This is a genomic window from Ectopseudomonas composti, from assembly GCF_900115475.1.
Classification (GTDB): domain Bacteria; phylum Pseudomonadota; class Gammaproteobacteria; order Pseudomonadales; family Pseudomonadaceae; genus Aquipseudomonas; species Aquipseudomonas composti.
Window position 1 is genome coordinate 1 of the sequence record NZ_FOWP01000007.1, and the last position, 56,689, is coordinate 56,689.

Sequence of the window (56,689 nt, forward strand, 5' to 3'; positions counted from 1 at the left end):
CCGCCCATAGAACGCTATCGGCCCAGCCCACGTAGCTACCCGGAACAACTGCCAACAATCGAGTACGAGCCGGGAGACCACGTGGTGAAGGTACGTCGGACCGGGCAGGTGTATTTCAAAGGGCTCAACGTCTTCGTCAGCGGAGGTTTATACGGGGAAAGGGTCGCCATCCGCCCCACCGCCGAAGATGACGTCTACGATGTGGTTTTCATCCGCAAAACGCTGCGTCAGATAGACCTGAGGCAACGGGCAACATGATCATCAACCTGTTACCCATGTCCCCCGACAGGTGTTTACCATGTCCCCCGGCTGAACACCATGCACACCACCGGCAATCCGCATGAACAGGCAGTGCGCATGGCGCACCCTACGGGGCTGGCGGCCCTACTCCACAGGCACAAAAAAGCCGCACCTGGGTGCGGCTTTTTCTTCTGCGGCGAATCAGGCGGCGATGCAGCCCTTGAGCTTGTTCATCGCGTTCTTCTCGAGCTGACGAATACGCTCGGCAGACACGTTGTACTTGGCGGCCAGATCGTGCAGCGTCGCCTTCTCCTCGGCCAACCAGCGCTGGTGGAGGATATCGCGACTGCGCTCGTCCAGGCTTTCCAGCGCTTCGTGCAGGTTGCTGCTGGAACTGTCGCTCCAGTCGGCATCCTCGAGCTGACGAGCCGGGTCGTAACGATGGTCTTCCAGGTAATGCGCAGGCGACTGGAAGGCGCTGTCGTCGTCGGCATCGGCTGCCGGGTCGAAGGCCATGTCCTGGCCAGTCAAGCGACTTTCCATCTCGCGCACTTCGTGCGGTTCGACGCCCAGGCTGGCAGCCACGGCGGTCACTTCGTCGTTGTTCAGCCAGGCCAGACGCTTCTTCTGGCTGCGCAGGTTGAAGAACAGTTTGCGCTGCGCCTTGGTGGTGGCCACTTTGACGATGCGCCAGTTCTTCAGGATGAACTCGTGGATTTCCGCACGAATCCAGTGCACGGCGAAGGACACCAGACGCACACCCATTTCCGGGTTGAAGCGCTTGACTGCCTTCATCAGGCCAACGTTGCCTTCTTGGATCAGGTCGGCCTGGGCCAGACCATAGCCGGAGTAGCTACGGGCGATATGCACCACGAAACGCAGGTGAGCCAGCACCATCTGGCGGGCGGCCTCGAGGTCCTGCTGGTAGTAGAGATTTTCGGCCAGTTCACGCTCCTGCTCGGGAGTCAGCAGCGGGATGCTGTTGACCGCATGCACGTATGCTTCCAGGTTGGCGCCTGGAACCAGAGCATGAACAGGTTGCAAGGAAGTGGACATTCGAATCCTCCGATTCACAAAACTCGTGCAGTGTAGCACTGCGCTATCTGATGCAGAGCCTGTGGATAAGTTCCTGCCCAGATAGTCAATATCAACCAAAACAATAATGCGTCAGCTGGCGTTCAGCCTCGCTGACCAACGCCTCAGCGGGGCGCCAGTTCATTGAGATGACGCGCCACCGCCAGCCAGGCGCCAATATAGCCCAACAGCACGGCGCCGAGCAGCAGCGAAAAACCGTCGGAAGAAGGTACGCCACCTAACGCGAAATCGCTACCGTAAAGGCCGGCCAAACGTACTACAGCATCGTTCAGCCAATCCAGTCCGAAGGCCAGCAGCAGCCAGGCGAAAATGCCCGCACCGAAGCCGTACAACGCGCCCATATAAAGGAAGGGACGACGCACGTAGCCATCGGTTCCGCCCACCAGCTTGATCACCTCGATCTCGGCGCGACGGTTCTCGATGTGCAGGCGGATGGTGTTGCCGATCACCAGCAGCAGCGCCAGGATCAGCAACAGGCTGAGGCCGAAGACGAAGCGGTCACCCAGCTTGAGGATCGCGGTCAGACGCTCGACCCAGACCAGATCGAGCTGTGCCTGCTCCACCTTGGGCAGCTCCGCCAGACGCTGACGCAGGGCTTCAAGCTTGACCTTGTCGACTTCCTTGGGCGTCACCAGGACCACGCCCGGCAGCGGGTTTTCCGGCAATTCCTTCAGCGCCTGGCCGAGGCCGGACAGCTGCTGGAACTCTTCCAGCGCCTGCTCGCGGCTGATCCACTCGGCGTCAGCTACGTCATCCATCGCCGCGATCTGCTCGCGCAGCGCCTGGCCGTCACGCTCGCCGGCGGACATGTCGAGGAACAGGGAAATCTGCGCCGCACGCTGCCAGGAGCCACCGAGCTTCTCGACGTTGTCCAGCAGCAGCGACAGGCCCATGGGCAGGCTTAGCGCCACGGCCATCACCAAGCAGGTGAAGAAGCTGCCGACGGGCTGCCGCGCCAGACGGCGCAGGCTGTCGACCAAACTGGCGCGATGGCTTTCCAGCCAGGCGTTGAGCAGGGTACGAAAATCCGGCTCGTCCGCAGGGCCGTCGACCACTTTGTTGCGCGGCGCCGCGCCAACCCGTTCGGCCGGTTGCGGCGTGGGCATCTTCGATGCGCTCATCAGGCAGCCTCCCCATCACCGATCAGGCGGCCACGTTGCAGAGTGAGCATGCGCTGGCGCATGCGCGCGATCAGCGCCAGATCGTGGCTGGCGATCAGCACCGTGGTGCCCAACTGGTTGATGTCTTCGAACACGCCCATGATCTCGGCAGCCAGGCGCGGATCGAGGTTACCGGTGGGCTCGTCCGCCAGCAGCAGGGCCGGCCGGTGGACGATGGCGCGGGCGATGCCGACGCGCTGTTGCTGGCCGGTGGACAGGTCGCCAGGCGACTGCGCCGCCTTGTCGCTGAGGCTGACCCGCTCCAGTGCGGCGCCAACCCGTTTGGCGATCTCCGGCTTGGACAGGCCAAGGATCTGCAGCGGCAGCGCGACGTTGTCGAATACTGTGCGGTCGAACAGCAGTTGGTGATTCTGGAACACCACGCCGATCTGCCGGCGCAGGAAAGGAATCTGCGCATTGGTGATGGTCGACAGGTCCTGCCCGGCCAGCAGCAACTTGCCGCTGGTGGGCCGCTCCATCGCCAGCAGCAGGCGCAGCAGCGTGCTCTTGCCGGCACCGGAGTGACCGGTGACGAAGAGGAATTCGCCGGGGCGAACGCGGAAACTCAGCTCGTGCAGCCCGACATGGCCATTGGGGTAACGCTTGGCGACCTGCTCGAATCGGATCATGCCCGCTCGCGCTCCTCGAAGAGTGCCTGAACGAAAGCCTGCGCCTCGAACGGCCGCAGGTCATCGATTCCTTCACCCACGCCGATATAGCGAATCGGCAGGCCGAACTGCTTGGCCAGGGCGAAGATGACGCCGCCCTTGGCGGTGCCGTCGAGTTTGGTCAGCGCCAAACCGGTGAGGTTCACCGTCTGATCGAATTGCTTAGCCTGGCTGATCGCGTTCTGGCCAGTGCCAGCGTCGAGCACCAGCAGCACTTCGTGCGGCGCGGTATCGTCCAGCTTGCCGATCACCCGACGGACCTTTTTCAGCTCTTCCATCAGGTTGTCTTTGGTGTGCAGGCGCCCGGCGGTGTCAGCGATCAGCACGTCGATGCCGCGTGACTTGGCGGCCTGCACCGCATCGAAGATCACCGAGGCCGAATCGGCGCCGGTGTGCTGGGCGATCACTGCGATGTTGTTGCGCTCGCCCCAGACCTGCAGCTGCTCAACGGCAGCGGCGCGGAAGGTGTCACCCGCGGCGAGCATGACCTTCTTGCCTTCGAGCTGCAGCTTCTTGGCCAGCTTGCCGATGGTGGTGGTCTTGCCCACGCCGTTCACGCCCACGACGAGAATCACGTAAGGCTGCTTGGCGGCATCGATGACCAACGGCTGCTCGACCGGCTTGAGCAGGGTGACCAGCTCTTCCTGCAGCGCCTTGTACAGCGCACCGCTGTCGGCCAGCTCCTTGCGCGCCACGCGCTTGGTCAGGTTGCCGATGATCGCGGTGGTCGCCTCGACGCCGACGTCGGCGGTCAGCAGGCGGGTTTCCAGATCGTCGAGCAGGTCGTCGTCGATAGCCTTCTTGCCGAGGAACAGGCTGGCCATGCCCTCGCCCAGGCTGGCGCTGGTCTTGGACAGCCCCTGCTTGAGGCGGGCGAAGAAACCGGGCCGCTCCTGGGTGGCAGGCACGTCGACCGGAGCCGGCTGCGTCACCAGCGGCGCGGGCGCAACCTCGGCGCTGGGTTCAGGTACTACAACCGGCGGTTCGGCGGCAACCGGGCTGGCCACCAGCGGCGCTTCGACGACAGGCTCAGGCTGGACCGGCTGCACGGGAGCCGCCACGTCAGGCCCGACGGTCGATACGCTCGCCGGAGCCTGCTCGGACACAGGCGGCTCGGCAGGTACCTGAGCGGCCTCAGGCTGCTCGACAGGCGCAGGCAGAGCCGGCTCGGCAGCCGTCTCTGCGGGCTTCTTGCGCCACCAGTTGAACAGGGATTTCTTTTCTTCGGTCACAGGCGGGGTCTGCGCGCCAGCCTCGGCCGGCGACTTCTTGTCGTCATTGGAACCAAACATGGGTCGCTTGCATCTCAAGGGAGCGTTCGCTTATGGGCTGCAAAGCCTTGCCGCGCCGCCCCGGAAAAGGATGGGGTATCCTAGCACCTCTTCGCCCGCCGGCGGTACGACCGCCCAGGCTATCCGACAGGTCAGACTTTCGATGAATGCCATTGCCCGCCGCTCCCTCGGCCTGCTGTTCGGCGCACTCTGCGTGCCACTTGCGGCCTTCGCTTCTCCCGCTCAACCCACCCACGAATTCAAACTGGACAACGGCCTCAAGGTCATCGTCCGCGAGGATCACCGTGCCCCCGTGGTGGTGTCCCAGCTCTGGTACAAGGTCGGCTCCAGTTACGAGACGCCCGGTTCCACCGGTCTGTCCCACGCACTGGAACACATGATGTTCAAGGGCAGCCGAAAATTCGGCCCCGGCGAAGCCTCACGCATCCTGCGTGAGCTGGGCGCCGAGGAAAATGCCTTCACCAGCGACGACTACACCGCCTACTACCAGGTACTGGCCAGTGACCGCCTGGGCGTCGCCCTGGAGCTGGAAGCCGACCGCCTCGCCAGTCTGACGCTGCCGGCCGACGAGTTCAGCAAGGAAATCGAGGTAATCAAGGAAGAGCGCCGTCTGCGCACCGACGACCGTCCGTCCTCGCTGGCCTATGAACGCTTCAAGGCCATGGCCTACCCGGCCAGCGGCTACAACATTCCCACCATCGGCTGGATGGCCGACCTTGAGCGCATGCACATCGATGAACTGCGCGCCTGGTACAAGAAGTGGTACGCGCCGAATAACGCCACCCTGGTGGTGGTCGGCGACGTGACCGTGGACGAGGTCAAGACCCAGGTACAACGCTACTTCGGCGACATCCCGAGCCGCGAGGTGCCGACCGCCAAGCTGCCGCTGGAGCTGGCCGCACCGGGCGAGCGGCGCATCACGCTGCACCTCAAGACCCAGTTGCCGAGCCTGATCATGGGCTTCAACGTGCCGGGCCTGGCCACCGCCGAAACACCGCGCCAGGTCTACGCCCTGCGTCTGGCCGCGGCCCTGCTCGACGGCGGCTACAGCGCACGCCTGTCCACCCGCCTGGAGCGTGGCGAAGAGCTCGTTTCCGGCGCCAGCGCCTGGTACAACGCCTTCAGCCGCGGCGACAGCCTGTTCATTCTCTCGGCCACGCCCAACGTGCAGAAGGGCAAGACCCTGGAGCAGGCCGAGGCCGGCCTCTGGCGCGAGCTGGAGGAACTGAAGAAGGCTCCGCCGTCTGCTGCCGAACTGGCACGCGTACGCGCCCAGGTCATCGCCGGCCTGGTATTCGAACGCGACTCGATCACCAGCCAGGCCACCAGCATCGGCCAACTGGAAACCGTCGGCCTGTCCTGGAAACTGACCGATCAGGAACTGAACGAACTGCAAGCCGTGACCCCAGCCGACATCCAGCAAGCTGCTCGCACCTTCTTCGTTCGCGACCGACTGAGCGTCGCCCACGTACTGCCCGAAGAGTCCCGTCATGAGGAGTCCCGCCATGAAGACTGAGCACCGCCGCCTGGGCCTGCTCGGCCTGGTCCTGTCCAGCGCACTGCTGCTGGGCGCCTGCGCCAACCTCACTGACAAGGCCCCGACGGGCGATGCCGCCAAGCTGCGGTCACTGGCTGCGCTCGACGGCAAGGCACCGACCCGCCGTACCCTGGAGATCCAGACTTGGAACACCGCGCAAGGCGCCAAGGTGCTGTTCGTCGAAGCCCACGAGCTGCCGATGTTCGACCTGCGCCTGACCTTCGCCGCCGGCAGCAGCCAGGACGACGGCGTGCCGGGCCTGGCCACCCTGACCAACGCCATGCTCAACGAGGGCGTGCCGGGCAAGGACGTTGGCGCCATCGCCGCCGGCTTCGAGGGCCTCGGCGCCGAATTCGGCAACGGTGCCTACCGCGACATGGCCGTGGCCAGCCTGCGCAGCCTCAGCGCCCAGGAGCAGCGCGAGCCAGCACTGGCGCTGTTCGCCGAGGTGCTGGGCAAGCCCACCTTCCCCGCCGACTCGCTGGCGCGGATCAAGAACCAACTGCTCGCCGGCTTCGAATTCCAGAAGCAGAACCCGGGCAAGCTGGCCAGCCTGGAGCTGTTCGAGCGCCTGTACGGCCAGCACCCCTACGCCCACCCGAGTGACGGCAGCGTGCAGTCGATCCCGGCCATCAGCCGCCAACAGCTGCAGGCTTTCCATGCGCGCGCTTACAGCGCCGGCAACGCGGTGATCGCTCTGGTGGGTGACCTGTCGCGCGCCGAGGCCGAGGCCATCGCCAACCGCGTTTCCGCCGCTCTACCGAAAGGCCCGGCACTGGCGAAGATCGCCCAGCCGCAAACGCCGAAACCCGGTGCCAGCCATATCGAATACCCGTCCAACCAGACCCACCTGATGCTCGCCCAGCTCGGCATCGACCGCAACGACCCGGACTATGCCGCGCTGTACCTGGGCAACCAGATCTTCGGTGGTGGCGGTTTCGGCACGCGCCTGATGAGCGAAGTGCGTGAGAAGCGTGGCCTGACCTACGGTGTTTACTCCGGTTTCAGCGCCATGCAGGCCCGCGGCCCGTTCATGATCAACCTGCAGACCCGCGCCGAGCTAAGCGAAGGCACCCTGGCACTGGTCAAACAGCTGCTGGCTGACTACCTGCGCGATGGCCCGACCCAGCAGGAGCTGGACAACGCCAAACGCGAGCTGGCCGGTAGTTTCCCGCTGTCGACCGCGAGCAATGCCGATATCGTCGGCCAGTTGGCATCGATGGGCTTCTATGACCTGCCGCTGAGCTACCTGGACGACTTCATGCGTGATGTGCAGAACCTCACCACCGAACAGGTGAAAGCAGCAATGGCCAAGCACCTCGCCCCCGAGGCGCTGGTGGTGGTCACCGCCGGTCCGACGGTGGCGCAGAAGGAACTGCCACCGCCCACCGACCGCCCGGCCGAGCTGCCCAGCACGGTGCCACATTGATGCGCGGTCGCACCCCACAGAAAGACGCCGCAGGCAAAGCCCACGGCGGCCAGGGCCAACTGCGCATCATCGGCGGGCAGTGGCGCTCGCGACGCTTCGCCTTCCCTGACGGACCGGGCCTGCGCCCAACCCCGGACCGGGTACGCGAGACGCTGTTCAACTGGCTGGCGCCCTATGTCGAGGGCGCCCACGTACTCGACCCCTTCGCCGGCAGCGGCGCACTGCTGCTCGAAGCGCTGTCGCGCGGCGCTGCCAGCGGCCTGGCCTGTGACCTCAACCCGGCGTCGGTAAGCGCGCTGCGCGATCACCTGGCGACCCTGCAATGCAACGAGGGCGAGATTCAGCTCGGCGATGCTCTGCAACTGCTGGCCCGCCCGGCACCGCGGCGCTTCGATATCGCTCTGCTCGACCCGCCCTTCCACAAGGACCTGCTGCAGAACGCCTGCAACCTGCTGGAAACGCAGGGCTGGCTGAGCGACGACGCCTGGGTCTATACCGAAAGCGAAACCGCGCCCTCGACCCTAGGCCTGCCCGGCAACTGGCGCCTACATCGCGAGAAGCACACCGGCCAGGTGCACTACGCGCTGTGGCAGCGTGGATGAAGGACTTCATCTACGCCCACCTGCCCTACCTGCTGCTGATCGTATTGGCGCTGCCGGTGCTGCTCAGCCAGCAGGAAATTGCACTCAACCTGCAACGCGCGATACCGCACAATCCCAATGTCGGTATCGTCATCGGGCTCACCAATCAGCGTATTGTCGCCCTGCTGGTATTGGCCTGGTGCGCTTGGCGCATACTGCGCAAGCGTCGACGCTGAAGCGCGTGGCCTGGCACCGCCTGCGACCAATCCAGGCCACTTAACTCACCGACCAGAATACCCATGACCACGCCCTTCAAACCCGCCTGGTGGCTCCCCGGCCCGCATCTGCAGACGTTGTGGAATCCTTTCTGCCGCAAACCGCCGCAGCTTGAACGACAGCGCGAGCGACTGTGGTTGGAAGATGGTGATTTTCTCGATCTCGACTGGTATGGCCCGCACGATGCCCATGCACCGCTGGTGTTGGTGCTGCATGGCCTGACAGGTAGTTCCAGCTCACTCTACGTGCTCGGTCTGCAGCAGAAACTGGCCGCACGTGGCTGGGCCAGCGCAGCGCTGAACTGGCGCGGCTGCTCGGGCGAACCCAATCTGCTGCCGCGCGGCTATCACTCCGGCGCCAGCGAGGATCTGGCATCGGCTGTCGCCCACCTGCGCACACAAAGGCCGATGGCACCGCTGTACGCCGTCGGCTATTCGCTGGGCGGCAACGTGCTGCTCAAGTACCTGGGCGAAAGCGGCGAGCAGAGCCAGCTGCAGGCAGCGGTGGCGGTGTCGGTGCCGTTCCGTCTGGATCAGTGTGCCGACCGCATCGGCCTGGGTTTCTCGCGGGTGTATCAGGCGCATTTCATGCGCGAGATGGTCGCCTACGTGAGCAACAAGCAGCGCCTGTTCACCGAACAGGGCCAGAGCGAGCGCCTGTCGGTGCTGGAGCGTTTGGGCCCGCTGGACGGCATGCGCACCTTCTGGGACTTCGACGGCCGGATCACCGCGCCGCTGCACGGCTTCGCCGATGCCCACGACAATTACCGCCGGGCGTCCAGCCGTTTCTACCTGGGTGAAGTCCGCACACGCACGCTGATCATCCAGGCCGAGGACGATCCTTTCATCTTCCGCCATAGCCTGCCCGAAGCCAGCGAGCTGGCGCCGGGTACCGAGTTCGAACTGCACGCCAAGGGCGGCCATGTCGGTTTTGTCGAGGGCAGCCTGCGTCGCCCGATGTATTACCTGGAGCGGCGTATTCCGCAGTGGCTGACGAGCCTCGGATAATCGCGGCTGAAGCCGCTCCTACGCGGGCCACAAGAAGCGTAGCCCGGATGAAATCCGGGGCAATGCCAGATCAATCACCCCAACACCTGCTCCAGCGGCACATGCAGCCGGCCATACAGCGCCTCGACCGCCTCGCGCGCGGCAGGCGCCAGATAACCTCCCTCCAGCGCCAACACCTGATAGATACCGCGACGCAGCATGTCCTGGCTGAGGTTGTCCGGGTTGGCCCCGGTGGTGCAGAGAAAGCGCACCCAGGAGGTCATGATGATCCAGCTGTTGAGCGTCAACGCCTCGATCTGCGCCGGGTTCATCAGCAAGATGCCGGCTTCGACGAATCCCTGGTAGATCGACTGAGCGCCCACCAGGCAGCGCCGGGCGAAGGCACGGTAGCGCTCGGCCAGGTCGGTGTCGGAATCCAGCAGGTGCTCCAGGTCGCGATGCAGGAAGCGGTAATGCCACATCGCTGCCAGCAGTGCCTCCAGGTAGAAGGTCTTGTCCTCCACCGTTAGCGCGCGACCTTCAGGCAGGCGCAGGAAGCTGTCGACCTGCACTTCGTACTGGGCGAACAGCTCGGCGATGATCACCTGCTTGTTACGGAAGTGGTAATACAGATTGCCCGGCGACATGCCCAGGTGCGCGGCGATGTGATTGGTGGTGACGTTGCGCTCGCCCTGGCTGTTGAACAGGGCCAGGCTCTCGGCAACGATGCGGTCGCGGGTCTTGGGTGGCGCCATGACGCAGCTCGATCTCGACTTCAAAAGTGGCAAAGGTACAGGCGAAACAGCCGAAGTGTTACCCCCAGATGCACCGCGCAGGCCCTGCCAGGCCTTTGGTTAGGGTGCAGCGAGGACGGCGACGCGGCATCCTATTTGACACATTAGAGTAATTGCTCTAAAAATCCAGCACAGTCATTCCCATGCAGCCCGCTGGAACGTCGAGGAGAAACCCAATGGTCGCCGACATCGCCTACCTGCAGCACAGCCAACAGCAAATCAACCAGCTGGATGGCACCTTCGCCCTGCAGCGTGCGGCCTTTGCCGCCAACCCGATGCCGTCGGCCGAACAACGCATCCAGTGGCTGAAATCCCTGAGCGAGCTGCTGGCCCAGCAGCAGGACGCACTGGTGGCGGCGATCTGCGAAGACTTCAGCAACCGCTCGGCCGACGAAACCCTGCTCGCCGAGCTGATGCCCAGCCTGCATGGCATCCACTACGCAACCAAACGCATCAAGAAATGGATGAAACCGTCGCGGCGTAGCGTCGGCATGCAGTTCATGCCCGCTTCGGCCAAGGTCATCTATCAACCGCTGGGCGTGGTCGGCATCATCGTGCCGTGGAACTACCCACTGTTTCTCGCCATCGGCCCGCTGACCGGCGCACTGGCCGCCGGCAACCGGGTGATGATCAAGATGAGCGAGTCCACCCCGGCGACCTCGCAACTGGTCAAGGACCTGCTGGCGCGCATCTTTCCCGAGGATCTGGTCAGCGTCGCCCTGGGCGAGGCGGAAGTCGGCATGGCCTTCTCCAAGCTGCCGTTCGACCACCTGCTGTTCACCGGCGCCACCAGCATCGGCAAGCATGTGATGCGCGCCGCCGCCGAGAACCTGACCCCGGTGACCCTGGAGCTGGGCGGCAAGTCACCGGCCATCGTTTCCGCCGATGTGCCACTGGCGGACGCTGCCGAGCGCATCGCCTTCGGCAAGACCCTTAACGCCGGGCAGACCTGCGTGGCGCCGGACTACGTGCTGGTGCCGCGTGATCGTATCGACGGTTTCGTCAGCGCCTACCGCGAGGTGGTGCAGCGCTTCTACCCAGCGCTCAAGGACAACCCGGACTACACCGCGATCATCAACGAGCGCCAACTGGCACGCCTCAACGGCTACCTGCAGGACGCCGAGGCCAAGGGCGCGCGCATCGTCGCGCTCTACCCCGAGGCGCAGGGCCGACGCCTGCCACAGAGCCTGATACTGGACGTCAACGACGACATGAAGTTGATGCAGGACGAGATCTTCGGCCCTCTGCTGCCGGTGGTGCCTTACGACCGTATCGAAGATGCCTTCGCCTACGTCAACGCGCGGCCACGCCCGCTGGCGCTGTACTACTTCGGCTACGACAAGCGCGAGCAGCAGCGTGTGCTGCATGAAACCCACTCCGGCGGCGTGTGCCTGAACGACACCCTGCTGCACGTGGCCCAGGACGACATGCCGTTCGGCGGCGTCGGCCCCTCCGGCATGGGCCATTACCACGGCCATGAAGGCTTCCTGACCTTCAGCAAGGCCAAGGGCGTGTTCATCAAGCAGCGCTTCAACGCCGCGCGGCTGATCTATCCGCCGTATGGCAAGTCGATCCAGAAGCTGGTCTACAAGTTGTTCGTACGCTGATCAACGCGGGCAGCGCCCGCCCGCATACGCCTGGTGATAACAACAATGAACGACACCACTCTCCACGCGCCGCAACTGTCGCGGCGCAGCCTGCTCAAGGTCGGCCTGATGGGCACGGCGCTGCTCGGCACCGCCGGGCTGACCGCAACGCTTAGCGGCTGCTCGGCCAGCACGCCGGCCAATGGTTACCTGATTCTGCGCAGCAGCGACCTGCCGTTTCTGCGCGCACTGATCCCGGTGATGCTCGAAGGCGCCGTCAGCGCCGAGCAGATGCCACAGGCCATCAACGGCACCCTCAAGAGTCTCGACACCAGCCTGGCGCACCTGTCGCCGGAAATGCTCAAGCTCACCGTGCAGCTGTTCGATGTGCTGGCCCTGCCCATCACCCGTGGCCCGCTGACCGGGGTCTGGGGCAGTTGGGACAAGGCCAGCGGCGATGACGTGCGGCAGTTCCTCAAGCGCTGGCAGAACAGCAGCCTGAGCTTGCTGCGCATGGGCCACGCATCGCTGCTGCAGCTGGTGATGATGGCCTGGTACAGCCGCCAGGAAGCCTGGGCGCATTGCGGCTATCCGGGGCCGCCCACCGTCTGAAGACCTGTCGCGGGTCCCGTAGGGTGCGCCGTGCGCACCACAAAGCGGGGTTGAGCCTCGGTGCGCGCGGCGCACCCTACTCGCTTCAGCCAAACACCACGCAAGCAAAATCGCCAGCGTCGCTCACAACGACAAGAGAGCCTGAAATGCCTGTACCCGATCTATTCAAGCAAGGCCTGGCCAAGGGCTGGAAGACATACGACGGCTCACGCCTGGAAAACGACCTGACCCTGGAAGCCGACGTCGCCATCGTTGGCAGCGGTGCCGGCGGTGGCACCACAGCGGAAATCCTTAGCGCGGCGGGTTACAAGGTACTGCTGATCGAGGAAGGCCCACTGAAGACCAGCGATGACTTCAAGATGCAGGAGGCCGAGGCCTACCCCAACCTCTATCAGGAAGGCATCGGCCGCATGAGCAAGGATGGCGCCATCACCATCTTGCAGGGCCGTGCCGTGGGCGGCACCACGCTGATCAACTGGACCAGCAGCTTCCGTACGCCGCCACAAACTCTGGCGCACTGGGCCAAGACCCATGGCGTACAGGGCCACGACGTGGCGTCCATGGCGCCCTGGTTCGAGAAGATGGAGCAACGTCTGGGCGTCGCCCCTTGGGTGGTGCCGCCAAATGCCAACAACGAGGTGATCCGCACCGGCTGCGACAAGCTCGGCTATCACTGGGCGGTGATTCCACGCAACGTGCGCGGCTGCTGGAACCTCGGCTACTGCGGCATGGGCTGCCCGACCAACGCCAAGCAATCGATGCTGGTGACTACCATCCCTGCGACTCTGAATGCTGGCGGCGAGCTGCTCTACCTGGCCCGCGCCGACAAGCTGGTGATCGAGGGAGACCAAGTCGTCGGCATCGATTGCCTGGGCATGGACGAGCGCTGCGTAGCGCCCAACGGCAAGCGCATCCGGGTCAAGGCACGGCATTACGTGCTGGCCGGCGGCGGCATCAACACGCCCGGCATCCTGCTGCGCTCAGAGGTGCCCGACCCGCACAAGCGCGTCGGCCGGCGCACCTACCTGCACCTGGTGAACTTCTCCGCGGCGCAGTTCGAGCAGGTGATCAACCCCTTCTACGGTGCGCCGCAGTCGCTCTACTCCGATCACTTCCAATGGGACGACGGCACCACCGGGCGGCTCTCCTACAAACTGGAAGTGCCGCCGCTGCAACCGGCGCTGACCGCCACCCTGCTCGGCGAGTTCGGTCGCGAGAATGCCCTGCGCATGGAGCAGTTGCCGCACACCAACGTCATGCTCGCCCTGCTGCGCGATGGTTTCCATCCGGACAGCGCCGAAGGCCGTGTGGAACTGCGCGGCGATGGCAGCCCGGTGCTCGACTACCAGATGACCGGCTACACCTGGGACGGCGTGCGCCGCGCCTTCCTGACCATGGCCGAAATCCAGTTCGCGGCCGGGGCCAAGGCGGTGTTGCCGACCCATGCCGATGCCCGCTTCGTCAGTACCTGGCGCGAAGCCAAGGAAATGATCGAGAACCTCGACCTGGCCCTGTACCGCACTCGCCTGGGCAGCGCTCATGTGATGGGTGGCTGCGCCATGGGCGAAGACCCACAGCAGGCGGTGGTCGACAGCCTGGGCCGGTATCATCAGCTCGGCAACCTGTCGATTCACGATGGTTCGCTGTTCCCCACCAGCATCGGCGCCAACCCGCAGCTGTCGATCTACGGGCTGACCTCGAAACTCGCCACCTTGCTGGCCGAACGCCTGAGGGCCTGAGATGAGCAGGCTGATCGGCTTTCTGTTGCTGGTGGCAGGCGTCATCCACCTGCTGCCAATGGTCGGCGTGCTTGGCGGTGAACGCCTCAATGCGCTGTATGGCCTGGCCCTGGACGAACCCAACCTGCAGATCCTGATGCGCCACCGCGCGGTGCTGTTTGGCCTGCTGGGCACCCTGCTGGTGGCCGCAGCGTTCGTCCCCACGCTACGCAGCGCAGCCCTGATCGGCGGGCTGATCAGCGTCATTGCCTTTCTCCTGCTGGCATGGAGCGCGCCCGTCTACAACGAGGCTTTGCGCCGCGTGGTCAGCGCCGACTGGATCGCCCTCGCCTGCCTGGTGCCCGCACTGCTGCTGCACCTGCGCAGCAACTGAGTTTTCGTCGCGCTTGGCCGCAAGGGAAACGCTGCGCTACCATCCGCGACTCTTGCCGCCTCGAACAGGACGAAGCGATGAATCGAGTGTTGTACCCGGGTACCTTCGACCCCATCACCAAAGGCCATGGCGATCTGGTCGAACGCGCCTCGCGGCTGTTCGATCACGTCATCATCGCCGTCGCCGCCAGCCCCAAGAAGAACCCGCTGTTCCCGCTGGAACAACGCGTCGAGCTGGCCCGCGAGGTGACCAAGCATCTGCCCAACGTCGAAGTGGTGGGTTTCTCCTCGCTGCTCGCGCACTTCGTCAAGGAACAGAACGCCAACGTGTTCCTGCGCGGCCTGCGTGCGGTATCGGACTTCGAGTATGAATTCCAGCTGGCCAACATGAACCGTCAGCTGGCGCCGGACGTCGAGAGCCTGTTCCTCACCCCGTCGGAGAAGTATTCCTTCATTTCCTCGACGCTGGTGCGCGAGATCGCGGCCCTGGGTGGCGACATCACCAAGTTCGTGCACCCAGCCGTCGCTGATGCGCTGAACGAGCGCTTCCGCAAGCGCTGAAAGCCGGCCGTTCACGGCCGGCTGATGACCCTCTCCCATTCATGGGAGAGGGTGCCCGCAGGGCGGGAGAGGGTAAAAGCGGCGCCACGATTCCCTACCCTCGTCCATAAACGAGAGCGCCTGACTGGCCGGGCTAATGGCACAAGACGCACCAATCCGGCACAATTCGCAGCATCGTTGTCCGTAGAGTGTCGAAGCCAGCGCCTCGACAGGAGTTGCCCCATGTCCCTGATCATCACCGACGATTGCATCAACTGCGACGTCTGCGAACCCGAGTGCCCCAACGGCGCCATTTCCCAGGGTGAGGAGATCTACGTGATCGACCCCAACCTGTGCACCGAATGCGTCGGCCACTACGATGAGCCGCAATGCCAGCAGGTGTGTCCGGTGGACTGCATCCCGCTCGACGAGAACAATGTCGAGAGCAAGGATGAACTGATGGACAAATACCGCATCATCACCGGCAAGGCCTGATCCCCCGGGAGGCCGCTTGCCTCCCATTTCATCCGCGCCCGTTCTGCCCTTCGTCTGAGCAAGGCTGTTAAGCTTCAAGCCTCCTTCAGCCGCCCCTCGGTAGATCGCATGTTGCGCAAACTCCTGCTATCGACCCTGCTGCTCAGCGCCAGCCTGCTGGCCCAGGCCGCCCCGCAGCAGCCCGCCATTGCCACCGCTCACCCTGCCGCCAGCGCTGCAGCGCAGCAGATGCTCGATGCCGGCGGCAATGCCTTCGATGCTGCCATCGCCGCCAGCGCCGCCCTGGCAGTGGTCGAGCCCTATGGTTCGGGCCTGGGTGGTGGTGGTTTCTTCCTGCTACGCAGCGCAGGCGACACGCCGGGCTACGACTTCCTCGATGCCCGTGAACGCGCCCCGCTGGAGGCTAAGCCGAATCTCTATGTGCGCGATGGCCAGGTACAGCGCGAGCTATCGCTCAATGGCGCACTGGCCGCAGCTATTCCGGGGCTGCCGGCTGCGCTGGTCGAACTGACCGAACACCACGGCCGCCTGCCACTGAAGACCAGTCTGGCACCGGCAATCCGCCTGGCCAATGAAGGCTTCGCAGTCGATCGCATCTACCGTGAACGCGCGACCTGGCGCCTGGCAGCGCTGCGTGACGATGCCGAGAGCGCCAAGCTGTTCCTCGACCAGGGTGAAATCCCCGCCGAAGGCCATCTGCTGCGCCAACCCGATCTCGCCGCCACCCTGCAGGCGCTGGCCGAGCATGGTCGCGAGGGCTTCTACAGCGGCGCGATGGCCGAGCGCCTGGTCACGGGAGTGCGCCACGCCGGTGGTATCTGGACGCTGGACGATCTGCGTGAATACCGCATCGCCCGACGCGAACCGCTGCGCTTCGCCCTCGAAGACGGCCGCGAACTGATCAGCGCGCCGCCACCCTCGGCCGGTGGCGTGGCACTGGCGCAGAGCCTGGCCATGCTCGAACAGCTGCCATGGCGCGATGCCGAACCGGTACAACGCGTGCACTATGTGGTCGAGGCGCTGCGCCGCGCTTACCGAGATCGCGGCCTGCTGGGCGACCCGGACTTCATCAAGAACCCCATGGAGCAACTGCTCTCACCAGGGCATATCGCGGTACTCGCCGGCAGCATCGAGCCTGAGCAGGCCACGCCCAGCTCCAGCCTGCCACCTGCCGGCACCTGGCATGAAGGCGATCACACCACTCACTTCGCCGTACTCGATGCCGAGGGCAATGCGGTCGCTGCCACGCTGTCGATCAACCTGCCGTTCGGCGCCGCATTCACCGTGCCTGGTACCGGCGTACTGCTCAATGACGAGATGGACGACTTCGCCGCCGACGTGCAGGGCGCCAATGCCTATGGCCTGGCCGGCAGCCAGGCCAACGTGATCGCCGGCGGCAAACGTCCGCTGTCCTCCATGAGCCCGAGCTTCATCGAAAGCAGCGACGAATTCGCCGCCTTCGGCACCCCTGGCGGCAGCCGCATTCCGAGCATGGTGCTGCTGTCAATGCTCGAGTACCTGGACGACAAGCCCATCGAGCGCTGGCCGGCAGTGGCGCGCTACCACCACCAGTTCCTGCCCGACGTGATCGAGCATGAACCGGACACCTTCAGCGATGAACAGATCGCCGAGCTGCAGCAACGCGGCTATGAACTCAAGCGCCTGGATCGGCAGTACGGCAACCAGCAGGTGCTGTTCTGGGACAAGGTCAGCGGTGAGGTGAAGGCGGCGAGCGATCCGCGCGGGCTCGGCAGCACAGTCCCAGAAACAAAGAGCGAAAGCGCGGAATGATCGAATCAGGAGAACCTGATCAGGCTCTCCTGTTCGTCACCGAACTTGCGCAGTTCACGGAACAAGGCCTGCTCGCTGCCCAGCATCAGCACGTTGCGCAGGCTCTGGAAGATGCGGCTGACATAACCCAGGTCATTCATCAGTGAGCTGGTCTGCAGGCCATCGAGATGGCCGTAACGCACCTCGGCGAACAGCCGTTGGCGGAACTGCGCATCGAAGCTCGCCGCCTGCTCGTCGAGCCAGCGCAGGCGCGATTGCCACATCTCGTCCGGCATGTCAGAGCGCGCCAACTCGCGGACCTCATGCAAGGTGGCGAGCAGATGACGGCGTAGTTCCACATAAGCCTCACGCACCGCCGACGGTGGCGCATCGAGGTAATGGCCGAGGTTCTTCTGCAGGTGCTTGGCATCCTTGACCGCATCCACCAGTTGCAGCGCCGCCAACTGGCAGCTGATCCAGAACTGCTGATGCGCTTCGTCCATGGGCAGCTCCATACGCCCCATGAAACTCAGCAGGTCGCCATACACGCCCTTGATGTGAAACTGATACAGGTGCTCGGCATCGAAGCCGCCTTGAGCAGGTTTGGCCTGTAGCAGCTGCTCGTCCACCCGAGCGCGTGCCAACTGATCCACCGGCAGATAGAGCGCATGGCAGATCACCTCCAGGCTCAAGCGGCCCAGGTGTCCCAGCTCCTGCACCACCGCGCCGGACGCCGCATCGACCGAATCCAGGGCACGCTCGTTCAGATAACGGGCACGGGTACGCTCGGGCTCGGCCACCCGCTCGGACGCCAGCTCGGTAATCAATACCTGCGGCTCGACTCGCTCCGGCAGCCAACGAATCAGGTACTGCGCCAGGCGCCCCTGCAGCGGCCAGAACAGCGCCACACCCATGGCATTGAACAGGGTGTGGAACATCGCCAGCTGAATCAGGCTGTTCTCGCCAAGGCCCAACGGCTCGGCCAAGACATGCACCAGCCAGGTCAGCGGACCGAGCAGACAGAACGCGATAACACCGGTGGTGATGTTGAACAGCACATGTGCCAGCGCCAGACGCTGGCCGTTACGGTTACCGCCGAGCGAGCCGACGAAAGCGGTGGTCACGCTGCTGCCGATATTCGAGCCAATGGCGATGGCCAGGCTTTGCCCCAGCTCCAGCTGACCACTGGCCAATGCCGCCAAGGTCAGCATCAGCGTGGCGTGGCTCGATTGCAGCACCACGGTAATAGCCATGCCGATGGCGGTGAACAGCAGCGCCCCGCGCAGTCCGCCTTCCTGCAGGCCGGTCATGTCCAGACCATCGCCGAAACTGGCGAAGCCTTCCTTGATCTGGTCGATGCCGAGAAAGATGAAAGCGATACCCAGCACGATGCGCCCGGCCGCCTTGCTCCTGGGCCCGAAGAAGCCGGCCAGCACGCCGAACACCAGCAGCGGCAGGGCCAGTGGACTGAGGCTGAGATTCTGCCCGGCCAGCGCCAGCAACCAGATGCCACTGGTGGCGCCCAGGTTGGCACCAAACAGAATGGCGATGCCGCCGGCCAACTGGATCAACCCGGTGCTGATGAAGGCGATGGTCAGCAGCGACACCAGGGTGCTGGACTGCAGCAACAAGGTGCCGCCGACGCCGAACAACAGGCTCTTGAAGGGCGTGGACGTGCTGCGCCCGAGTATCTGCTCCAGCTTGCTGCCCGCCAGCTGACGCAGACCCTCTTCCAGGCACTGCATGCCGAACAGGAAGATCGCCAGGCCGGCGCACAGTTGCAGCCAGCCCTGGCTGAACCAGAACGAGGCGATCAGCCCCGACACCACCAGCAACAACATCACCCAGCGCAGGTACTTCATCACCACCGTTTCTTCCTTTTCTCGGCGTTCAAACGCAAACGGCCTCTCGCCTCCGCGAGGAGACGAGAGGCCGCATCAAGCGGTGTAGCGGATCAGTCGCGCTTGTAGCCGCTGCTGGTGCAGCCCAGGCAACGGACGAAGGCTTCTTTACCCGGCTCGACGACCAGAGACTGAGCAGCTTCACCGACGTTGCCACCCAATGCAGTGAACGGCAGGCTGACGATGAAGGCTGCAGCACCGATGGCAGTGGCGCCGATCAACAGCGGGCGAGCGATGACCAAATCACCGATCATTGCATAGCCCTTGGGCGCCTCGACGGTATAGAGCGGATCGCCGCTGGCGTTCTGCTGAACCACTTCCGCCTGCGCCGATAGCGCCAGCAGGCCAGAGGTCAGCGCCAGGACAGCAGCGGAAGTGCGGAACGCTTTCATGGATCGATCCTTCAAATTATTCGGGAAAGTGCCAGTAACTATAACAGCGCATTGATAATTGTCAGCGTGACGGACGTCAATCGCCGTGAAAGGCATATTCCGGCTTTTTCGGTACATAAGGACGGAAGAACGCCAGCATCGCGGCCAGATCGGCCTTCTCGTCCCCCGTTGGCTGAAAGGTCGGGCCGATCACCACACGCCGGTTCTGGTAGTCCAGCGCCCCCAGTACGATGGGCACGCCCGCGCCAAGGGCGATATGGTAGAAGCCCATCTTCCAGCGCTCGACCTTCTTGCGCGTGCCCTCGGGCGAGAGCACCAGAATGAATTCATCATGCTCGCGAAAGGCCTGTATGGCCTGTTCGACGGTATTGAGCTGGCGGTCACGGCGAATCGCGATGCCGCCCCAGGCGCGCATCAGGCCACCGAAGGGCCAGCGGAAGATGCTGTGCTTGCCGAACCAACGGGCATTCAGGCGCAGCACGAACTTCAGTGCGATGAAGATCACGAAATCCCAGTTGGAGGTGTGGTGAGCGCCGATGGCGACAAACTTGTCGAGCTTCGGCAACTGCCCCTCGATACGCCAGCCCATGAGCTTCAGCACGCTACGCCCCAGCCATTCGGCGGCCGGATTGCGCGGTAAATAGTTACCGGACATCTAACACCTTCGGTTTTTCTTGTTTTTATGCCGTAGAGCCGGTGAAACCCACCATTGCGTCCCGGCGGGTTGTACCCGCCCTACGGGTCGTCCGTCAGCAGCCTTTCAACGCTGGCACTTGGTACAGTACACACTCGCGCGCTGACCCAGTTTGAACTCGCGCAGGGTGCTGCCACAGACCTTGCAGAATTCGCCGCCGCGCCCGTAGGCGAACAGTTCCTGCTGGAAGTAACCAGGCTGGCCGTCACCACCGACGAAATCGCGCAGCGTGGTACCGCCACGCTCGATGGCATGGGCGAGGATGCGTTTGATCTCTTCGGCCAGGCGCAGGTAACGCGTCCGCGAGATGGCGCCAGCCTCGCGGCGCGGATCGATGCCGGCGGCGAACAGTGCTTCGGTGGCGTAGATATTGCCGACGCCGACGACCACGGCGTTATCCATGATGAAGGGTTTCACCGCCATGCTGCGCCCGCGCGACAGCTGGAACAGCCGCTCACCGTCGAACAGCCCGCCCAGTGGCTCCGGCCCGAGCTTGCTGAGCAGTACGTGAGTCAGCGGGTCTTCACTCCACAGCAGCGCGCCGAAACGCCGAGGGTCGGTGTAACGCAAGGCGAGCCCCGACTCCAGCTCGATATCCACATGCTCGTGCTTGGCCGCTGGGAGACCACATTCAACCAGGCGTAGGCTGCCGGACATGCCCAGGTGACTGATCAGACTGCCGACTTCAGCCTTGATCAGCAGGTACTTGGCGCGCCGCTCGACGCACTCGATACGCTGACCGGACAGACGCACGTCCAGATCCTCGGGAATCGGCCAACGCAGACGGCGCTCACGCACGATCACACGACTGACACGCTGACCTTCAAGATAGGGGGCGATACCGCGGCGGGTAGTTTCGACTTCGGGCAATTCAGGCATGGCAATACGGCAGGATAACGACGGTGCGCCACCTTAGCAGGAGCGGCCCGCAAAGCGGTAGAGCGCGGCGCAAGCGAACGCAGGGTCAGAGCACGGCCAGGTCGCGGATGCTCTCACGCAGGTTTTCGAAGTCGTACCCCGAAAGCCCCACATATTCCAGGATCGGCTGCGAAATGTACTGCCACTCCATGTCGACGGCCTGCCCACCCAGCACACGGTGGGTCTCGCAGATATGCTCGGCCATCTTCAGGATGCCCAGCAGCGTCTTGAGCTGCGCATCGCGCCCGGAGTCGTCGCTGAAGATCGACAGCGCATTATGGTGGTTGGCGATGACCTCGCAGAGGTGCTCTGGCAGACGCCAGGAACGCGCGGTGAAATACCCCACCACCGCGTGATTGGTGGTCAACAGGCGGTTCTCGGTATCGACCACGCGGCGCTCGTCGCTGGCACTGGCGTAGGCCTCCTCCAGCACCTGCATGTAGCTGGGGAAGCGCTTGATCATCAGCGGGATGCCACAGTCGTGGAACAAGCCCAGGCTGTAGGCTTCGTCAGGCGAGTGATAACCAAGGCGCTTGGCCAGCGTCAGGCAGGTCATCGCCACATCCTGAGCACTGTCCCAGAAACGGTTGAGTACCAGGATGGCCTCGTCGGTCAGCTCACCTTTGATCGACTGCGCGTTGATCAGGTTGATCACCGTATTGCAGCCCAGCAGGTTGACCGCCTGCTGGATCGACGCGATGCGATTGGCCAGGCCGAAATGCGGAGAATTGACGATTTTCAGCAGCGAGCCGGACAGCCCTGGGTCTTGGCTGATCAGCTTGGCGATGCTGCGCAAATCGGGGCTGGGCATGACCTGCTCCATCTGCAGGTCGACCATGATCTGCGGTTGCGGCGGTACGCTGATCCCCTGCAGGACTTGTTGGATCTGTTCGGCGGTGAGTTCGTAGGTCATGGGAAGGGAATCATGCAGGATGAGAAGTAGGACACAGTCTAGCCAAAGCGCAGACCTGCTTGCAGCCGACTTTTGTAAACGCCGGCCCTTCGCGCAAACCGCTATAATCCCGCTCTTTTCCCCGCGGAGCCCGAACTCATGTCTTCCCTGCCCAGTCTGCGCCTGAAAGCCAACGCCGACCGACGCCTGCGCGCCGGCCATCTGTGGGTGTACAGCAACGAGATCGATGTCGCCGCCACCCCGCTGCATGGCTTGAAAGCGGGTGACCAGGCCGTCCTCGAAGCGGCTGGCGGCAAGCCACTGGGCATCGTCGCCATGAGTCCGAACAACCTGATCTGCGCCCGCCTGCTGTCGCGCGACGTCAAGCATGTGCTGGACAAGTCACTGCTGGTGCACCGCCTCAACGTCGCCCTGAGCCTGCGCGAGCGCCTGTTCGACAAACCCTGCTACCGCCTGGTGTATGGCGACTCCGATCTGCTGCCGGGACTGGTGGTCGACCGTTTCTTCGACATTCTGGTGGTCCAGCTGGCTTCCGCCACCATGGAGGCGCACAAGGATGACGTGCTGGCTGCCCTGATCCAGGTGTGCAAGCCCAGCGGCATTCTGTTCAAGAACGACTCCGCCGCTCGTGATGCCGAAGGCCTCGAACGCTATGTCGACACCGCCTTCGGCGTGGTGCCGGAGTGGGTAGCGCTGGAAGAGAACGGCGTGAAATTCGAAGCACCGGTGATCGAAGGGCAGAAGACCGGCTGGTTCTACGATCACCGCATGAACCGTGCGCGCCTGGCACCCTATGTCAAAGGCAAGCGCGTGCTCGACCTGTTCAGCTACATCGGTGGCTGGGGCGTACAGGCCGCGGCCTTCGGCGCCAGCGAAGTATTCTGCGTGGACGCCTCTGCCTTCGCTCTCGATGGCGTGGAGCGCAATGCCACGCTCAACGGTTTCGCCGAGAAGGTCACCTGCGTGGAAGGCGACGTGTTCGCTGCTCTGCGCGAGCTTAAATCCGCCGAAGAACGCTTCGACGTGGTGATCGCCGATCCACCCGCCTTCATCAAGCGCAAGAAGGACATCAAGAACGGCGAGGCGGCCTACCGGCGCCTAAACGAAACCGCCATGCGCCTGCTGAACAAGGACGGCATCCTGGTCAGCGCCAGCTGCTCCATGCACCTGGAAGAGGACAACCTGCAGAACATCCTGCTGACCAGCGCCCGTCACCTGGACCGCAACATCCAACTGCTCGAACGCGGCGCCCAGGGCCCGGATCACCCGGTACATCCGGCGATCAACGAGACCCGCTACATCAAGAGCCTGACCGTGCGCCTGCTGCCCAACAACTAAGACCAGACTCTTGTAGGGTGCGCCGTGCGCACCGGGGGGCGATCACTCGCCGCGACATCGAGGATGCCCCCGGTAATCGGTGCACACGGCGCCCCCCACAAAGTGCACGCGCCGAAACAGGGATGTTCTCCAGACCGCGCACCTGCCGAGTGCGTTTCGGCAGGTGCCCCTTTCCCTTCCCGCTGTTACCTCCTCCCACACCCGCCTCGCATCTCGCCCAGCATGGGCTAGGCTTCAACCTGCATAGCAGAGCGCTATCAGCCAGCCACTCGTCATGTGGCTTGCTTATTGCTTTTAGCTATCGACATAACGATCGCCTCCCACGAAGGGGGTGAATCGACTCAGAAGTTGGAGCCTTGGCCACGAGCTGACTCCACATTGCGGATAGCGGGGAGGACTATGACTGCGCAGGCTGGGAACGAGGCGTTCCTGCGATTCACCAACGTCAAGAAGACCTACGATCACAAGACCCTGGTGGTCAAGGACTTCAACCTCAACGTGGCCAAGGGCGAGTTCATCACCCTGCTCGGCCCCTCCGGTTCCGGCAAGACCACCTGCCTGATGATGCTCGCCGGTTTCGAGGACGTGACCAGCGGCGAGATACTGATCAACGGCCGCAACGTCACCAGCATCGCCCCCTACGCACGCAACATCGGCATGGTCTTCCAGCAGTACGCGCTGTTCCCGCACATGACCATCCGCGAGAACCTGGCCTACCCGCTGAAGATTCGCAAACTGCCCAAGGACGAGATTCGCGCCAAGGTCGAGGACTACCTCGCCCTGGTCGAACTGCAGGCCTTCGGCGGGCGCTACCCGGGCCAGCTGTCCGGCGGTCAGCGCCAGCGCGTGGCGCTGGCCCGCGCGCTGATCTTCGCCCCGGATATCGTGCTGATGGACGAACCCCTCGGTGCGCTGGACAAGAAACTGCGCGAGCAGATGCAGTTCGAGATCAAGCGCCTGCACGAGCAGCTCGGCTTCACCGTGATCTACGTGACCCATGATCAGACCGAAGCGCTGACCATGAGCGACCGCATCGCCGTGTTCAATAACGGCGTGGTGCAGCAATGCGCCGCGCCACACGTGCTCTACGAGCGACCAGCCAACCTGTTCGTCGCCGACTTCATCGGCGAGAGCAACAAGCTCGAAGGGGTGATCGAGGCGGTCGACGCAGACCGCGTGCACGTCCGCCTCGACGATGGCGGCTTGGTCAGCACGCTGAAGGCCAACTGCACCGAGGTCGGCCAGGCCACCACGGTGTCGGTGCGCCCAGAGAAGCTCAACTTCACCACTCGCCTCGGCGACAGCGGCAATCAGGTCAAGGCCCGTTTCGTCACCCGCCACTACGTCGGCGAATACATCCGCTACCACTTCGAGACCGCCAGCGGCAGTGAGCTGGTGGTGAAGAATCTGAACGACAGTTCAGCCCCGCAACTCAGCGCTCAGGAAGAGATCGCCCTCACCTGGCTGCCGGAAGACAGCCAGGCTCTGGACCGATCGGAAGTGCCGACGACGCTCTGACCACCACAACTAGTAGAAGCAAATGGAGCACAGCAATGGCTAGATCACTGACTACCAGCGTTTCCACCTTCGCCCTGGTGACGGCATTGGGACTCACAGCGGGCAACGCCACGGCCCAGGACAGCCTCACCGTGGTGTCCTGGGGCGGTTCCTACGGCGCCGCACAGAAGAAACACGTCATCGATCCCTATCAGAAAGACAGCGGGGTCAAGGTCCTGTTCGAGGATTACTCGGGCGGCGTCGCCGAGATCAAGGCCCAGGTCGAGTCGGGCAACATCCAGTGGGATGTGGTCGACTTCGAAGTGATCGACCTCGAGCGCGCCTGCTCCGAAGGCCTGCTGGAAACCCTCGACCACAGCGTATTGCCAGCCGGCATCGACGGCACCCCAGCGGCCGAAGACTTCATCCCCGAAGCCCTGGCCAGCGAGTGCGCCGTGGGCAACATCGTCTGGTCCGTGGTGTTCGCCTTCAACGACAACACCATCGGCGGCACCAAGGCCACCAGCATCGGTGACTTCTTCGACACCGCCAAGATTCCGGGCAAGCGCGCCATGCGCAAGCGTCCGCAGGTGAACATGGAGTGGGCGCTGATGGCCGACGGCGTGGCGCCCGAAGAAGTATACGAAGTGCTGGCGACCCCGGAAGGTCAGCAACGCGCCTTCGACAAGCTGGACAGCATCAAGAAGGACATCGTCTGGTTCGACTCCTGGTCGCAGGCGCCGCAACTGCTCAACGACGGCGGCGCGGTGCTGGTGCAATCGGCCAACGGCCGCTTCTACGACGCCATCGTGCAGGAGAAGAAACCCTTCGAAATCGTCTGGGACGGTCACGTCTACGACCTCGACGCCTGGGCCATCGTCAAAGGTTCGAAGAAGAAAGATCTGGCCATGGAGTTCATCAAGTACGCCACCGGCTCCAAGCCGCTGGCCGGCATGCCGGACGTGGCCTACGGCCCGACCCGCAAGTCGTCCATGCCGCTGGCTGACCAGAACGCAACCCCGCACCTACCGACCGCTCACCTGGACAAAGGCATCCAGGCCGGCTCCGAGTTCTGGGCCGACTACGGCGAGTCGCTGGGCGAGAAGTTCAACGAGTGGCTGTTGAAGTAAAGGCCATCAGCTCCCCTCTCCCACTTGTGGGAGAGGGGTTGAGGGAGAGGGTATCGGCCTTACCAGATTCCCTTGATTGCGCTCTGCGGGTTACGCCGCGCCCAGCAATCGCATCACCTATCTGGCCAGGCGTCATGCGCGGCTAACCCGCCCTACACAGGATCGGAGAAACAGTTTGTCATCCCTGACCGCCAGCGAAGCAGGCCAAGCTGCCAGCGCCCGACGCAAGAAGCGCCTGACGGCCTTCCTGTTCGTGGTGCCGCTACTGCTGTTCATCCTCGTCACCTTCGTCGCGCCGATCGGCAGCATGCTGTGGCGCAGCGTGTATCACCCGACGGTGGCCGAGCTGATTCCCCTGACCCTGGCCGAACTCGAACGCTGGGACGATCACAAGCAACTGCCGGACGAAAAGACCCTGCAGGTATTCGCTCAAGAGCTGCATGGGCTCAACGAGCAACGCCTGTCCGGCAAGCTGTCCGAGGAGTTCAACCGCGCTTATACCGGCATGTCCAGCGTGGTCAAATCCACCGCCCGCCGTGTTGGCCGGCTGGATGCGCAAGAGCTGCAGAGCCAAGGCATAAAGACCCTGCTCGACGCCCACCGTAACTGGAGCAAACCCGAGCTGTGGTACGCCATCGAGCGCGCCGGCAAGGTCTACACCTACGACTACTACCTGACCGCCCTGGACCTGGAGCTGCACCCCGACGAGGGCATCCAGGTGCGCCAGGACACGCAGATCTACCTGCAGCTGTATACCAAGACCCTGAACATGGCGCTGGTCATCACCCTGCTCTGCGCCCTGCTCGGCTATCCGCTGGCCTACTACCTCGCCGGCCTGCCGTCGAACCGCGCCAACCTGCTGCTGGTACTGGTACTGCTGCCGTTCTGGACTTCCCTGCTGGTGCGTACCACCTCCTGGATCGCATTGCTGCAGACCAATGGTGTGATCAACTCCTTCCTCATGGGCATCGGCCTGATCAGCCAACCTTTCGAGATGCTCTACACCTCGTTCGCCACCGTGGTGGCGATGACCCACATCCTGCTGCCATTCATGATCCTGCCGCTGTACAGCGTGATGCGCGGCATCGACCCCAGCTACATGCGCGCCGCTCTCAGCCTCGGCGACAAACCGATCCCGGCCTTCGCCCGCATCTACTTCCCGATGACCCTGCCCGGCCTCAGCGCCGGCGCCTTGCTGGTGTTCATCATTTCGGTGGGCTACTACATCACCCCGGCGCTGGTCGGCGGCACCGATGGGCAGATGATCAGCAACATCATCGCCTTCCACATGCAGCGCTCGAACAACTGGGAGCTGGCCGCCGCGCTCGGCTCGCTGCTGCTCGGGCTGATCCTGTTGCTGTACTGGGTGTACGACCGTTTCGTCGGCGCCAGCAATATCAAGTTGGGATGAGACGGCTATGAAAATCCCCGCCTACTACGGTTTCTGGCACCACCTCGGCCACTGGCTGCTCAAGGCCAGCTCCTGGCTGGTGCTACTGTTCCTGATTTTGCCGATCCTGGTGATCGTGCCGCTGTCGTTCAATGCCGAGCCGTTCTTCAGCTTTACCGAAGGCATGCTGAAGCTGGACCCCGAGGCTTATTCACTGCGCTGGTACCGGGAGATTCTCAACGATCCGAAGTGGATACTGGCGATCAAGAACAGTTTCTTCATCGGCATTCTCTCCACCATCCTGGCCACGATCCTGGGCACCTGCGCCGCGGTGGGCCTGGCCCGCGACGAGATGCCGTTTCGCCGCTTCATCACCGCCCTGCTGCTGTCGCCGATGATCGTGCCGCTGATCATCACCGCCGCCGGCATGTTCTTCTTCTACTCCAACCTGGGCCTGGCCGGTGGCTATCTCGGGGTGATCCTGGCGCACGCCGCGCTGGGCACGCCGTTCGTCATCATCACCGTCACCGCGACGCTGACTGGCTTCGACTACAGCCTGGCACGCGCCGCGCTGAACCTCGGTGCCACGCCGATTCGCGTGTTCTTCGACGTGATCATGCCGCTGATTCGCCCCGGCGTGATTTCCGGCGCGCTGTTCGCCTTCATCACCTCGTTCGATGAAGTGGTGGTCATCCTGTTCATGGCCGGGCCACAGCAGCGCACCATTCCACGGCAGATGTTCTCGGGCCTGCGCGAGCAGATCAACCCGAGCATCCTGGCCATCGCCACGCTGCTGATTCTGGTGTCCATCGCCCTGCTGGTGACCATCGAACTGTTGCGCCGCCGCGCCGAACGGATGCGCGGGATCGAGATAGTGCATTGAGGATCGCGAACCAAGCACAGGAGTTCCAGGAAAAAGCCTGACGCATACCCATTGGCGACACAGGATCGTCGACCACGCCAATATTCCAGCGTCAGGCTGATTTCTTGCTGTCCTCACGAGCTACACGGGCGATATGCTAGGTCATCAGACAAGCAGAGCCTTTACCATGATCACTCCTTCTCACGAAGGCATCAGCCATCTGGTGGCCGATGCACTTGCCCCCCCTTCCCCCCACCACAGACCGGTCGCCACTCTATTTGCGAAGACGGATAAACACAGGTGCAGATAAAACGCTGAGCTGCCACCGACTGTCTCTGAGCGGTACCGGCCTCTCCTCTAAGTGACTGGAAACAGGGGAATGCACATCTCAACTCACCCGCCCCAGGCGAGTGAAGTCCTCACCTTCCGTTACTTCTTCTTTCGATATTGGGCGTCCTTCCTTACCTGTGGCCTATTCGCTGGCCAGAAGAATTCCCAACCCGTGCCAGCCCAGCGGTGGATTGCCCGCCCCGCGCCAAGAAGAGATAGAGCCAAGGTGAATAGAACAACGACGCTCTCGCGCTACGACCTCCTTCCTCGCCAACAACAAACCCCTGATAACGAAGCTCTCTGTCCCAGCTGCCAATCGCAACAGACCAAGCTCTGCGCCATCGCCCGCAGCCAGGAACGCAAACGCATCGCACGCGAACTGCACGACGAGCTAGGCCAGCAATTGACCGCACTGCAACAAGGCTTGGGCGTGCTGCGCATCCACCTGGGCCAGGATCGCTCCGACCTGCTGGGCCATATCGAACGCCTGAGCAACATTTCCCACAGTGCCATCGAAGTCATCCGTGAAATCAGCAACAGCGCGCCCATCAAGAAACTGCAGCACAACCTGAGCAGCACCCTCGAAGGTCTGATCGATGAATTCCGCCTGCTTTCCGAGGTCGACTGTCGCTGCAACCTGCCCAAGCAGAACTTCGACCTGGAACCGGGGCGCGCGGCCCACCTCTATCGCATCGTCCAGGAGTCGCTGACCAACATCCTGCGCCACGCCAATGCCAGCAGGGCCGAAGTGAACCTGGAACGGCGCGAGAATGACTACGTACTGGAGATATTCGATGACGGGCAGGGCTTCATCCTCAGCGACATCCTGCCCGACTCCACCGGACTGTCCGGCATGCGCGAGCGCGGCAAGCAATTGGGTGGCCCCGTGATCATCTTCAGCCACCCAGGCCAGGGCACCATCGTCCAGGCAATATTCCCAGTGAAAATCAATCGATGAAGGAAAGCCTATGATCAATCTGATGATCGTCGACGATCACACGATCATGCGAGAAGGCCTGAAACGCCTATTCGAACTGGACAAGGACATCCACATAGCCGACGAGGCGGCCAACGGCCCGCAGGCACTGGAGCGCCTGAGAGCGAAACATGTCGATCTCCTCCTGCTGGATATCAGCATGCCCGGTCTCAGTGGTGAGGCGCTGATATCACGCGTCGTCCATCAGCATCCGCAACTGCCCATTCTGGTTCTCAGCATGCACAACGACCCCCATGTCGCCATGCGCGTGCTGCGCGCGGGGGCCACCGGCTACATGACCAAAACCCAATCACCCGAGACCCTGATCGCCGCCGTGAAGAAGGTCAGCACCGGCGCGCGCTACATCGATCCGGAATTGCTCGAACAGATCGCCCTCAACAGCCTCAAGCAGAACCCTGTGTCCGGCCTCGACAGTCTGACCAACCGGGAGTTCCAGATCATGCGACTACTGGCAGATGGCCTCAGCGTGAATCAGATCGCTGAACAGCTGATGATCAGCAACAAGACCGTCAGCACGCATAAGATAAATCTGATGGAGAAGATGGGCTTTTCCAGTAACGCCGACCTGATCAAGTTCGCCAGCAGACTCAGTACATCCGAGTCATGCTGAGGATTTCCCTAGCTCGAATCGGGAGAAATCCACGCGCAAATCCAGCGCATTCCGATGCCCCCACCCAAGTGCCTAATGCATCCTCCAGAAGTCGATGGAACGATGACAGGCACCCTGCAGGAAATTCCCCCTTCTAGCCTGGCAACTGTTCCGCGATCACCTGACCCCAGCAGTCGCGGAGCCAAGAAGTGCGCGAGCAGAACCTCCCCCTGGTCATCCCATCGCTAACGCTGCTGGCCGGCTCCTTAGCCGTCGTTCTGGTAGGCATTGGCTGGCTGAATACCCTTGCCGCGCTGATCGGTCTGCTGCTGGTTGGCAGCGCGCTGCTGCTCCAGCAGAAGCGGCTCAAGCCATCACCGCCGTCCGTCGAAGTCCAGAACTCTGGCGAACAGCCTCTACCACGAGACGTGGAAGAGCTCTGCGAACAGACACTGCCGCTCTGGTCGCAACAGATTCACTCCGCCCGCAACCACACCGAAGAAGCCATCAGCGCATTGAGCGAGCGCTTCGCCAACCTTTCCGTGCGTATTCAGCAGAGTCTGGGCAACGGCCCCGAGCGCGAGGCCGGCAACCGCCTGGTCGCGCTGCTGTCCACCAGCCAGCACGAGCTGGACATGATCATCATGGCATTGCGCGAAGCACTGGCCAGCAAGGAGTCCCTGCTCAAGGAAGTGACGGAACTATCGAACTTCACCGATCAGCTGCAGGACATGGCGCAGGACGTCGCCGATATCGCCAAGCAGACCAATCTGCTGGCGCTCAACGCCGCTATCGAGGCCGCCCGTGCAGGCGAAAGCGGTCGAGGCTTCGCCGTGGTCGCCGACGAGGTGCGCAAGCTGTCCACCATGTCCGGCAGCACCGGCCAGCGCATCGGCGAGACCGTGACCATCGTCAACAGCGCCATCCACAAGACCCTGGATATCTCCCGCGAATACGCCAAGACCGACGCCATTACCCTGAACAACGCCAGCGACGTCATCAAGGGCGTGATTACCCGCTTCCACCACAGCGCCAGCGGCATCGTCAGCCACAACGAAGCGATGCGCAGCCAGAGCGAAATCGTCGCCCAGGACATCGCCGAAGTGCTGGTAGCGCTGCAGTTCCAGGACCGCATCAGCCAGATGCTCGGGCATGTGAGCGGCGACATCGACAAGTTGTTCGACCACATCCACACCAGCAATGAACAACGCCGCCTCGGCCATGAGCCGGCACCTCTGGACGTAGCTCGCTGGCTGCATGAACTGGCCCAGACCTACACCATGCCCGAGCAGCATGACATCCACCGGGGTGCAGCACCCGGTAAGCGCAACGATTCCGAAATCACTTTCTTCTGAGGTTCCCCATGGGCAAGACCGTACTCATCGTCGACGATTCCGCCTCCATCCGGCAGGTCGTCAGCATCACGCTCAAAGGCGCTGGCTACGACGTGATCGAAGGCTGCGACGGCAGGGACGCGCTGGGTAAGCTGGACGGGCGCAAGGTGCACCTGATCATCAGCGACGTGAACATGCCCAACATGGACGGCATCACCTTCGTCAAAAACGTCAAGCAACTGCCCGCCTACAAGTTCACTCCGGTGATCATGCTCACCACCGAAGCCGGCGAAGCGAAGAAGGAAGAAGGTCGCGCAGCCGGTGCCAAGGCCTGGGTGGTCAAGCCTTTCCAGCCAGCGCAGATGCTCACTGCCGTTTCCAAGCTGATCCTGCCTTGAGGCCAACGCCATGACAGAAGCGTCGGGCGAGAACCTGTATCGCATCCTCCCGTTGGAAGGCGGGCTGACCATCTACAGCGTCAGCGAACACATGGGATTGCTGCTGCGTGCCCTGGCGCCTGGCGCAGAGGTCGAACTGGATCTCTCGGCCCTCGACGAACTCGACTGTGCAGGTCTCCAACTGCTGGTGCTGACCAAGCAGGAAGCCAACCGCCAGGGCTGCCAGCTACGCCTTAGCCACCACAGCCCGGCAGTCATCGAGGCGTTCGAACTCAGCGGGCTCGCCTCCTTCTTCGGCGACCCCATTCTGATCAAACCCAGCGACGAGTGACGCAGTATGGATATGGACGAAATACTCAAGATCTTCATCGCTGAAAGCCGAGAACTGCTCGAACTGATGGAAGAAGCACTGCTCCTGCTGGAGAGTGCACCCGAAGACGCCGACACCATCAATGCGATCTTTCGTGCCGCCCACACGATCAAGGGCTCTGCCGGACTGTTCGGTCTCGATCTCATCGTCGACTTCACCCATATCGCCGAAAGCGTCCTCGACCGCATCCGCAACGGTGAACTGCACTTCGATGAAACCCTTACCGCGCTGTTCCTGCAGGTTGGTGATCACCTCGGCAAACTCATCACCCACTTAGACGAAGGCCATGATCTCGAACAACTGGACGCCGAGAGCCTGGAGCAGAACACTCTGCTCGGGGAGCGCCTGAGCGCCTACATGGCGCCCCCCCAAAATCCCGGCGGACTGCCTACCCATCATGAGCGTATCGAGCGCAGCACCCAGGACGGTCTCAGCGCCGACCACTGGCACCTGTCGCTGCGCTTCGGCCCCGATACCCTGCGCAATGGCATGGATCCGCTGTCCTTGCTGCGCTACCTCAATACCTTTGGCCGCATCGTCAATATCGTTCCGTTGCTCGACCGTGTGCCGCCAGCGGCTGAGATGGATCCCGAAACCTGCTACCTCAGCTTCGAGGTCGCCTTCGCCAGTGACGCCGATAAAGCCACCATCGAAGGCGCCTTCGAGTTCGTCCGTGAAGACAGCCTGATCCGCATCCTGCCTCCGCACAGCAAGTCCAACGAATACCTCGAGCTGATTCGTGCCCTTCCCGAAGAAGATATGCGCCTGGGCGAAATCCTCATGCGTTGCGGCACCCTCACGGCCGCAGAACTTCAGGATGTACTGCACGCCCAGGTTCAAGGACAGCAAGAAGCCGAAACCCGACCCATCGGCCAAGTGTTGATGGAAGAAAGCCTGGTGCAACCACCGGTGATCGCAGCGGCACTGCAGAAGCAGCAGCAGGTCAAGGAAAGTCGCAACAACGAGAACAACCTGATCCGCGTTGACGCCGGCAAGCTCGATCAACTGATCAACCTGGTCGGCGAACTGATCATCGCTGGCGCCGGTGCACGCATGACTGCCCAGCAATGTGGTCATGCCGAAATGCTGGAGTCCACCGAACAACTCTCGCGACTCGTGGAAGAAGTGCGCGATTCGGCATTGACCCTGCGCATGGTGCAAATCGGCGCCACCTTCAACCGCTTCCAGCGCGTGGTACGCGACGTTTCACGCGAGATCGGCAAGGACATCACGCTGTCCATCAGCGGTGGCGAAACCGAGCTGGACAAAACCGTAGTCGAGCGCATCACCGACCCACTTACTCACCTGGTACGCAACGCCATGGATCATGGCATCGAACCCTTGGCAGTCCGCCAGGCACGAGGCAAACCAGCACAAGGCAACGTGCGCCTGAACGCTTACCACGACGCGGGCAGCATCGTCCTGGAAGTCGCCGACGATGGCGGCGGCCTCGATCCGCAGCGCATCCTGGCCAAGGCTCGCGAGCGCGGGCTGATCGGCGAGGGGCAGACGCTGACCGAGAAGGAAACCTTCAACCTAATTTTCGAGCCGGGCTTCTCCACGGCCGAGCAAGTGAGCAACCTCTCTGGCCGTGGTGTCGGCATGGATGTGGTCAAGCGCAACATCACCGCCCTGCGCGGCAACATCGAACTGCACAGCACACTCGGCGAGGGCACCTGCGTCCGTATCCGCCTGCCGCTGACCCTGGCCATCATCGATGGTTTCCTGGTCGGCGTCGGCCCGTCCGGCTACGTGATCCCGTTGGATCTGGTCGAGGAATGCATCGAGCTCGACGCCAACACCCACCATGACCGCGGGCATATCTCGCTACGCGGCGAAGTGCTGCCGTTCATCCGCCTGCGCGAGTTGTTCGATGAAGCCAACCAGCCGCCCCGACGCGAGAACGTCGTCGTGGTCAGCTACGCAGGGCAACGCGCTGGCCTGGTCGTCGACCACCTGATGGGCGAGTTCCAGACCGTGATCAAACCGCTGGGCAAGCTGTTCGGCACCTGTCGCGGTGTCGGCGGTTTCACCATCCTGGGCAGCGGCGCCGTGGCGCTGATTCTCGACATCCCCAGCCTGCTCACCGACCTGTCCAGTGCCACGACCCACTCGGCCCCTCTCACCGTCGAAGCCTGAATTCAGCCAATGAGCGCACATCATGAGTCTTCCCGATAATCCGGCGAGCATGCCGCAGCACCCCATGGCGGTCATCCCCACTGCTGGCGCGGCATTCACTGAGCCGGATGCCTCGCGCCAGTACCTGACCTTCGAGCTCAACGCCCGACGCTATGCCCTCGACGGCTTGTGCGTGCGCGAGATCATCGAATACCCGCAGCTCACCCGCGTGCCCATGGCAGCGTCGTGCATCCACGGCGTGATCAATCTGCGCGGCGCCGTCGTGCCGGTGATCGACCTGAGTCTGCGCTTCGACCAGGGCCCAAGCCGCATCGACAAGCGCAGTTGCATCATCATCGTCGAGGTAGTGGACGAAGAAGACGCCCAGGTACTGGGCATCATCGTCGACGCCGTCAGCGAGGTGCTGGAAGTCGCGGCGACGCAGATACGCCCAGCACCCGCTTTCGGCAACCCCATTCGCAGCGACTTCATTCACGGCATGGTGCGCCTGGATGATGACTTCATCGTTCTGCTGACCATCGAAAACACTCTGGCAGTTGCCGAAATCGCGGCTTCCGGCAACACCCCACGCACGACACGCGCCTGAGCACACGACCAGGTCATACGGAGAAAGTAACCATGTTCAAGAATATGAAAGTGGCGACCAAGCTGGGGCTGGGCTTCGGTATGGTCGTGGCGTTGTTGATCCTGGCCACGGCAATCGGGATCGTACGTATGAGTGCGATCAATAGTTCCAACGACGTCATCGTCGACGACCGCTATCCGAAAATCGTCGACGCGAACGTCATCAAGGAAGAAACGCTCAACCAGGCGCGTTTAATTCGTGACTTGATCATCCTCGACGATCAAGCGTCCGACCAGAAGAACCTGGCCCTGATCAGCGAGAGCCGAGACCGGCGCGCAAAAGCAGTCGAGAACCTACAAAACACGGTGACGGCCCCGAAAGGGCGTGAACTGCTGGCACGGATCAACAGCGCGCGCGAGCTGGTAGGCCAACGCTACGACGAAATATACAAGCTCATGGATGACCAAGAGCGAGCGCTGGCTTATCTCTACAGCGAAATCATCCCGGCCAACAACGAACTGCTGAAAGCCTCGACGGCACTGGCCGAGTTCCAGGCTGAGCTAATGGAACAGTCCCAGAACGAATCAACGGTGTTGTTCGAAGAATCCCGTATGCAGCTGATGATCATCGGCGGCGTTGCCGCACTGATCTCCGTCGTGCTTGCCTGGCTGATCACCCACAGCCTGTTGCGCCAACTGGGCGGCGAGCCGAGCTATGCCGCCGAAATGGTCTCGCGCATCGCCGAAGGTGACCTGCGAGTGCAAGTCAACACCCGCCCAGGCGATACCACCAGCATGCTGGCCGCCATCCACAGCATGTCGCAGCGACTGACACAGATCATCTCCGAAGTGCGCAGCAACGCCGACGCCCTGACCAGCGCCTCCGAGGAAATCTCCGCCACCGCACAGAGCATGAGCCAGGCGGCCTCCGAACAAGCTGCGTCAGTGGAGGAAACCAGCGCCTCGATGGAGCAGATGTCCGCGTCCATCGCGCAAAACACCGAGAACGCCCGCATCACCGATGGCATGGCAAGCAAGGCCAGCAACGAAGCCAGCGAAGGTGGCCAGGCGGTCAAGGAAACCGTACGCGCGATGAAGACCATCGCCGACAAGATCGGCATCGTCGATGACATCGCCTACCAGACCAACCTGCTGGCGCTCAACGCCGCCATCGAGGCCGCGCGTGCCGGCGAGCACGGCAAGGGCTTCGCCGTGGTCGCCGCCGAGGTGCGCAAGCTGGCCGAACGTAGCCAGGTCGCCGCGCAGGAGATCGGCGAGGTGGCCAAGTCCAGCGTGCAACTGGCTGAACGCGCCGGCACCCTGCTCGACGAGATCGTCCCCTCTATCGCCAAGACCTCTGACCTGGTGCAGGAAATCGCAGCGGGGTCCGAAGAGCAAAGCTCGGGTGTCGGCCAGATCAGCACGGCCATGAACCAGCTCAACGAAATCACCCAGCAGAACGCCTCCTCGTCGGAAGAGCTGGCGGCCACGGCAGAAGAGATGAGCGGCCAGGCCGAGCAACTGCAGCAACTGATGGAGTTCTTCAAGCTCAATAGCAGCCAGGGCGCTCGCAATCCGCAACGCCATGTCCAGCCGTCACGCCCGAGCCACTCGACACGGGCCGCACAGACCGGTGACGACGCGCCCACGTTGATGGCCGGCGGTCTGCCCGCAGGCTACGTGCGCTTTCAGGAGTAGTCGATGACTGCCGCCACTCACAGTGTCGCCGGCCAGTACCTGACCTTTGCCCTGGTGCAGGAGTTGTTCGCCGTCGATATCCATGCCGTGCGTGAGATCATCGAGTACGGCCATCTGACCAGCGTGCCGATGATGCCGCCGAGCATCCTCGGCGTGATCAACCTGCGCGGGGCCGTGGTGCCCGTCATCGACCTGGGGCTGCGCTTCGGCGGCAGCGCCACCTCGATCGGCCCGCGCACCTGTATCGTCATTCTGGAGATCGCGGCAGGCGATGGCCTGCGGGTGATCGGCATGGTGGTCGATGCGGTCAGCGAAGTACTGGAACTCAGTGCAGAGCAGATCGAGCCGGCCCCCAGCTTCGGCAATCGTATTCGCGCCGACTTCATTCGCGGCATGGGCAAGCTGGATGAGCGCCTGGTGGTGCTGCTCGATGTCGGGCGGGTGCTGTCCGACGATGAAATAGCCTTGCTGGAGCATGCTGGTGCACAAGGCACGACGGCGCAGGACAAACCATGAGCAGCAACACGGCCATAGCCCTGAGTGACCAGGAATTCGCCAGGTTCCGCCAGTTGATCCACGAAATTGCCGGTATCAGCCTTTCCGACGCGAAGAAGCCCCTGGTCGCCGGCCGTTTGAGCAAGCGCCTGCGCGAGTTCGAACTCAGCAGCTACGGTGAGTATTTCCGCCGTCTGAGCCAAAGCCCGGCGGAGTTGCAGACCTGCGTCGACCTGCTGACCACCAACGAGACCTACTTCTTTCGCGAACCCAAGCATTTCGACTTCCTCCGCGAACACCTGGAGAAGCCGGGACTGATTCCCAGCGGACGCCCCCTGCGCATCTGGAGCGGGGCCTGTTCCAGCGGCGAGGAGCCCTACAGCATCGCCCTGTTGCTGGCCGACGTACTCGTGGACAAACCCTGGGAGATCCTTGCGTCGGATATCAGCCAGCGCGTGCTGGATCGTGCCCGCGCCGGGGTCTATCGTGTGCAGGACAGCGAGGATATCCCGCGTCGGATGCTGGTACGCCACTGCTTTCGCGGCGTCGGAGCCAACGAGGGCAATCTGCTGATCGACCCCGCACTGCGCCGACGCGTGCGCTTCGAGCAGATCAACCTGAACAACCCATTGCCGGAAGTCGGTCAATTCGATGTGATCTTCCTGCGTAACGTCATGATCTACTTCGACGGTGACACCAAGCGACAGGTAGTGAAGCGTCTATTGAGTCGCCTGCGGCCAGGTGGTTACTTTCTGATCAGCCATTCGGAAAGCCTCAACGGCATCGATGACACGCTCAAGGTCGTGAAACCCTCGATCTATCGCAAACCCGATGCCTAGACCCGTTGCACCGCGAGATGTCTATCTGCAACCCGGTGACCTGCACTTCGCCGGCGTCGGCACGCGCATTCGAACCCTGCTCGGCTCCTGCGTATCCCTGGTGTTCTGGCATCCTCGGCGCAGGCTGGGCGGCATGTGCCACTACATGCTGCCCACCCGCGGCCAGCCCACAGCCAGACTGGACGGGCGTTACGGTGACGAAGCCATGCTCTTGTTGTTGGAGGCTATCAGTGCTCACGGTACCCGCGCCAACGAGTATCACCTGCGCATCTTCGGCGGCGGCAACATGTTTCCGAACGTCGGAAATCGCGGTAAACGCCATATCGGGCAGCAGAATATCGACATGGCCTACAAACTCCTCGCCAAGCACGGGTTGATGAGTCATGGCGAACATGTCGGTGGTACAGGCCACCGCCACCTGATCTTCGATATCTGGAGCGGCCAGTTGGCCCTGAAGCAATCCCCACTCGTAGCTGACAGTGGACGTCCCACTGGAGTACAACCCGCATGAAACCCATCAAAGTCATGATCGTCGATGACTCGGCGGTCGTCCGCCAGGTGTTGGCCTCGGTGCTGGCAGCCGACCCGGCGATCGAGGTTCTGGGCACCGCTGCCGATCCGCTGTTCGCCCTGAGCAAGATGGAGCGCGAGTGGCCGGACGTGATCGTCCTCGACGTGGAAATGCCGCGCATGGACGGCATTACCTTCCTGAAGAAACTCATGGCCGAGCGCCCGACGCCGGTGGTGATCTGCTCGACCCTCACCGAAAAAGGCGCTAGCACCACCATGCAGGCCCTTGCTGCCGGTGCTGTGAGCATCGTCACCAAGCCCCAGGTCAACCTCAGCAAATTCCTGGTCAATGCCAGCGATGACCTGCTCGGCGCGGTAAAAGCCGCTGCGCGCGCCAATATGCGCCAACTGGCCAAGAGCAAGGTCCCGGTGCAGCCCAAGTTGGGCGCCGATGCGGTGCTCCCGGCCGGGCAACCGGCGATGGCCCGAACCACCGAGCGCGTGGTGGCCATCGGCACGTCCACCGGCGGCACCCAGGCGCTAGAGTATGTCCTCACCGCGCTGCCGCGCGTCTGCCCGGGCATCGTCATCGTCCAACACATGCCGGAACGCTTCACTGCAGCCTTCGCCGAACGCCTCAACGGCCTGTGCCAGATCGAAGTGCTGGAAGCACGCCATGGCGACCGGGTCATGCCCGGTCGCGCCCTGATCGCCCCCGGTGGCCGTCACATGCTGCTCAAGCGCAGCGGCGCGCAGTACATGGTGGAAGTGGTCGACGGCCCGCCCGTAAGCCGCCACAAACCCTCGGTGGACGTGCTGTTTCGCTCCACCGCGCGCGCTGCCGGTGCCAACGCCACCGGCATCATCATGACCGGCATGGGTGACGACGGCGCCCGTGGTCTGCGCGAGATGTTCGAGGCCGGCGCGCAGACCTTTGGCCAGGACGAAGCCAGCTGCGTGGTCTACGGCATGCCCAAGGAAGCGAAGAAACTCGGCGCGGTCAGCCGCGAACTTCCACTGGAGCAAATTCCCGCGCAGATCCTGCGCGCCGAGCGCGCCTGACCGGCAGCCTTTCCCCGCCCGCCTCGGCGGGCGTAGAATCGTAGCATTCCTCGCCAGAAATCCTCCGGCGGGCCCGTGAGCCCCGGCCGTACGAACGGTGATCCCGTTTCGTCATGCAGCCTCCTGACACTGTGGCGATCTGCCGCTCGATGACGCTCACCGCACACACAACCGAATTAGTCGCAGGAATATCGTCATGCCCGATTACCGCTCGAAGACCTCCACCCAGGGCCGCAACATGGCCGGCGCCCGCGCCCTGTGGCGCGCCACCGGGATGAAGGACGAAGACTTCAAGAAACCGATCATCGCCGTCGCCAACTCCTTCACCCAGTTCGTGCCCGGCCACGTACACCTCAAGGACATGGGCCAACTGGTCGCCCGCGAGATCGAGAAGGCCGGCGGCGTAGCCAAGGAGTTCAACACCATCGCTGTGGACGACGGCATCGCCATGGGCCACGACGGCATGCTCTATTCGCTGCCGAGCCGCGAGATCATCGCCGACTCCGTCGAGTACATGGTCAACGCCCACTGCGCCGACGCCATCGTGTGCATCTCCAACTGCGACAAGATCACCCCCGGCATGCTGATGGCCGCCCTGCGCCTGAACATCCCGGTGGTGTTCGTTTCCGGCGGCCCGATGGAAGCCGGCAAGACCAAGCTGGCCAACCACGGCCTCGATCTGGTCGATGCGATGGTCATCGCCGCCGACTCGACTGCATCCGACGAGAAGGTCGCCGAGTACGAGCGCAGCGCCTGCCCGACCTGTGGTTCGTGCTCCGGCATGTTCACCGCCAACTCGATGAACTGCCTGGTCGAAGCCCTGGGCCTGGCGCTGCCAGGCAACGGTTCGACCCTGGCCACCCACAGCGACCGTGAACAACTGTTCCTGCGTGCTGGCCGCCTGGCCGTCGAACTCTGCCAACGCTTCTACGGTGAAGGCGACGAGTCGGTGCTGCCGCGTAACGTCGCCAACTTCAAGGCGTTCGAAAACGCCATGACCCTGGACATCGCCATGGGTGGCTCGACCAACACCATCCTGCATTTGCTGGCTGCAGCCCAGGAAGCGGAGATCGCCTTCGACCTGCGCGACATCGATCGTCTGTCGCGCAAGGTGCCGCAGCTGTGCAAAGTCGCACCAAACATCCAGAAATACCACATGGAAGACGTGCACCGCGCCGGCGGTATCTTCTCCATTCTCGGCGAGCTGGCCCGTGGCGGCCTGCTGCACACTGATGCACACACCGTGCACAGCCCGAACATGGCCGAAGCCATCTCCCAGTGGGACATCACTCAGACCCAGGACGAGGCGGTTCATCACTTCTTCAAGGCAGGCCCTGCCGGTATCCCGACCCAGACCGCGTTCAGCCAGAGCACCCGCTGGCCGAGCCTGGACGACGACCGCGCCGAAGGCTGCATCCGCAGCGTCGAGCACGCCTACTCGCAGGAAGGCGGCCTGGCCGTGCTCTACGGCAATATCGCCCTGGATGGCTGCGTGGTGAAAACCGCTGGCGTCGACGAATCCATCCACGTCTTCGAAGGCAACGCCAAGGTCTTCGAGAGCCAGGACAGTGCGGTCAAGGGCATCCTCGCCGACGAAGTGAAGGAAGGTGACATCGTCATCATTCGCTACGAAGGCCCGAAAGGCGGCCCGGGCATGCAGGAAATGCTCTATCCGACCAGCTACCTGAAGTCCAAGGGCCTGGGCAAGGCTTGCGCCCTGCTCACCGACGGTCGTTTCTCCGGCGGCACCAGCGGCCTGTCCATCGGCCATGCTTCGCCGGAAGCTGCCGCAGGCGGCGCCATCGGCCTGGTACAAGACGGCGACAAGGTACTGATCGACATCCCTAACCGCAGCATCAACCTGCTGGTGAGCGATGAAGAGCTGGCCACCCGCCGCGCCGAGCAAGACAAGAAAGGCTGGAAGCCGGCCGCACCGCGCACCCGCAAGGTGACCACCGCACTCAAGGCCTACGCCCTGCTCGCCACCAGCGCCGACAAGGGCGCGGTGCGTAACAAGGCAATGCTGGACGGTTGATTCGTCCGCCTGCTACAGAGAAAAGCCCGGCCTGGTTTGCCGGGCTTTTTGTTGTCGGAAGGTTTTGCATCTGACGCTGATCGCCAGCAAGCTGGCTCCTACATCCATGCTCAGGAGCCCATCATGCGCATCGGCCTGATCGCCGACACTCACAACCTGCTGCGCCCGGAGGCGCTGGCAGCGTTGCTGGGCGTCGATCATCTGATCCATGCCGGTGATATCGGCGGGCCGCACATCCTGGCCGAACTGCAGCGCATCGCGCCGCTCTCGGTGGTACGCGGCAACAACGATCAGGACAGCTGGACCGACGCCATTCCCGAACGCCTGACGCTGCGCTTCGACGACATCACCCTGCATGTCCTGCACGATCTCAAGCAGCTGGATATCGACCCGGCAGCGCAGGGCATAGACGTGGTGATCACCGGCCATTCGCACAAGCCGCTGCATGAGCTGCGCGACGGCGTGCTCTACCTCAACCCTGGCAGCGCCGGGCCGCGACGTTTCAAGCTGCCCATCGGCGTGGGCATTCTGCATATCAAGGATGACGCGGTGCAGTTCGAACTGATTACGCTGGAGGTCTGATGCGGGTGCTGGAATTGGTGGGCTGAAGCGGATCGCCGCCCGGCCCACCCGACTCGATCGGGCATGGCTGAAGGGTGGGCTTCAGCCCACCAATCAAGACACCACGCCAGCAAGGCAGATGAAAGAGCCCAATCCACCCTGCTGTGACATTCGACCTTGAAAAACGCCATGGGCGAAGCCATCTAGGCAGATACGGCCTTTCAGCGCCGACCCCATTCCCTACCTGATGGAGACTCCCCATGACCCTCGACGAGCTCAACGCCATTGCCGGCGTGACCGCCAAGCCTGACGTCGCCACCGCCGACTTCGTCTACAACCACACCATGATCCGCGTGAAGGATCTGCAAAAATCCCTGGACTTCTACACCCGCGTGCTGGGCTTCACCCTGCTGGAGAAGAAGGACTTCCCCGACGCCGAATTCAGCCTGTACTTCCTCGCCCTGATCAATGACAAGTCGCAGATCCCAGCTGACCCGGCCGCCCGCCACCAGTGGCGCAAATCCATCCCCGGCGTGCTGGAGCTGACCTACAACTACGGCACCGAGAAAGACCCGGAATTTTCCTACCACAGCGGCAACAGCGACCCGCGCGGTTTCGGTCATCTGTGTGTGTCGGTGCCGGATATCAAGACGGCCTGCCAGCGCTTCGAAGACCTCGGCGTCGACTTCCAGAAGCGCCTGAGCGACGGCCGCATGCGCGACATCGCCTTCATCAAGGACCCGGACGGCTATTGGGTCGAGATCATCCAGTTCACCGAAGTGATCTGACTTTCGCCTTCGCGAAAACCGACGAGGGGCTGCCTCCAGTGAGGCAGCCCCTCGTTCGTTGCTGCGTTCAACTGACGCCGACGTAGCGATCCGCCCGGTGATTGATCGCCAGCACCAGATTGAGCATCACCGCTCCCAGCACCGAGAGCAGCACCTTGTCTGGCGACACCACGAAGACGGCCGCCAGCACGATGCTCGCATCGATGGCCATCTGCACGGCGCCAGCACGCAGGCCGAAGCGTGCCTGCATGTACAGCGCGAGAATGTTCACCCCACCCAGGCTGGCGCGATGGCGGAACAGCATGAGCAAACCCAGCCCCATCGCAGCGCCGCCGAACAGCGCGGCATACACAGCGCTGAGATGGGCGAAGGCGACCCACTGCGGCGTCAGCTCAGCCAGTAGCGAAACCAGCAACACCGCGCAGCCCGTGCGCAGAGTGAAGCCCCAGCCCATCCGCCAGATACCGAGCAGGTAGAACGGCAGGTTGACCAGGCAGAACACCAACCCGAATGACCAGCCGGCCTGATAGTTGGCGAGAAAGGCGATACCGACGGTGCCACCGGTGAGCAGGCCGGCATGCGTGTAGAAGGCAATGCCCAGCGCCACCAGCGCGGTGCCGAACAGCAGAGCCAGCGCATCTTCCCAGAGTGGGTGGCGCACGAAGAGTGCAGCGACAGCGCTCGGGCGCTCGTCGACGGGCGATTGCTCAGTCATGAAAGAACCTGCATCAGGATGCACGAAAGACGTTACGGCAGCGGCTAGGCAGTGACCGTCACGCCGCGCAGAGGAATCTGGCGGCAAAGACGACCGGAACGCTCGGCAGGATTATGCGCCGCGGCGCTCCCACACTTCGAAGGCGTAAAACGGTGTTTCGGCCGAAGCCGGGTGCTCGACGCTGGAGGTCATGCGCCAGGTAGCCTCGTCGACCTCGGGGAAGAAGGCATCGCCATCGGGGTCGAGGCCGACACGCGTCAGGTACAGGCGATCGGCCTGGGCCAGGCCCAGCTCATAGAGCTGCGCGCCGCCGATCAGCATCAGTTCCTCGGCATCCTCTTCACGCGCCCAGGCGTCGGCTCGCTCGATGGCTTCTTCCAGCGTCGCAAACACCTCAGCACCTTCCAAACTCAGATCGGCCTGGCGGCTGACCACGATATTGAGCCTGCCCGGCAACGGCCGACCGAGCGAATCCCAGGTCTTGCGCCCCATGATGATCGGCTTGCCCAGGGTCAGCGCCTTGAAATGCTTGAGGTCCGCCGGCAGGTGCCAGGGCAGTTGGTTGTCGCGGCCAATCACGCGGTTGTGCGCGAGCGCGGCGATCAGGGAAAGAGGTAGAGTCTTGTTCATGACGGCGAGCATAGCAGAGCCCTCGGCTGCCTCGCAGCCCACCGTTGGCTGTGTCGGACGCGCCCATTGGCAACACTGTCGTCGAATCGTCACCTTTGCCGTAGCAGGCTAACGGCTGACTCTACGAGCAAGGAACATGCGCCATGTCGAAATCATTCCCTGCCTGGTTGCTGGGCATCGCACTGCTGCCCCTGCAGGCCTTCGCCAGCCCGCCCCCGGTCGATAAGGTCCAGGCCGCCATCGAATGGGCCCAACAGCAACCCAGTGCCAAGCAGCCCCAGCCCCGGCAGACGAAGGCGCCGCTGGTGATCGCCCATCGCGGTGCCAGCGGCTACGTGCCCGAACATACCCTCGCCGCCTACGCGCTGGCGGCGCTGCAGGGGGCCGACTACATCGAGCCCGACCTGGTGATGACCCGCGACGGCCAGTTGGTCGCCCGCCACGACAACGAACTGGGGCTGACCACCGACGTGGCGCAACACCCCGAGTTCGCCGCCCGCAAGCGCACCCAGAGCGTCGACGGGCGCAGCCTGGAAGGCTGGTTCAGCGAGGATTTCACCCTTGCCGAGCTGAAAACCCTGCGCGCCATCGAGCGCATCCCGCAGCAGCGGCCGGGCAATACCCGCTTCGATGGCCAATTCGAGATTCCCACGCTGCAGGAGATCATCGATCTGGTGAAACGCCTGGAAGCCCTTCAGCAACGAACCCTGGGTTTGTACCCGGAAACCAAGCACCCCACTCACTTCCAGCAACGCGACCTGGCCATGGAAAAACCGTTGCTGGCGGTGCTCGAACGCAACGGTTACGACAGTGCCGAAGCGCCCGTTTTCATCCAGTCCTTCGAAGTGGAAAACCTCAAGACGCTGAGCACGCTGACGCCGCTCCGCCTGGTACAGCTGCTGTGGATAGAAGGCCAACCCTACGATCAACAGGTGCGGGGCAGTGGCCTTGGCTACCAGCAGATGATCACCCCAGAAGGCCTGCAGAACATCGCAAGCTACGCCGCCGGCATCGGCCCGGAAAAAGGCATGGTCATCCCGCGTGACGCCGCCGGCAACCTGAGCGCGCCGACCAGCCTGGTAGCTGACGCCCATGCCGCTGGACTCAAAGTGCACCCCTATACCTTCCGCGCGGAAAACGCCTTCCTGCCCAGCAGCCTGCGTACGGGCAGTGACCCGGTCGAACGTGGTGATATCGACGCCGAGCTGCGCGCCTTCCTCGCCACCGGCATCGACGGCCTGTTCATCGACCAGCCAGACATCGCCGTGCGCTTGCGCCAACAGCGCTGATTCGCACCGGGGCGGATCAGGGGTTATTCTCAACCCCTGATCCGAATGACGAGACGCTGCGTGATAGACGCCTCCTCCCCTACGCCCTTGCAACGCCTCTGGCTCAGCGAAACCATTCGCCTGCGCGAGGAGCATGCCGGCCCGCTCGAAGACAGCGAAGCCAATCGCCTGGCCCGTGCCGAGCAGGTTGACCTGGCCGAGCGCATCCAGCATCGAGCTCTGCACCTGGCCCGCCGTGATGGTCAGTGGCAGGCGTTGCTGCACTGGCTGCAGGGCGCACGCCTGGCCGGCCTGCTGCTGGCGCTGTTGGCCCTGCTCAGCGGCTTTGGCCTGGCCCTGGCGGCGCTGGGCGACGGGCGCCAACCAGTCAACGTGTTCTGGGCCCTGGGCAGCCTGCTTGGGCTCAACCTGCTGATGCTGCTTGGCTGGCTGCTGGGCCTGCTGCTGACCCGAGACCACCCTGGCGCACTCGGTCGCTTGTGGCTGTGGCTCAGTGAAAAACTGGCGCGCGACGCCAGCGCCGCGCAACTGGCCCCGGCCCTGCTGCTGATGCTGCAACGCCAACGCCTGACCCGCTGGGGCCTGGGTCTGATGGTCAACGGCCTGTGGACATTGGCCATGCTCACGACACTGATCACCCTGTTGTTGCTGCTCGCCACGCGCCGCTACGGTTTCGTCTGGGAAACCACCATTCTCGCTGGCGACACCTTTATCGCCCTGACCCAAGCCATCGGCGCCCTGCCCGCGCTGCTCGGCTTCAGCCTGCCGGACATCGACGTCATTCGCGCCAGCGGCGATGCCGCCATCGCCAGCGAAGCGGCCCGGCAGAGCTGGGCCGGCTGGCTGGTCGGCGTGGTGCTGGTCTACGGCCTGCTGCCACGCCTGCTGCTGATGCTGCTGTGCCTGTGGCGCTGGCAATCCGGCAAAGGCGCGCTGCGTCTGGATCTCGAACTGCCCGGCTACGGCCTGCTGCGCCAGCGCTTGCAGCCGGACAGCGAACGTCTCGGCATCTGCGACCTGGCCCCCACCGCCCTGCACCAACCGCAAGGCGGCGCCAGCACACAACCTGGCAGCGGCGCGCTGCTGCTTGGCATCGAACTGGACGAGCTCCGCCCTTGGCCGCCGGCGCCTGTGCCCAAAGGCGTGGCCGATGCCGGGGTGATCGACAGCCGCGAACAACGCCGCCAGTTGCTCGAACAACTGACCCGCTTCCCGCCCGAACGCCTGGCCATCGCCTGCGACCCCCGTCGTTCGCCGGATCGCGGCACCCTGGCGCTGCTCGGCGAACTGGCGCGCTCGGCCTCTGCCACACGCATCTGGCTGCTGCCGCCGACGCCCGGCGAGAGCCTGGACAGCGCCCGCCTGACGGACTGGCACCAGGCAATCACCAGCCTGGGGCTGCAGCATGGCGATACCGCGCCCTTGAACTGGCTGGAGACGGGGCATGACTAGAGAGCCGCAGGCACACGGGCCTACATCCGTACGCGATCTACTGCCTCCGGATTATTCGAACGAGCCCACGCCATGAGCCCACCACTGAAACTCGCCCTGGTCGGCCACACCAATGTCGGCAAGACCTCGCTGCTGCGCACTCTGACTCGCGACATCGACTTCGGCGAAGTCTCGCCCCGCGCCAGCACCACGCGCCATGTCGAAGGCGCACGCCTGTCGGTGGATGGCCAGGCGCTGCTGGAGCTGTACGACACCCCCGGCCTCGAAGACGCCATCGCCCTGCTCGATTACCTGGAGCGCCTCGACCGCCCCGGCGAGCGCCTGGACGGCCCGGCCCGCCTGAGCCGTTTTCTCGAAGGCAGCGAAGCGCGCCAGCGCTACGAACAGGAAGCCAAGGTGCTGCGTCAACTACTGGCCTCAGACGCCGGCCTCTATGTGATCGACGTACGCGAGCCGGTGCTGGCCAAGTACCGCGATGAACTCGCGGTGCTCACCATGTGCGGCCGACCGCTGCTGCCCGTGCTCAACTTCGTCGCCAGCGCCAACCATCGCGAAACGGAGTGGCGCGAAGCACTGGCCCGCCTCGGTCTGCATGCCCTGGTGGCCTTCGACAGCGTGGCGCCGCCTGCGGATGGCGAACGTCGTCTGTACGAAAGCCTGGCCCTGCTGCTGGAGCGTTCGCGCCCGCAACTGCAACGACTGATCGAGGATCACGAAGCCCAGCGCCAGGTCCGGCGCCAGGCCGGCAATCGGCTGATCGCCGAATTGCTGATCGACTGCGCCGCCTGCCGCCGCAGCGTCGCCGCCCAGCCGGTGCTGGAACAGGGCGCCATCACCGAGCTGCGCACGGCCATTCGCCAGCGCGAGCAGCGCTGTGTCGACGCCCTGCTGCGCCTGTACGCCTTCCGCAGCGGCGATGCCAAAGCGGCCGATCTGCCACTGCTCGATGGGCGCTGGGGCGACGACCTGTTCAACCCGGAAACGCTCAAGCAACTCGGCATCAAGGTCGGCGGCGGCATGGCGGCTGGTGCTGCTACCGGTGTCGGCGTCGACCTGCTGGTCGGCGGCATCACCCTGGGCGCCGCCGCTGCGCTGGGCGCAGTGATCGGCGGCAGTGCGCAGACCCTGCGCAACTACGGAGAACGACTGAAGGGAAAACTGAAGGGCCAGCGCGAGCTGACCGTCGACGACGCCGTGCTGCGCCTGCTCGCCCTACGCCAGCAGCAATTGCTGGCCGCCCTGGACGTACGCGGCCACGCCGCGATGGACGCCATCACCCTCAACGCGCCGCAGGAAACCCTGTGGCGCAAGGGCAAGCTACCCGCCCCGCTGAACGTGGCACGCGCTCACCCGCAATGGTCGTCACTGAATCCAGGCGCACGCCTGGAAGAAGCCGAGCGCACCGAGCAGATAGAGCGCCTGAGCAGCGACTTCTCCGTGCAACCGGTGGGCTAAAGCCCACCCTACATACCCCGGCCCTACACCCCGTAGGGTGGGCTTCAGCCCACCAACGCCCGCCCTCCATCAACCGCCCTTGATCGAACCCGCCACAACTACTCCCCAAACTCTCCATCACCATCATCCTGCCCACCCCAATCTACCGGCAGGAGTCCGCGCGCGGCATAACGGTGGAAGCTTGAATAAGGCCAATCGCCAACCTGACTCACCAGGCCGTGTTTTACCGGGTTGAAATGGATGTAATCGACATGCCGTGCAAGGTCACTCTCATCACGGATGCGGTGCTCCCAGAAGCGCCTCTGCCAGATGCCTTTCTCACGCTTTCTAACTTTGCTGGCGCTGACGGTAGCCATGGTGGATAGCGCCCGAGAAAACTGGCTTTTGATCAATGCCCAACGCCGGGAATAGTCGTGATCATCCTCAGGCAGCTCCCATACTGCATGCAGGTGATCGGGCAAGACGCAGATGGCAATGGTCTTGAAAGGCATACGTTTGCTCGCCTCGACGTAGACCTGACGCAACAGCGCAATTTCGTCCATCAGCAAACAGGATCGACGATCAGCGAGAGTGACCGTGAAGAAGTAGGTAGCACCGGAAATCCGTTCGCGGCGATAGGTCGACATGGGCAATCCTTTGCCTGGTATGTGTCGGTGAAGGGGCCGACGGCATGGTGAATCGGTGGGCTAAAGCCCACCCTACAGCGGAGCGCCACTCACTTCTATCTCAGACGGCCACCGGCGCCTTGATATGCGGGTGCGCTTCGTAACCGACCAGCTCGAAGTCCTCGAATTTGAAGGCCAGCAGGTCCTTCACTTCAGGGTTGAGCTTCATGGTCGGCAGCGGCAACGGCTGGCGGGTCAGTTGCAGGTCGGTCTGCTCGATGTGGTTGGCGTACAGGTGGCAATCGCCGCCGGTCCAGATGAACTCACCCGGCTGCAGACCGCAGACCTGCGCCACCATCAGCGTCAGCAGTGCATAGCTGGCGATGTTGAAGGGCACGCCGAGGAAGATGTCCGCCGAGCGCTGATACAGCTGGCAGCTGAGCTTGCCGTCGGCGACGTAGAACTGGAAAAGCGCATGGCACGGCGGCAGCGCCATCTGCTCGACCAGCGCCGGGTTCCAGGCCGAGACGATCAGGCGGCGCGAGTCCGGGTTCTTCTTGATCATCTCGATCAGCTTGGCGATCTGGTCGATGGACTCGCCATTGGGTGCCGGCCAGCTGCGCCACTGGTAGCCGTACACCGGGCCAAGGTTGCCGTTCTCGTCGGCCCACTCGTCCCAGATGCTGACGCCGTTGTCCTTGAGGTACTTGATGTTGGTGTCACCCTGCAGGAACCACAGCAGCTCGTGGATGATCGAGCGCAGGTGGCACTTCTTGGTGGTGACGATGGGGAAGCCATCGGCCAGGTCGAAGCGCATCTGGTAGCCGAACACGCTGTAGGTGCCGGTGCCGGTGCGGTCTTCCTTGAAGGTGCCGTGCTCACGCACGTGGCGCATCAGGTCGAGGTACTGTTTCATGGCGCGACTCCCTGGGCAGCCTGACGTTTGTAGGCATAGGCGATCAGGCCGAGGCCAGCGAGAATCATCGGTATGCAGAGCACCTGGCCCATGGTCAGCCAGCCCCAGGCCAGGTAGCCGAGCTGGGCGTCCGGCACGCGGACGAATTCGACGATGAAGCGGAAGATGCCGTAGCACACGGCGAACATGCCGGACACGGCCATGGTCGGCCGCGGCTTGCGCGAGTAGAACCAGAGGATGGTGAACAGCGCCACGCCTTCCAGAGCGAACTGGTACAGCTGCGACGGATGACGCGCCAGTTGCTGCGGGTCGGTGGGGAAGATCATCGCCCAGGGCACGTCGGTGGCCTTGCCCCACAATTCGGCATTGATGAAGTTGCCGATACGCCCGGCGCCCAGACCGATCGGCACCAGCGGCGCGATGAAGTCCATCAGCTCGAAGAAACTCTTGCCGTTGCGCTTGCCGAACCACCAGGTCGCCAGCATCACCCCGATCAGGCCGCCGTGGAAGGACATGCCGCCCTCCCAAACCCGCAGGATCTTCGCCGGATCGGCGATGTACGCAGACAGATCGTAGAACAACACATAGCCCAGGCGCCCGCCGAGAATCACCCCCATGGCCACCCAGAACACCAGGTCGGACAGCTTGTCCTTGGTCCAGGTCGCGTCGAAACGCTCCAGCCGGCGCGAGGCCAACAGCCACGCACCACCGATACCGACCAAGTACATCAGGCCGTACCAATGGATTTTCAGGGGACCGAGGGCGATGGCCACCGGGTCGATCTGCGGATAAGGCAGCATCCAGGACTCCTTAAATGAAAAAACTCAGGCCCACGCTGAACAGCAGCAGGGCGAACAGACGCTTGAGCAACAGTGGCGACAGGCGATGGGCCAGGCGCGCACCAAAACGGGCAAAGAACATGCTGGTCGTGGCTATTCCCAGCAATGCCGGGAGATACACGAAACCGACGCTCCATGGCGGCAGATTCGGGTTCCCCCAGCCGGTGAACATGAAACTCAAAGCACCGGCGATGGCGATCGGCAAACCACAAGCTGCCGAGGTTGCCACCGCCTGCTGGATCGGCACGCTGCGCCAGACCAGAAAGGGCACGGTCAACGAGCCACCGCCAATCCCGAAGATCGCCGAGGCCCAACCGATCACCCCGCCGGCTACCGTCAGTGTCGGCTTGCCTGGGACACCGCGGCTGGCCTTGGGTTTCAGGTCCAGCGACAACTGCGCCGCCACGACGATGGCGAAGGTGCCGATGATCTTCTGCAGCAACGGCCCCTGGATCAGCGCCGCCGTCATCGCCCCTAGCGCCGCACCGAGCAGGATACCCAGGGTCAGCCAGCGAAACAGCGGCCAACGTACCGCGCCCTTGCGATGATGTTCGAGCAGCGAATTGATCGAGGTAAAAACGATGGTCGCCAGAGAAGTGCCCACGGCCAGATGGGTGAGTACCTCCGCCGCCATACCCTGGGAGGTGAAGCTCAACACCAGCACTGGCACGATGATCAGGCCGCCACCCACGCCGAACAGGCCCGCCAGCACACCGGCAGCAGACCCCAGCACCAGGTAGAGCAGCAGTTCCATCGGCACCCCCAAAAACAAAGCGGCATGGTAGCGGAAATGCCCCCTCAACGGCATACGGATCGACGGAACGGTTGCCGCACCGGGCTCAGCTCGCTAGCCTGCCAGACTTCACTATCGGAGGAATCCGCATGTGCCTGATCGTCTTCGCCTGGCAGCCCGAAAAACCAACGGTGCTGCGCCTGGCGGCCAATCGCGACGAGTTCTACGCGCGTCCCAGCGCCGCACTTGGTGAATGGCAGGATGCTCCCGGCGTGTTCGCCGGCCGCGACCTGCAGGCCGGCGGCACCTGGCTCGGCGTTACCGCGCAAGGCCGCTTCGCGGCACTGACCAACATCCGCGACCCCAGGCAGAAAGCCGGCCCCCGTTCACGCGGCGCGTTGACGGTTGACTACCTGCTGGGCCAGGAGTCGGCACCGGCCTATCTCGACAGGATCATGCGCGACGCTGCCGAGCATGCCGGCTTCAACCTGCTGCTCGGCGACCGCCATCAGATCTGGCATTTCAACTCTCAGGAAGGGCGGCCTCGGCGACTGGAGAGCGGCATCTACGGCATGTCCAACGCCAACCTCGACACGCCCTGGCCGAAGCTGCTGCGCACCAGGAGCGCCCTGAGCGACAGCATCGATGGCGAAGATGAGGATTTGCTTGCGCTGCTGACCGACCGCAACCAACCGGCCGATCACCTGCTGCCAGACACCGGCGTGGGGCTGGCGACGGAGCGCCTGCTAGCGACTGCCTTCATCGCCAGCGAGACCTATGGCACCCGCGCCAGCACGGTGCTGAACCTTGGCAGAGATGGGGCCTGGAACATCACCGAGCGCAGTTTCGGCCCGCATGGTGCCCTGTTGGGCGAGGTCACCTTGCGCGGGTAGCCCGCGAATCTTGGCGGCGCAAAAGCTTCGCGAGCAGAGCTCGCTCCTACAGGTGAATCAGGCCTGGATATTGGACGCCGGGTTGATCACCCGGCCGAGGCCCAGGTTGCGCAATGCAAGGTGCAGGGTGCTGTAGATCAGGTGCGGGTTGTCCATGGTCAGCACCTGGCCGAGCAGTTCCTTGGCCTTGCTCTGGGTAACCTGACGCAGCAGCCATTTCACCTTGGGCAGGTTGGTGGCGTTCATCGACAGCGAGTCGAAGCCCATCGCCAGCAGCAACACGGCCGCCGCCGGATCACCCGCCATCTCTCCGCAGATGCTCACCGGCTTGCCTTCGAGATGCGCGTCGTTGACCACCTTCTGCAACGCCTGCAGCACTGCCGGGTGGAGGAAGTCGTAGAGATCGGCCACGCGCGGGTTGTTGCGGTCGACCGCCAGCAAGTACTGGGTCAGGTCGTTGGAACCGACCGAGAGAAAGTCCACCTGGCGTGCCAGTTCGCGGGTCTGATAAACCGCTGCTGGGATCTCGATCATCACGCCGATCGGCGGCAACGGCACGTCGGTGCCTTCGTCACGCACCTCGCCCCAGGCACGGTGGATCAGGTGCAGCGCCTCTTCCAGCTCCTGCGTACCGGAAATCATCGGCAGCAGGATACGCAGGTTGTTCAGCCCTTCGCTGGCCTTGAGCATGGCACGGGTCTGGACCAGGAAGATTTCCGGGTGATCCAGGGTCACGCGAATGCCGCGCCAGCCAAGGAAGGGGTTCTCTTCCTTGATCGGGAAGTAGGACAGCGACTTGTCGCCACCGATATCCAGGGTGCGCATGGTCACCGGCAACGGATGGAAGGCCTGCAGTTGCTCGCGGTAAGTGGCGAGCTGTTCCTTCTCGCTGGGGAAGCGCTCGTTGATCATGAACGGCACTTCGGTGCGGTACAGGCCAACGCCCTCGGCGCCACGCTGCTGAGCGCGAGCCACGTCAGCCAAAAGACCGGTGTTGACCCACAACGGCATGCGGTGGCCGTCGAGGGTCTCGCACGGCAACGCACGCAGGGCGTCGAGGCCTTCGGTGAGCTGGCGCTCCTCCTCGACCACCTCGGCGTACTGCTTGCTCAGCAGATCACTGGGGTTGGTGAAGACTTCGCCATGGTAGCCATCGACGATCAGCTTGATGCCATCGATCTTCGAGTACGGCAGATCGACCACGCCCATGACCGTAGGAATGCCCATGGCACGCGCGAAGATGGCGACATGGGAGTTACCCGAACCCGTCACCGAAATCAGGCCGAGCAGCTTGCCTTCCGGCACCTCGCCGAGCATCGCCGGCGACAGCTCCTCGCTGACCAGAATGGTGTTGTCCGGGTAGACCAGCGAGGTCTTGCGTTCTTCCTGCAGGTAGGCGAGCAGGCGCCGGCCGAGGTCGCGCACATCAGAGGCACGCTCGCGCAGGTAAGCGTCATCCATCAGTTCGAAACGATTGACGTGGTCGAGCACCACCTGGCGCAAGGCGCCCTGCGCCCACTGGCCGGTGCGGATGACCTTGCGCACCTCGTTACCCAGCGCGGCATCTTCGAGCATCATCAGGTAGACGTCGAACAGCGCGCGCTCTTCCTTGCGCAGTTGGGTGGCGAGCTTCTCGGACAGCTCCTGCATGTCCTCGCGTACCCAGCCGAGCGCCTTGTCGAACAGTTCCAGTTCTGCAGCGATGTCATCCACGCTACGGTCTGGCACCACATTCAGATCAGCCGGGGGCAGCACCACGACAGCGGTACCGACCGCTGCCCCCGGTGCACCCGGCACGCCGACGAACTTGGCCTCCTGCACGCCCTTGCCTTGGCGACCGAGACCACGAATCGAGCCAGTGGCCTCGGCATGGGCGATAACGCCGGCGAGCTGCGCACTCATGGTGACCAGGAAGGCTTCTTCGCCTTCGTCGAACTGGCGGCGCTCCTTCTGCTGCACGACCAGAACGCCCATCACGCGACGGTGGTGGATGATCGGTGCACCGAGGAAGGAGGCGTAGCGCTCTTCGCCGGTCTCGGCGAAGTAGCGGTAGCGGGGGTGACTGGCGGCGTCTTCGAGGTTCAGCGGCTCTTCGCGGCTACCGACCAGGCCGACCAGACCTTCGCTGGGGGCCATGCTGACCTTGCCGATGGAGCGTTTGTTGAGGCCGTCGGTGGCCATCAGCACGAAACGGTTGCTTTCCGGGTCGAGCAGGTAGACCGAGCAGACCTGGCTGCCCATGGCTTCCTTGACGCGCTGCACAATGATCGACAGCGCCGCCTTGAGATCCTTGGCGGCGTTTACTTCCTGGACGATCTTGCGCAGCGTATTGAGCATGCTCGATTGGGGTCCGTATCAGTCGCGCACTAAAAGGCGCGGGGCGAGTTCCTTGAGCGCGCGGCGATAGACCTCGCGCTTGAATGTGACCACCTGGCCCAGCGGGTACCAGTAGCTGACCCAGCGCCAGCCATCGAACTCGGGCTTGCCGGTCAGGTCCATGCGCACACGCTCTTCTGCTCCGGTCAGACGCAGCAGAAACCACTTCTGTTTCTGCCCGATGCACAGCGGCTGGCTGTGCGTGCGCACCAGACGCTGAGGCAGACGATAACGCAACCAGCCTCGGGTGCAGGCGAGGATATTCACATCCTGCTCTTCGAGCCCGACCTCTTCATTCAGTTCACGGTAAAGCGCCTCTTCCGGCGATTCACGATCATTGATGCCGCCCTGGGGAAACTGCCACGCATCCTGGTTGATACGCCTGGCCCAGAGCACCTGGCCGACATCATTGGTCAGGATGATGCCGACATTCGGGCGAAAACCATCAGAATCGATCACGGCAAGCAACCTCGTACACGCAAGTTCCGGCATTGTTCCACAAAGCCGGCGCGAGCAGCAACGCGGGTTTAGGCGCAGTTTGAAAGCCCCAGCAAAGCGGCTATTCTGGCGCCCCTCCCCCTTTTGCAGACAGGTATAGAACCGTGCGCTTGGCCCTTTTCGATCTCGACAACACCCTGCTCGCTGGCGACAGCGATCACAGCTGGGGCGAATTCATCTGCCAGCGCGGCCTGGTCGATGCAGCCGAGTATCTGGCCCGCAACGACGCCTTCTATGCCGACTACTGCGCCGGCAAGCTGGACGTGGTGGCCTACCAGAACTTCAGCCAGGCCATTCTCGGCCGCACAGACATGGCGCAACTGGCGCAATGGCACCGCGAGTTCATGGCCGAAGTGATCGAGCCGATCATCCTGGCCAAGGGCGAAGCGCTGCTGGCCGAACACCGCGTTGCTGGCGACAAGCTGGTGATCATCACGGCCACCAACCGCTTCGTCACCGCGCCCATCGCCGAGCGCCTGGGCGTGGAAACGCTGATCGCCACCGAATGTGGCATGCAGGACGGCCGCTATACCGGGCAGATCACCGGCATACCGTGCTACCAGGGCGGCAAGGTGACCCGACTGAACGAATGGCTGGCAGAGACGGGGTACAACCTCGACGGCGCCTACTTCTATAGCGACTCGCGCAATGACCTGCCGCTGCTGGAGGCCGTGGCCAAACCGGTAGCGGTCGATCCGGATGACGTGCTGCGCGCCACCGCCACCGAGCGCGGCTGGCCGGTGATTTCGCTGCGCTGAGATGACGTAGGGTGCGCCGTGCGCACCAGGGCCCACCTCGTCTATCGCCGGTGCGCACAGCCTGGGCGGCCCCGCGACACCCTACGAAGGCTTGGCAGTCGAGATGCCTCGAATCACAGACCCTCTTCCCGCCTCTCGGGCACCCTCTCCCGACGGGAGAGGGTCAGCAGAAGCCGCTCTGCGGCTGCTTTAAACCGGCTTGGCGCCCATCAACGCCATGATCGCGATCAGCAATACCAAAATCAGCCCGGCATAGATCAGACACAGGCGCTTCAGCGCTGTCGGTGCTGGCGTATCACCCAGCGCACGCCAGACCGCCAGGCGGCCAGCCAGCAGCAAACCCAGCAGCATCGTCAGCGCATAGAGAATGCTGCCCAGCAGCAGCCAGGTCTGCCCTAGCGGCCAGCCGGCGGTGTCCACCAGCCAGTAGCCGGTGATCGGCAGGCTCAGCGCCAGCACGGCGAATGCCGGGAAGCTGAACAGCAGGGTCACACGCAGCTTGCGCGCCAGCACAGCCGCATCGCCACCACGCTGCGCCTTGAACAGCATGACGCCATGGGCGATCAAGCCGAGCAGCAGCAAAACGCCCGGGGCGCTGTGGAGAATACGGACCA

Annotated in this window: 56 protein-coding genes and 1 pseudogene (1 of these 57 cut by a window edge); 38 read left to right on the forward strand and 19 right to left on the reverse strand. The window is 63.4% G+C overall.

The features are described 5' to 3' along the window. Nucleotides 1–258, forward strand: a pseudogene (locus tag BM059_RS25400) (IS481 family transposase); the annotation flags it as partial. A gap of 183 nt (nt 259–441) precedes the next feature. Here BM059_RS25400 and rpoH read toward each other — a convergent pair. From rpoH to ftsY, 4 genes are all read right to left on the reverse strand, one after another. Further along, a complete protein-coding gene (gene rpoH, locus BM059_RS14050; protein WP_037005340.1) occupies nt 442–1,296 on the reverse strand; it encodes an RNA polymerase sigma factor RpoH in 855 nt (284 codons plus the stop codon). 143 nt (nt 1,297–1,439) lie between these two features. After that, nucleotides 1,440–2,456, reverse strand: coding sequence for a permease-like cell division protein FtsX (ftsX, locus tag BM059_RS14055; protein WP_074939384.1), 1,017 nt, complete (start codon nt 2,454–2,456; stop codon nt 1,440–1,442). Next, the gene (gene ftsE / locus BM059_RS14060; RefSeq protein ID WP_037005342.1) at nt 2,456–3,124 is read right to left on the reverse strand and encodes a cell division ATP-binding protein FtsE; all 669 of its coding nucleotides are present in this window, start codon (nt 3,122–3,124) and stop codon (nt 2,456–2,458) included. The genes ftsX and ftsE overlap by 1 nt, the downstream gene beginning before the upstream one ends. Continuing rightward, the gene (gene ftsY / locus BM059_RS14065) at nt 3,121–4,455 is read right to left on the reverse strand and encodes a signal recognition particle-docking protein FtsY (RefSeq protein WP_074939386.1); all 1,335 of its coding nucleotides are present in this window, start codon (nt 4,453–4,455) and stop codon (nt 3,121–3,123) included. Before ftsY ends, ftsE begins: the two co-directional genes overlap by 4 nt. 142 nt (nt 4,456–4,597) lie before the next feature. On the opposite strand from ftsY, the gene BM059_RS14070 reads away from it, so the two are divergent. From BM059_RS14070 to BM059_RS14090, 5 genes are all read left to right on the forward strand, one after another. Continuing rightward, entirely contained in the window at nt 4,598–5,971 is a 1,374-nt protein-coding gene (locus BM059_RS14070) for a M16 family metallopeptidase (protein ID WP_074939387.1), read from the forward strand. Further along, nucleotides 5,961–7,421, forward strand: coding sequence for a M16 family metallopeptidase (locus BM059_RS14075; RefSeq protein WP_074939389.1), 1,461 nt, complete (start codon nt 5,961–5,963; stop codon nt 7,419–7,421). Before BM059_RS14070 ends, BM059_RS14075 begins: the two co-directional genes overlap by 11 nt. Next, nucleotides 7,421–8,023, forward strand: coding sequence for a 16S rRNA (guanine(966)-N(2))-methyltransferase RsmD (rsmD, locus tag BM059_RS14080; RefSeq protein WP_074939391.1), 603 nt, complete (start codon nt 7,421–7,423; stop codon nt 8,021–8,023). The genes BM059_RS14075 and rsmD overlap by 1 nt, the downstream gene beginning before the upstream one ends. Next, complete coding sequence (locus BM059_RS14085) at nt 8,020–8,238, forward strand: hypothetical protein (RefSeq protein ID WP_037005348.1); 219 nt, start codon at nt 8,020–8,022, stop codon at nt 8,236–8,238. Before rsmD ends, BM059_RS14085 begins: the two co-directional genes overlap by 4 nt. A 63-nt stretch (nt 8,239–8,301) precedes the next feature. Then, entirely contained in the window at nt 8,302–9,285 is a 984-nt protein-coding gene (locus BM059_RS14090) for a hydrolase (protein WP_074939393.1), read from the forward strand. A 74-nt stretch (nt 9,286–9,359) separates the two neighbouring features. Here BM059_RS14090 and BM059_RS14095 read toward each other — a convergent pair whose 3' ends face one another. Further along, nucleotides 9,360–10,019 carry a TetR/AcrR family transcriptional regulator gene (locus tag BM059_RS14095; RefSeq protein WP_074939395.1) on the reverse strand — a complete coding sequence of 220 codons (660 nt, stop codon included), beginning with the start codon at nt 10,017–10,019 and terminating at the stop codon, nt 9,360–9,362. Between the two features lie 215 nt (nt 10,020–10,234). Between BM059_RS14095 and BM059_RS14100 the strand changes: the two genes are divergently transcribed. The 7 genes from BM059_RS14100 to ggt all read left to right on the forward strand — a co-directional run bounded on the left by BM059_RS14100 (nt 10,235) and on the right by ggt (nt 17,193). Further along, nucleotides 10,235–11,665: a coniferyl aldehyde dehydrogenase gene (locus tag BM059_RS14100; protein WP_074939397.1), complete on the forward strand. Its 1,431-nt coding sequence runs from the start codon at nt 10,235–10,237 to the stop codon at nt 11,663–11,665. Between the two features lie 45 nt (nt 11,666–11,710). Beyond that, complete coding sequence (locus BM059_RS14105) at nt 11,711–12,256, forward strand: twin-arginine translocation pathway signal protein (RefSeq protein ID WP_074939399.1); 546 nt, start codon at nt 11,711–11,713, stop codon at nt 12,254–12,256. A 146-nt stretch (nt 12,257–12,402) separates the two neighbouring features. Further along, a complete protein-coding gene (locus tag BM059_RS14110; RefSeq protein ID WP_074939401.1) occupies nt 12,403–13,995 on the forward strand; it encodes a GMC family oxidoreductase in 1,593 nt (530 codons plus the stop codon). 1 nt (nt 13,996) lies between these two features. Then, complete coding sequence (locus tag BM059_RS14115) at nt 13,997–14,368, forward strand: phosphopantetheine adenylyltransferase (RefSeq protein WP_074939403.1); 372 nt, start codon at nt 13,997–13,999, stop codon at nt 14,366–14,368. A 77-nt stretch (nt 14,369–14,445) separates the two neighbouring features. Next, nucleotides 14,446–14,928, forward strand: a complete 483-nt coding sequence (coaD, locus tag BM059_RS14120; protein WP_037005362.1) for a pantetheine-phosphate adenylyltransferase — start codon at nt 14,446–14,448, stop codon at nt 14,926–14,928. Nucleotides 14,929–15,150: 222 nt separating this feature from the next. Continuing rightward, nucleotides 15,151–15,402 (forward strand): YfhL family 4Fe-4S dicluster ferredoxin, encoded by a 252-nt coding sequence (locus BM059_RS14125; RefSeq protein ID WP_037005364.1) that lies wholly within the window; start codon nt 15,151–15,153, stop codon nt 15,400–15,402. 108 nt (nt 15,403–15,510) lie between these two features. Further along, nucleotides 15,511–17,193 (forward strand): gamma-glutamyltransferase, encoded by a 1,683-nt coding sequence (ggt, locus tag BM059_RS14130; RefSeq protein WP_074939405.1) that lies wholly within the window; start codon nt 15,511–15,513, stop codon nt 17,191–17,193. A gap of 5 nt (nt 17,194–17,198) precedes the next feature. Here ggt and BM059_RS14135 read toward each other — a convergent pair whose 3' ends face one another. The 5 genes from BM059_RS14135 to BM059_RS14155 form a co-directional block, all read right to left on the reverse strand. Next, complete coding sequence (locus BM059_RS14135) at nt 17,199–19,034, reverse strand: Na/Pi cotransporter family protein (protein ID WP_074939407.1); 1,836 nt, start codon at nt 19,032–19,034, stop codon at nt 17,199–17,201. 92 nt (nt 19,035–19,126) lie between these two features. Beyond that, nucleotides 19,127–19,465, reverse strand: a complete 339-nt coding sequence (locus BM059_RS14140; protein ID WP_037005370.1) for a hypothetical protein — start codon at nt 19,463–19,465, stop codon at nt 19,127–19,129. Nucleotides 19,466–19,541: 76 nt separating this feature from the next. Beyond that, complete coding sequence (locus tag BM059_RS14145; RefSeq protein WP_074939408.1) at nt 19,542–20,120, reverse strand: lysophospholipid acyltransferase family protein; 579 nt, start codon at nt 20,118–20,120, stop codon at nt 19,542–19,544. Between the two features lie 105 nt (nt 20,121–20,225). Beyond that, the gene (gene mutM, locus BM059_RS14150; protein WP_074939410.1) at nt 20,226–21,038 is read right to left on the reverse strand and encodes a bifunctional DNA-formamidopyrimidine glycosylase/DNA-(apurinic or apyrimidinic site) lyase; all 813 of its coding nucleotides are present in this window, start codon (nt 21,036–21,038) and stop codon (nt 20,226–20,228) included. A gap of 85 nt (nt 21,039–21,123) precedes the next feature. Continuing rightward, on the reverse strand, nt 21,124–21,990 hold the full coding sequence (locus tag BM059_RS14155) for an HDOD domain-containing protein (RefSeq protein WP_074939412.1): 867 nt from the start codon (nt 21,988–21,990) through the stop codon (nt 21,124–21,126). 138 nt (nt 21,991–22,128) lie between these two features. On the opposite strand from BM059_RS14155, the gene BM059_RS14160 reads away from it, so the two are divergent. From BM059_RS14160 to gloA, 20 genes are all read left to right on the forward strand, one after another. Beyond that, on the forward strand, nt 22,129–23,328 hold the full coding sequence (locus BM059_RS14160; RefSeq protein ID WP_074939414.1) for a class I SAM-dependent rRNA methyltransferase: 1,200 nt from the start codon (nt 22,129–22,131) through the stop codon (nt 23,326–23,328). A 399-nt stretch (nt 23,329–23,727) separates the two neighbouring features. Continuing rightward, nucleotides 23,728–24,846: an ABC transporter ATP-binding protein gene (locus BM059_RS14165; protein ID WP_074939416.1), complete on the forward strand. Its 1,119-nt coding sequence runs from the start codon at nt 23,728–23,730 to the stop codon at nt 24,844–24,846. Nucleotides 24,847–24,881: 35 nt separating this feature from the next. Beyond that, nucleotides 24,882–25,955: an ABC transporter substrate-binding protein gene (locus BM059_RS14170; RefSeq protein WP_037001279.1), complete on the forward strand. Its 1,074-nt coding sequence runs from the start codon at nt 24,882–24,884 to the stop codon at nt 25,953–25,955. Nucleotides 25,956–26,130: 175 nt separating this feature from the next. Beyond that, nucleotides 26,131–27,366 (forward strand): ABC transporter permease, encoded by a 1,236-nt coding sequence (locus BM059_RS14175; protein ID WP_074939418.1) that lies wholly within the window; start codon nt 26,131–26,133, stop codon nt 27,364–27,366. Nucleotides 27,367–27,373: 7 nt separating this feature from the next. Further along, on the forward strand, nt 27,374–28,228 hold the full coding sequence (locus BM059_RS14180) for an ABC transporter permease (protein WP_074939420.1): 855 nt from the start codon (nt 27,374–27,376) through the stop codon (nt 28,226–28,228). 535 nt (nt 28,229–28,763) lie between these two features. Further along, a complete protein-coding gene (locus tag BM059_RS14185) occupies nt 28,764–29,495 on the forward strand; it encodes a sensor histidine kinase (protein WP_074939422.1) in 732 nt (243 codons plus the stop codon). A 10-nt stretch (nt 29,496–29,505) separates the two neighbouring features. Then, complete coding sequence (locus BM059_RS14190) at nt 29,506–30,144, forward strand: response regulator (protein WP_074939424.1); 639 nt, start codon at nt 29,506–29,508, stop codon at nt 30,142–30,144. A 188-nt stretch (nt 30,145–30,332) separates the two neighbouring features. Beyond that, nucleotides 30,333–31,478: a methyl-accepting chemotaxis protein gene (locus BM059_RS25745; protein WP_074939426.1), complete on the forward strand. Its 1,146-nt coding sequence runs from the start codon at nt 30,333–30,335 to the stop codon at nt 31,476–31,478. Between the two features lie 8 nt (nt 31,479–31,486). Further along, complete coding sequence (locus BM059_RS14200) at nt 31,487–31,855, forward strand: response regulator (RefSeq protein ID WP_074939428.1); 369 nt, start codon at nt 31,487–31,489, stop codon at nt 31,853–31,855. 10 nt (nt 31,856–31,865) lie between these two features. Then, entirely contained in the window at nt 31,866–32,186 is a 321-nt protein-coding gene (locus BM059_RS14205; RefSeq protein ID WP_074939430.1) for an STAS domain-containing protein, read from the forward strand. Between the two features lie 6 nt (nt 32,187–32,192). Next, nucleotides 32,193–34,364: a chemotaxis protein CheA gene (locus BM059_RS14210; protein ID WP_074939432.1), complete on the forward strand. Its 2,172-nt coding sequence runs from the start codon at nt 32,193–32,195 to the stop codon at nt 34,362–34,364. A 22-nt stretch (nt 34,365–34,386) separates the two neighbouring features. Continuing rightward, nucleotides 34,387–34,950, forward strand: a complete 564-nt coding sequence (locus BM059_RS14215) for a chemotaxis protein CheW (protein ID WP_074939434.1) — start codon at nt 34,387–34,389, stop codon at nt 34,948–34,950. Nucleotides 34,951–34,982: 32 nt separating this feature from the next. Next, nucleotides 34,983–36,626, forward strand: coding sequence for a methyl-accepting chemotaxis protein (locus BM059_RS14220; RefSeq protein ID WP_074939436.1), 1,644 nt, complete (start codon nt 34,983–34,985; stop codon nt 36,624–36,626). A gap of 3 nt (nt 36,627–36,629) precedes the next feature. Next, nucleotides 36,630–37,142 (forward strand): chemotaxis protein CheW, encoded by a 513-nt coding sequence (locus tag BM059_RS14225; protein WP_074939438.1) that lies wholly within the window; start codon nt 36,630–36,632, stop codon nt 37,140–37,142. Further along, nucleotides 37,139–37,960, forward strand: a complete 822-nt coding sequence (locus BM059_RS14230) for a CheR family methyltransferase (protein WP_074939440.1) — start codon at nt 37,139–37,141, stop codon at nt 37,958–37,960. The genes BM059_RS14225 and BM059_RS14230 overlap by 4 nt, the downstream gene beginning before the upstream one ends. Then, nucleotides 37,953–38,471, forward strand: a complete 519-nt coding sequence (locus tag BM059_RS14235; RefSeq protein WP_074939441.1) for a chemotaxis protein CheD — start codon at nt 37,953–37,955, stop codon at nt 38,469–38,471. The genes BM059_RS14230 and BM059_RS14235 overlap by 8 nt, the downstream gene beginning before the upstream one ends. After that, a complete protein-coding gene (locus BM059_RS14240; protein ID WP_074939443.1) occupies nt 38,468–39,532 on the forward strand; it encodes a protein-glutamate methylesterase/protein-glutamine glutaminase in 1,065 nt (354 codons plus the stop codon). Before BM059_RS14235 ends, BM059_RS14240 begins: the two co-directional genes overlap by 4 nt. A gap of 196 nt (nt 39,533–39,728) precedes the next feature. Continuing rightward, on the forward strand, nt 39,729–41,567 hold the full coding sequence (gene ilvD, locus BM059_RS14245) for a dihydroxy-acid dehydratase (protein WP_074939444.1): 1,839 nt from the start codon (nt 39,729–39,731) through the stop codon (nt 41,565–41,567). A 123-nt stretch (nt 41,568–41,690) separates the two neighbouring features. Continuing rightward, nucleotides 41,691–42,149, forward strand: a complete 459-nt coding sequence (locus BM059_RS14250) for a metallophosphoesterase family protein (protein WP_074939446.1) — start codon at nt 41,691–41,693, stop codon at nt 42,147–42,149. Between the two features lie 239 nt (nt 42,150–42,388). After that, the gene (gene gloA / locus BM059_RS14255) at nt 42,389–42,916 is read left to right on the forward strand and encodes a lactoylglutathione lyase (RefSeq protein WP_037001253.1); all 528 of its coding nucleotides are present in this window, start codon (nt 42,389–42,391) and stop codon (nt 42,914–42,916) included. Nucleotides 42,917–42,983: 67 nt separating this feature from the next. On the opposite strand, the gene BM059_RS14260 is transcribed toward gloA, so the two are convergent. Further along, complete coding sequence (locus tag BM059_RS14260; protein WP_037001251.1) at nt 42,984–43,631, reverse strand: YitT family protein; 648 nt, start codon at nt 43,629–43,631, stop codon at nt 42,984–42,986. Nucleotides 43,632–43,742: 111 nt separating this feature from the next. After that, nucleotides 43,743–44,273 (reverse strand): dihydrofolate reductase, encoded by a 531-nt coding sequence (locus BM059_RS14265; protein ID WP_037001249.1) that lies wholly within the window; start codon nt 44,271–44,273, stop codon nt 43,743–43,745. A gap of 131 nt (nt 44,274–44,404) precedes the next feature. Here BM059_RS14265 and BM059_RS14270 point away from each other — a divergent pair, with 131 nt between their 5' ends. The 3 genes from BM059_RS14270 (at nt 44,405) to BM059_RS14280 (ending at nt 48,457) form a co-directional block, all read left to right on the forward strand. Then, nucleotides 44,405–45,550 carry a glycerophosphodiester phosphodiesterase gene (locus tag BM059_RS14270; protein WP_074939448.1) on the forward strand — a complete coding sequence of 382 codons (1,146 nt, stop codon included), beginning with the start codon at nt 44,405–44,407 and terminating at the stop codon, nt 45,548–45,550. Between the two features lie 45 nt (nt 45,551–45,595). Then, nucleotides 45,596–47,002 (forward strand): DUF2868 domain-containing protein, encoded by a 1,407-nt coding sequence (locus BM059_RS14275; RefSeq protein WP_074939450.1) that lies wholly within the window; start codon nt 45,596–45,598, stop codon nt 47,000–47,002. 72 nt (nt 47,003–47,074) lie between these two features. Continuing rightward, nucleotides 47,075–48,457: a GTPase/DUF3482 domain-containing protein gene (locus tag BM059_RS14280; protein WP_074939452.1), complete on the forward strand. Its 1,383-nt coding sequence runs from the start codon at nt 47,075–47,077 to the stop codon at nt 48,455–48,457. A gap of 98 nt (nt 48,458–48,555) precedes the next feature. On the opposite strand, the gene BM059_RS14285 is transcribed toward BM059_RS14280, so the two are convergent. The 4 genes from BM059_RS14285 to BM059_RS14300 form a co-directional block, all read right to left on the reverse strand. Next, on the reverse strand, nt 48,556–49,083 hold the full coding sequence (locus tag BM059_RS14285) for an REP-associated tyrosine transposase (protein ID WP_074939453.1): 528 nt from the start codon (nt 49,081–49,083) through the stop codon (nt 48,556–48,558). Nucleotides 49,084–49,183: 100 nt separating this feature from the next. Continuing rightward, complete coding sequence (locus BM059_RS14290) at nt 49,184–49,978, reverse strand: thymidylate synthase (RefSeq protein ID WP_037001239.1); 795 nt, start codon at nt 49,976–49,978, stop codon at nt 49,184–49,186. Then, nucleotides 49,975–50,778, reverse strand: coding sequence for a prolipoprotein diacylglyceryl transferase (lgt, locus tag BM059_RS14295; protein WP_074939455.1), 804 nt, complete (start codon nt 50,776–50,778; stop codon nt 49,975–49,977). Before lgt ends, BM059_RS14290 begins: the two co-directional genes overlap by 4 nt. Nucleotides 50,779–50,788: 10 nt before the next feature. Then, on the reverse strand, nt 50,789–51,571 hold the full coding sequence (locus BM059_RS14300; protein ID WP_074939456.1) for a sulfite exporter TauE/SafE family protein: 783 nt from the start codon (nt 51,569–51,571) through the stop codon (nt 50,789–50,791). 128 nt (nt 51,572–51,699) lie between these two features. On the opposite strand from BM059_RS14300, the gene BM059_RS14305 reads away from it, so the two are divergent. Then, nucleotides 51,700–52,443, forward strand: a complete 744-nt coding sequence (locus tag BM059_RS14305; protein WP_074939458.1) for an NRDE family protein — start codon at nt 51,700–51,702, stop codon at nt 52,441–52,443. Between the two features lie 57 nt (nt 52,444–52,500). Here the strand turns inward: BM059_RS14305 and ptsP are convergent, their stop codons facing one another. Both ptsP and BM059_RS14315 read right to left on the reverse strand, forming a co-directional pair. After that, complete coding sequence (ptsP, locus tag BM059_RS14310) at nt 52,501–54,780, reverse strand: phosphoenolpyruvate--protein phosphotransferase (RefSeq protein WP_037001232.1); 2,280 nt, start codon at nt 54,778–54,780, stop codon at nt 52,501–52,503. An 18-nt stretch (nt 54,781–54,798) separates the two neighbouring features. Next, nucleotides 54,799–55,278, reverse strand: coding sequence for an RNA pyrophosphohydrolase (locus BM059_RS14315; RefSeq protein ID WP_037001230.1), 480 nt, complete (start codon nt 55,276–55,278; stop codon nt 54,799–54,801). 143 nt (nt 55,279–55,421) lie between these two features. Between BM059_RS14315 and BM059_RS14320 the strand changes: the two genes are divergently transcribed. After that, a complete protein-coding gene (locus tag BM059_RS14320) occupies nt 55,422–56,075 on the forward strand; it encodes a histidinol-phosphatase (protein ID WP_074939459.1) in 654 nt (217 codons plus the stop codon). Nucleotides 56,076–56,264: 189 nt separating this feature from the next. Here BM059_RS14320 and BM059_RS14325 read toward each other — a convergent pair whose 3' ends face one another. Next, on the reverse strand, nt 56,265–56,689 hold the 3' portion of the coding sequence (locus BM059_RS14325) for a DUF2269 domain-containing protein (RefSeq protein WP_074939461.1). The gene runs 16 nt beyond the window's last position; only the last 425 of its 441 coding nucleotides appear in the window; its start codon lies beyond the right edge, outside the window; its stop codon occupies nt 56,265–56,267.

Bases quoted from the DNA above. Each gene is read 5' to 3' on its own strand.
- BM059_RS14265 (WP_037001249.1), bottom strand. From the start codon at position 44,273: ATGCTCGCCGTCATGAACAAGACTCTACCTCTTTCCCTGATCGCCGCG.
- ptsP (WP_037001232.1), bottom strand. From the start codon at position 54,780: ATGCTCAATACGCTGCGCAAGATCGTCCAGGAAGTAAACGCCGCCAAG.
- BM059_RS14225 (WP_074939438.1), top strand. From the start codon at position 36,630: ATGACTGCCGCCACTCACAGTGTCGCCGGCCAGTACCTGACCTTTGCC.
- BM059_RS14290 (WP_037001239.1), bottom strand. From the start codon at position 49,978: ATGAAACAGTACCTCGACCTGATGCGCCACGTGCGTGAGCACGGCACC.
- BM059_RS14260 (WP_037001251.1), bottom strand. From the start codon at position 43,631: ATGACTGAGCAATCGCCCGTCGACGAGCGCCCGAGCGCTGTCGCTGCA.
- BM059_RS14155 (WP_074939412.1), bottom strand. From the start codon at position 21,990: ATGACCTACGAACTCACCGCCGAACAGATCCAACAAGTCCTGCAGGGG.
- BM059_RS14075 (WP_074939389.1), top strand. From the start codon at position 5,961: ATGAAGACTGAGCACCGCCGCCTGGGCCTGCTCGGCCTGGTCCTGTCC.
- BM059_RS14250 (WP_074939446.1), top strand. From the start codon at position 41,691: ATGCGCATCGGCCTGATCGCCGACACTCACAACCTGCTGCGCCCGGAG.
- BM059_RS14145 (WP_074939408.1), bottom strand. From the start codon at position 20,120: ATGTCCGGTAACTATTTACCGCGCAATCCGGCCGCCGAATGGCTGGGG.
- BM059_RS14070 (WP_074939387.1), top strand. From the start codon at position 4,598: ATGAATGCCATTGCCCGCCGCTCCCTCGGCCTGCTGTTCGGCGCACTC.
- BM059_RS14100 (WP_074939397.1), top strand. From the start codon at position 10,235: ATGGTCGCCGACATCGCCTACCTGCAGCACAGCCAACAGCAAATCAAC.
- BM059_RS14200 (WP_074939428.1), top strand. From the start codon at position 31,487: ATGGGCAAGACCGTACTCATCGTCGACGATTCCGCCTCCATCCGGCAG.
- coaD (WP_037005362.1), top strand. From the start codon at position 14,446: ATGAATCGAGTGTTGTACCCGGGTACCTTCGACCCCATCACCAAAGGC.
- BM059_RS14135 (WP_074939407.1), bottom strand. From the start codon at position 19,034: ATGAAGTACCTGCGCTGGGTGATGTTGTTGCTGGTGGTGTCGGGGCTG.
- rsmD (WP_074939391.1), top strand. From the start codon at position 7,421: ATGCGCGGTCGCACCCCACAGAAAGACGCCGCAGGCAAAGCCCACGGC.
- BM059_RS14095 (WP_074939395.1), bottom strand. From the start codon at position 10,019: ATGGCGCCACCCAAGACCCGCGACCGCATCGTTGCCGAGAGCCTGGCC.
- BM059_RS14210 (WP_074939432.1), top strand. From the start codon at position 32,193: ATGGATATGGACGAAATACTCAAGATCTTCATCGCTGAAAGCCGAGAA.
- BM059_RS14230 (WP_074939440.1), top strand. From the start codon at position 37,139: ATGAGCAGCAACACGGCCATAGCCCTGAGTGACCAGGAATTCGCCAGG.
- BM059_RS14270 (WP_074939448.1), top strand. From the start codon at position 44,405: ATGTCGAAATCATTCCCTGCCTGGTTGCTGGGCATCGCACTGCTGCCC.
- BM059_RS14235 (WP_074939441.1), top strand. From the start codon at position 37,953: ATGCCTAGACCCGTTGCACCGCGAGATGTCTATCTGCAACCCGGTGAC.
- BM059_RS14160 (WP_074939414.1), top strand. From the start codon at position 22,129: ATGTCTTCCCTGCCCAGTCTGCGCCTGAAAGCCAACGCCGACCGACGC.
- BM059_RS14125 (WP_037005364.1), top strand. From the start codon at position 15,151: ATGTCCCTGATCATCACCGACGATTGCATCAACTGCGACGTCTGCGAA.
- ilvD (WP_074939444.1), top strand. From the start codon at position 39,729: ATGCCCGATTACCGCTCGAAGACCTCCACCCAGGGCCGCAACATGGCC.
- BM059_RS14110 (WP_074939401.1), top strand. From the start codon at position 12,403: ATGCCTGTACCCGATCTATTCAAGCAAGGCCTGGCCAAGGGCTGGAAG.
- BM059_RS14220 (WP_074939436.1), top strand. From the start codon at position 34,983: ATGTTCAAGAATATGAAAGTGGCGACCAAGCTGGGGCTGGGCTTCGGT.
- BM059_RS14140 (WP_037005370.1), bottom strand. From the start codon at position 19,465: ATGAAAGCGTTCCGCACTTCCGCTGCTGTCCTGGCGCTGACCTCTGGC.
- BM059_RS14240 (WP_074939443.1), top strand. From the start codon at position 38,468: ATGAAACCCATCAAAGTCATGATCGTCGATGACTCGGCGGTCGTCCGC.
- ftsE (WP_037005342.1), bottom strand. From the start codon at position 3,124: ATGATCCGATTCGAGCAGGTCGCCAAGCGTTACCCCAATGGCCATGTC.
- BM059_RS14085 (WP_037005348.1), top strand. From the start codon at position 8,020: ATGAAGGACTTCATCTACGCCCACCTGCCCTACCTGCTGCTGATCGTA.
- BM059_RS14090 (WP_074939393.1), top strand. From the start codon at position 8,302: ATGACCACGCCCTTCAAACCCGCCTGGTGGCTCCCCGGCCCGCATCTG.
- BM059_RS14115 (WP_074939403.1), top strand. From the start codon at position 13,997: ATGAGCAGGCTGATCGGCTTTCTGTTGCTGGTGGCAGGCGTCATCCAC.
- BM059_RS14275 (WP_074939450.1), top strand. From the start codon at position 45,596: ATGACGAGACGCTGCGTGATAGACGCCTCCTCCCCTACGCCCTTGCAA.
- BM059_RS14105 (WP_074939399.1), top strand. From the start codon at position 11,711: ATGAACGACACCACTCTCCACGCGCCGCAACTGTCGCGGCGCAGCCTG.
- BM059_RS14190 (WP_074939424.1), top strand. From the start codon at position 29,506: ATGATCAATCTGATGATCGTCGACGATCACACGATCATGCGAGAAGGC.
- BM059_RS14280 (WP_074939452.1), top strand. From the start codon at position 47,075: ATGAGCCCACCACTGAAACTCGCCCTGGTCGGCCACACCAATGTCGGC.
- BM059_RS14180 (WP_074939420.1), top strand. From the start codon at position 27,374: ATGAAAATCCCCGCCTACTACGGTTTCTGGCACCACCTCGGCCACTGG.
- ggt (WP_074939405.1), top strand. From the start codon at position 15,511: ATGTTGCGCAAACTCCTGCTATCGACCCTGCTGCTCAGCGCCAGCCTG.
- rpoH (WP_037005340.1), bottom strand. From the start codon at position 1,296: ATGTCCACTTCCTTGCAACCTGTTCATGCTCTGGTTCCAGGCGCCAAC.
- BM059_RS14285 (WP_074939453.1), bottom strand. From the start codon at position 49,083: ATGTCGACCTATCGCCGCGAACGGATTTCCGGTGCTACCTACTTCTTC.
- BM059_RS14300 (WP_074939456.1), bottom strand. From the start codon at position 51,571: ATGGAACTGCTGCTCTACCTGGTGCTGGGGTCTGCTGCCGGTGTGCTG.
- ftsY (WP_074939386.1), bottom strand. From the start codon at position 4,455: ATGTTTGGTTCCAATGACGACAAGAAGTCGCCGGCCGAGGCTGGCGCG.
- mutM (WP_074939410.1), bottom strand. From the start codon at position 21,038: ATGCCTGAATTGCCCGAAGTCGAAACTACCCGCCGCGGTATCGCCCCC.
- BM059_RS14215 (WP_074939434.1), top strand. From the start codon at position 34,387: ATGAGTCTTCCCGATAATCCGGCGAGCATGCCGCAGCACCCCATGGCG.
- lgt (WP_074939455.1), bottom strand. From the start codon at position 50,778: ATGCTGCCTTATCCGCAGATCGACCCGGTGGCCATCGCCCTCGGTCCC.
- BM059_RS14205 (WP_074939430.1), top strand. From the start codon at position 31,866: ATGACAGAAGCGTCGGGCGAGAACCTGTATCGCATCCTCCCGTTGGAA.
- BM059_RS14305 (WP_074939458.1), top strand. From the start codon at position 51,700: ATGTGCCTGATCGTCTTCGCCTGGCAGCCCGAAAAACCAACGGTGCTG.
- BM059_RS14170 (WP_037001279.1), top strand. From the start codon at position 24,882: ATGGCTAGATCACTGACTACCAGCGTTTCCACCTTCGCCCTGGTGACG.
- gloA (WP_037001253.1), top strand. From the start codon at position 42,389: ATGACCCTCGACGAGCTCAACGCCATTGCCGGCGTGACCGCCAAGCCT.
- BM059_RS14165 (WP_074939416.1), top strand. From the start codon at position 23,728: ATGACTGCGCAGGCTGGGAACGAGGCGTTCCTGCGATTCACCAACGTC.
- ftsX (WP_074939384.1), bottom strand. From the start codon at position 2,456: ATGAGCGCATCGAAGATGCCCACGCCGCAACCGGCCGAACGGGTTGGC.